The 57,671-nt window shown below is 54.6% G+C and carries 48 protein-coding genes (1 of these 48 cut by a window edge); 26 read left to right on the forward strand and 22 right to left on the reverse strand.

The annotated features are described in order from the left end of the window. Positions 1-138 precede the first annotated feature (138 nt). Positions 139-1,002 carry a diaminopimelate epimerase gene (gene dapF, locus ACZ5DH_RS04680; protein WP_464255978.1) on the forward strand — a complete coding sequence of 288 codons (864 nt, stop codon included), beginning with the start codon at positions 139-141 and terminating at the stop codon, positions 1,000-1,002. Between the two features lie 15 nt (positions 1,003-1,017). After that, positions 1,018-2,241: an LL-diaminopimelate aminotransferase gene (locus ACZ5DH_RS04685; RefSeq protein WP_464255979.1), complete on the forward strand. Its 1,224-nt coding sequence runs from the start codon at positions 1,018-1,020 to the stop codon at positions 2,239-2,241. A 193-nt stretch (positions 2,242-2,434) separates the two neighbouring features. Here the strand turns inward: ACZ5DH_RS04685 and ACZ5DH_RS04690 are convergent, their stop codons facing one another. Next, positions 2,435-2,716, reverse strand: coding sequence for a hypothetical protein (locus tag ACZ5DH_RS04690; RefSeq protein WP_464255980.1), 282 nt, complete (start codon positions 2,714-2,716; stop codon positions 2,435-2,437). 122 nt (positions 2,717-2,838) lie between these two features. Between ACZ5DH_RS04690 and ACZ5DH_RS04695 the strand changes: the two genes are divergently transcribed. After that, positions 2,839-3,726 carry a LysR family transcriptional regulator gene (locus ACZ5DH_RS04695; RefSeq protein WP_464255981.1) on the forward strand — a complete coding sequence of 296 codons (888 nt, stop codon included), beginning with the start codon at positions 2,839-2,841 and terminating at the stop codon, positions 3,724-3,726. A 163-nt stretch (positions 3,727-3,889) separates the two neighbouring features. On the opposite strand, the gene ACZ5DH_RS04700 is transcribed toward ACZ5DH_RS04695, so the two are convergent. Continuing rightward, positions 3,890-4,858 (reverse strand): DMT family transporter, encoded by a 969-nt coding sequence (locus ACZ5DH_RS04700; protein WP_464255982.1) that lies wholly within the window; start codon positions 4,856-4,858, stop codon positions 3,890-3,892. Between the two features lie 164 nt (positions 4,859-5,022). On the opposite strand from ACZ5DH_RS04700, the gene pdxR (ACZ5DH_RS04705) reads away from it, so the two are divergent. After that, positions 5,023-6,450: a MocR-like pyridoxine biosynthesis transcription factor PdxR gene (gene pdxR, locus ACZ5DH_RS04705; protein ID WP_464255983.1), complete on the forward strand. Its 1,428-nt coding sequence runs from the start codon at positions 5,023-5,025 to the stop codon at positions 6,448-6,450. Between the two features lie 456 nt (positions 6,451-6,906). Here pdxR (ACZ5DH_RS04705) and gdhA read toward each other — a convergent pair whose 3' ends face one another. Both gdhA and ACZ5DH_RS04715 read right to left on the reverse strand, forming a co-directional pair. After that, the gene (gene gdhA, locus ACZ5DH_RS04710) at positions 6,907-8,256 is read right to left on the reverse strand and encodes an NADP-specific glutamate dehydrogenase (protein ID WP_464255984.1); all 1,350 of its coding nucleotides are present in this window, start codon (positions 8,254-8,256) and stop codon (positions 6,907-6,909) included. Between the two features lie 222 nt (positions 8,257-8,478). Beyond that, complete coding sequence (locus tag ACZ5DH_RS04715) at positions 8,479-9,852, reverse strand: dihydrolipoyl dehydrogenase family protein (RefSeq protein ID WP_464255985.1); 1,374 nt, start codon at positions 9,850-9,852, stop codon at positions 8,479-8,481. 254 nt (positions 9,853-10,106) lie between these two features. On the opposite strand from ACZ5DH_RS04715, the gene ACZ5DH_RS04720 reads away from it, so the two are divergent. After that, a complete protein-coding gene (locus ACZ5DH_RS04720) occupies positions 10,107-11,180 on the forward strand; it encodes a transglutaminase-like cysteine peptidase (RefSeq protein ID WP_464255986.1) in 1,074 nt (357 codons plus the stop codon). A gap of 8 nt (positions 11,181-11,188) precedes the next feature. Next, entirely contained in the window at positions 11,189-13,294 is a 2,106-nt protein-coding gene (locus ACZ5DH_RS04725; protein WP_464255987.1) for an HD domain-containing phosphohydrolase, read from the forward strand. Between the two features lie 262 nt (positions 13,295-13,556). On the opposite strand, the gene ACZ5DH_RS04730 is transcribed toward ACZ5DH_RS04725, so the two are convergent. Further along, complete coding sequence (locus ACZ5DH_RS04730; RefSeq protein ID WP_464255988.1) at positions 13,557-14,225, reverse strand: B3/B4 domain-containing protein; 669 nt, start codon at positions 14,223-14,225, stop codon at positions 13,557-13,559. 625 nt (positions 14,226-14,850) lie between these two features. On the opposite strand from ACZ5DH_RS04730, the gene ACZ5DH_RS04735 reads away from it, so the two are divergent. The 4 genes from ACZ5DH_RS04735 (at position 14,851) to ACZ5DH_RS04750 (ending at position 21,143) form a co-directional block, all read left to right on the forward strand. After that, entirely contained in the window at positions 14,851-15,957 is a 1,107-nt protein-coding gene (locus tag ACZ5DH_RS04735; protein WP_464255989.1) for a class II glutamine amidotransferase domain-containing protein, read from the forward strand. After that, positions 15,945-17,576 (forward strand): glutamate synthase-related protein, encoded by a 1,632-nt coding sequence (locus ACZ5DH_RS04740; RefSeq protein WP_464255990.1) that lies wholly within the window; start codon positions 15,945-15,947, stop codon positions 17,574-17,576. The genes ACZ5DH_RS04735 and ACZ5DH_RS04740 overlap by 13 nt, the downstream gene beginning before the upstream one ends. 22 nt (positions 17,577-17,598) lie before the next feature. Then, positions 17,599-19,893 (forward strand): FAD-dependent oxidoreductase, encoded by a 2,295-nt coding sequence (locus ACZ5DH_RS04745; protein ID WP_464255991.1) that lies wholly within the window; start codon positions 17,599-17,601, stop codon positions 19,891-19,893. 740 nt (positions 19,894-20,633) lie between these two features. Continuing rightward, on the forward strand, positions 20,634-21,143 hold the full coding sequence (locus tag ACZ5DH_RS04750) for a nitroreductase family protein (RefSeq protein ID WP_464255992.1): 510 nt from the start codon (positions 20,634-20,636) through the stop codon (positions 21,141-21,143). Between the two features lie 152 nt (positions 21,144-21,295). Here ACZ5DH_RS04750 and ACZ5DH_RS04755 read toward each other — a convergent pair whose 3' ends face one another. The 4 genes from ACZ5DH_RS04755 to pdxR (ACZ5DH_RS04770) all read right to left on the reverse strand — a co-directional run bounded on the left by ACZ5DH_RS04755 (position 21,296) and on the right by pdxR (ACZ5DH_RS04770) (position 25,098). Then, complete coding sequence (locus ACZ5DH_RS04755) at positions 21,296-21,964, reverse strand: DNA-3-methyladenine glycosylase family protein (RefSeq protein WP_464255993.1); 669 nt, start codon at positions 21,962-21,964, stop codon at positions 21,296-21,298. Next, positions 21,942-22,451, reverse strand: a complete 510-nt coding sequence (locus ACZ5DH_RS04760) for a methylated-DNA--[protein]-cysteine S-methyltransferase (protein WP_464255994.1) — start codon at positions 22,449-22,451, stop codon at positions 21,942-21,944. The genes ACZ5DH_RS04755 and ACZ5DH_RS04760 overlap by 23 nt, the downstream gene beginning before the upstream one ends. Before the next feature lie 237 nt (positions 22,452-22,688). Continuing rightward, entirely contained in the window at positions 22,689-23,255 is a 567-nt protein-coding gene (locus tag ACZ5DH_RS04765) for a bifunctional transcriptional activator/DNA repair enzyme AdaA (protein ID WP_464255995.1), read from the reverse strand. 421 nt (positions 23,256-23,676) lie between these two features. After that, entirely contained in the window at positions 23,677-25,098 is a 1,422-nt protein-coding gene (gene pdxR, locus ACZ5DH_RS04770) for a MocR-like pyridoxine biosynthesis transcription factor PdxR (protein WP_464255996.1), read from the reverse strand. A 345-nt stretch (positions 25,099-25,443) separates the two neighbouring features. Between pdxR (ACZ5DH_RS04770) and ACZ5DH_RS04775 the strand changes: the two genes are divergently transcribed. From ACZ5DH_RS04775 to ACZ5DH_RS04790, 4 genes are all read left to right on the forward strand, one after another. Beyond that, positions 25,444-25,905 (forward strand): pyridoxamine 5'-phosphate oxidase family protein, encoded by a 462-nt coding sequence (locus ACZ5DH_RS04775; RefSeq protein WP_464255997.1) that lies wholly within the window; start codon positions 25,444-25,446, stop codon positions 25,903-25,905. Between the two features lie 458 nt (positions 25,906-26,363). Then, a complete protein-coding gene (locus ACZ5DH_RS04780) occupies positions 26,364-26,636 on the forward strand; it encodes a cupin domain-containing protein (RefSeq protein WP_464256504.1) in 273 nt (90 codons plus the stop codon). A 256-nt stretch (positions 26,637-26,892) separates the two neighbouring features. Further along, positions 26,893-28,365, forward strand: a complete 1,473-nt coding sequence (locus ACZ5DH_RS04785; protein ID WP_464255998.1) for a DUF438 domain-containing protein — start codon at positions 26,893-26,895, stop codon at positions 28,363-28,365. A 243-nt stretch (positions 28,366-28,608) separates the two neighbouring features. Then, positions 28,609-28,890, forward strand: coding sequence for a hypothetical protein (locus tag ACZ5DH_RS04790; RefSeq protein WP_464255999.1), 282 nt, complete (start codon positions 28,609-28,611; stop codon positions 28,888-28,890). Between the two features lie 247 nt (positions 28,891-29,137). On the opposite strand, the gene ACZ5DH_RS04795 is transcribed toward ACZ5DH_RS04790, so the two are convergent. Genes ACZ5DH_RS04795 through ACZ5DH_RS04810 form a run of 4 tightly spaced genes read right to left on the reverse strand, consistent with a single transcriptional unit; the run spans position 29,138 to position 33,686 of the window. Further along, positions 29,138-29,992, reverse strand: coding sequence for a lysophospholipid acyltransferase family protein (locus ACZ5DH_RS04795; RefSeq protein WP_464256000.1), 855 nt, complete (start codon positions 29,990-29,992; stop codon positions 29,138-29,140). 3 nt (positions 29,993-29,995) lie between these two features. Further along, the gene (locus ACZ5DH_RS04800; RefSeq protein ID WP_464256001.1) at positions 29,996-31,219 is read right to left on the reverse strand and encodes a replication-associated recombination protein A; all 1,224 of its coding nucleotides are present in this window, start codon (positions 31,217-31,219) and stop codon (positions 29,996-29,998) included. Continuing rightward, positions 31,216-31,971, reverse strand: coding sequence for a 16S rRNA (uracil(1498)-N(3))-methyltransferase (locus tag ACZ5DH_RS04805; protein ID WP_464256002.1), 756 nt, complete (start codon positions 31,969-31,971; stop codon positions 31,216-31,218). Before ACZ5DH_RS04805 ends, ACZ5DH_RS04800 begins: the two co-directional genes overlap by 4 nt. Next, a complete protein-coding gene (locus ACZ5DH_RS04810) occupies positions 31,968-33,686 on the reverse strand; it encodes a hypothetical protein (RefSeq protein ID WP_464256003.1) in 1,719 nt (572 codons plus the stop codon). Before ACZ5DH_RS04810 ends, ACZ5DH_RS04805 begins: the two co-directional genes overlap by 4 nt. A gap of 226 nt (positions 33,687-33,912) precedes the next feature. On the opposite strand from ACZ5DH_RS04810, the gene ACZ5DH_RS04815 reads away from it, so the two are divergent. The 3 genes from ACZ5DH_RS04815 (at position 33,913) to ACZ5DH_RS04825 (ending at position 37,032) form a co-directional block, all read left to right on the forward strand. Then, on the forward strand, positions 33,913-35,007 hold the full coding sequence (locus ACZ5DH_RS04815) for a GAF domain-containing protein (RefSeq protein ID WP_464256004.1): 1,095 nt from the start codon (positions 33,913-33,915) through the stop codon (positions 35,005-35,007). Positions 35,008-35,009: 2 nt separating this feature from the next. Then, entirely contained in the window at positions 35,010-36,035 is a 1,026-nt protein-coding gene (mreB, locus tag ACZ5DH_RS04820; protein WP_464256005.1) for a rod shape-determining protein MreB, read from the forward strand. Between the two features lie 211 nt (positions 36,036-36,246). After that, entirely contained in the window at positions 36,247-37,032 is a 786-nt protein-coding gene (locus ACZ5DH_RS04825) for an inositol monophosphatase family protein (RefSeq protein WP_464256006.1), read from the forward strand. Positions 37,033-37,066: 34 nt separating this feature from the next. Here the strand turns inward: ACZ5DH_RS04825 and ACZ5DH_RS04830 are convergent, their stop codons facing one another. Then, a complete protein-coding gene (locus ACZ5DH_RS04830) occupies positions 37,067-37,582 on the reverse strand; it encodes an NUDIX hydrolase (protein WP_464256007.1) in 516 nt (171 codons plus the stop codon). A gap of 28 nt (positions 37,583-37,610) precedes the next feature. Here ACZ5DH_RS04830 and rimI point away from each other — a divergent pair, with 28 nt between their 5' ends. The 4 genes from rimI (at position 37,611) to ACZ5DH_RS04850 (ending at position 40,667) form a co-directional block, all read left to right on the forward strand. Continuing rightward, positions 37,611-38,054 (forward strand): ribosomal protein S18-alanine N-acetyltransferase, encoded by a 444-nt coding sequence (rimI, locus tag ACZ5DH_RS04835; protein ID WP_464256008.1) that lies wholly within the window; start codon positions 37,611-37,613, stop codon positions 38,052-38,054. 18 nt (positions 38,055-38,072) lie between these two features. Further along, positions 38,073-38,840, forward strand: a complete 768-nt coding sequence (gene tpiA / locus ACZ5DH_RS04840; protein ID WP_464256009.1) for a triose-phosphate isomerase — start codon at positions 38,073-38,075, stop codon at positions 38,838-38,840. A 53-nt stretch (positions 38,841-38,893) separates the two neighbouring features. Beyond that, positions 38,894-39,274 (forward strand): preprotein translocase subunit SecG, encoded by a 381-nt coding sequence (gene secG, locus ACZ5DH_RS04845; protein WP_464256505.1) that lies wholly within the window; start codon positions 38,894-38,896, stop codon positions 39,272-39,274. Positions 39,275-39,566: 292 nt separating this feature from the next. Continuing rightward, positions 39,567-40,667: a Smr/MutS family protein gene (locus tag ACZ5DH_RS04850; RefSeq protein ID WP_464256010.1), complete on the forward strand. Its 1,101-nt coding sequence runs from the start codon at positions 39,567-39,569 to the stop codon at positions 40,665-40,667. Between the two features lie 25 nt (positions 40,668-40,692). Here ACZ5DH_RS04850 and ACZ5DH_RS04855 read toward each other — a convergent pair whose 3' ends face one another. From ACZ5DH_RS04855 to xerD, 6 genes are all read right to left on the reverse strand, one after another. Further along, a complete protein-coding gene (locus tag ACZ5DH_RS04855) occupies positions 40,693-41,106 on the reverse strand; it encodes a DnaJ family domain-containing protein (protein ID WP_464256011.1) in 414 nt (137 codons plus the stop codon). Next, a complete protein-coding gene (mutS, locus tag ACZ5DH_RS04860; RefSeq protein ID WP_464256012.1) occupies positions 41,093-43,885 on the reverse strand; it encodes a DNA mismatch repair protein MutS in 2,793 nt (930 codons plus the stop codon). Before mutS ends, ACZ5DH_RS04855 begins: the two co-directional genes overlap by 14 nt. Before the next feature lie 104 nt (positions 43,886-43,989). Next, positions 43,990-44,421, reverse strand: coding sequence for a LapA family protein (locus tag ACZ5DH_RS04865; protein WP_464256013.1), 432 nt, complete (start codon positions 44,419-44,421; stop codon positions 43,990-43,992). 166 nt (positions 44,422-44,587) lie between these two features. Beyond that, the gene (locus tag ACZ5DH_RS04870) at positions 44,588-45,121 is read right to left on the reverse strand and encodes an HIT family protein (protein ID WP_464256506.1); all 534 of its coding nucleotides are present in this window, start codon (positions 45,119-45,121) and stop codon (positions 44,588-44,590) included. Between the two features lie 181 nt (positions 45,122-45,302). After that, a complete protein-coding gene (locus ACZ5DH_RS04875) occupies positions 45,303-47,999 on the reverse strand; it encodes a CBS domain-containing protein (protein WP_464256014.1) in 2,697 nt (898 codons plus the stop codon). After that, the gene (xerD, locus tag ACZ5DH_RS04880) at positions 47,996-48,931 is read right to left on the reverse strand and encodes a site-specific tyrosine recombinase XerD (RefSeq protein WP_464256015.1); all 936 of its coding nucleotides are present in this window, start codon (positions 48,929-48,931) and stop codon (positions 47,996-47,998) included. The genes ACZ5DH_RS04875 and xerD overlap by 4 nt, the downstream gene beginning before the upstream one ends. Before the next feature lie 63 nt (positions 48,932-48,994). Here xerD and ACZ5DH_RS04885 point away from each other — a divergent pair, with 63 nt between their 5' ends. The 3 genes from ACZ5DH_RS04885 to ACZ5DH_RS04895 all read left to right on the forward strand — a co-directional run bounded on the left by ACZ5DH_RS04885 (position 48,995) and on the right by ACZ5DH_RS04895 (position 50,267). Next, positions 48,995-49,237 (forward strand): hypothetical protein, encoded by a 243-nt coding sequence (locus ACZ5DH_RS04885; protein WP_464256016.1) that lies wholly within the window; start codon positions 48,995-48,997, stop codon positions 49,235-49,237. Between the two features lie 115 nt (positions 49,238-49,352). Further along, the gene (gene folK / locus ACZ5DH_RS04890) at positions 49,353-49,862 is read left to right on the forward strand and encodes a 2-amino-4-hydroxy-6-hydroxymethyldihydropteridine diphosphokinase (protein ID WP_464256017.1); all 510 of its coding nucleotides are present in this window, start codon (positions 49,353-49,355) and stop codon (positions 49,860-49,862) included. A 111-nt stretch (positions 49,863-49,973) separates the two neighbouring features. After that, a complete protein-coding gene (locus ACZ5DH_RS04895) occupies positions 49,974-50,267 on the forward strand; it encodes a transcriptional regulator (protein ID WP_464256018.1) in 294 nt (97 codons plus the stop codon). 246 nt (positions 50,268-50,513) lie between these two features. On the opposite strand, the gene ACZ5DH_RS04900 is transcribed toward ACZ5DH_RS04895, so the two are convergent. Next, positions 50,514-54,848, reverse strand: a complete 4,335-nt coding sequence (locus ACZ5DH_RS04900; protein WP_464256019.1) for an acyl-CoA dehydratase activase — start codon at positions 54,846-54,848, stop codon at positions 50,514-50,516. 233 nt (positions 54,849-55,081) lie between these two features. After that, on the reverse strand, positions 55,082-56,407 hold the full coding sequence (locus tag ACZ5DH_RS04905; protein WP_464256020.1) for a M23 family metallopeptidase: 1,326 nt from the start codon (positions 56,405-56,407) through the stop codon (positions 55,082-55,084). A 226-nt stretch (positions 56,408-56,633) separates the two neighbouring features. On the opposite strand from ACZ5DH_RS04905, the gene ACZ5DH_RS04910 reads away from it, so the two are divergent. Beyond that, the gene (locus ACZ5DH_RS04910; protein WP_464256021.1) at positions 56,634-57,245 is read left to right on the forward strand and encodes a protein-L-isoaspartate(D-aspartate) O-methyltransferase; all 612 of its coding nucleotides are present in this window, start codon (positions 56,634-56,636) and stop codon (positions 57,243-57,245) included. A gap of 34 nt (positions 57,246-57,279) precedes the next feature. Beyond that, positions 57,280-57,671, forward strand: the 5' portion of a protein-coding gene (locus ACZ5DH_RS04915) for a P-loop NTPase (protein ID WP_464256022.1). The gene runs 523 nt beyond the window's last position; the window shows 392 of its 915 coding nt (coding positions 1-392); it begins with the start codon at positions 57,280-57,282; its stop codon lies beyond the right edge, outside the window.

Consider the following 57,671-nt stretch of genomic DNA (forward strand, 5'->3'; position numbering starts at 1 on the left):
CGCCTTTTTCATGTGGCGTTGTAAGCCCCATATTTACTTTTATTTTGATTCAGAATACTTTAATGATTCATTATATAGTCAATGATGTCTTTTTGTGGACGTTGTACGCTTTTGATTTTGATAGGAAAGGAGAAATATATGGCTGCGGCATTGCGCTTTACGAAGATGCAGGGCATCGGCAATGATTATGTCTATGTCAATGGCTTTGAAGAGCGCGTTGACAGTCCTGGCGAACTTGCCCGGAAAATTAGCAACCGCAATTTTGGAGTCGGTTCAGACGGACTTGTGCTTATTTTACCCTCGGCTTCAGCCGATGTGCGTATGCGCATGTTCAACGCTGACGGCTCTGAAGCGGAAATGTGCGGAAACGCAGTGCGTTGCGTTGGTAAATACGTGTACGATCACGGCATTCAGGTTAAAGATGTGACCACGGTCGAGACCGGCGCAGGAGTGAAGGTTGTGCGCCTGTTGTTTGAGGCTGGTGAAGTCTGCGGCGCTACCGTTGACATGGGCGAACCCGAACTGACCCCCGCAAAGATTCCCGTGCTCACAGAGGCCTCGACAGACGGCGGCCAGCAGCGCTTTGTGGCTCGCCTCGTGGATGTGAGCGGCCAGTTGTACGAAATCACGGCCGTGTCAATGGGCAACCCGCATGCCGTTATATTCATGAAGGGCATTGATGATCTGGATTTGCCCCGAATCGGGCCGGATTTTGAATACCACCCCCTGTTCCCCAAGCGCACGAACACGGAATTTGTCGAGGTTATCTCTTCTACCAAGGTCCGCATGCGCGTGTGGGAGCGCGGCGCGGGAGAAACGCTGGCCTGCGGAACAGGCGCGTGCGCCGTTGCTGTTGCCTGCGTACTCAATGGCTATACCGGGCGCGACGTCGAGGTGGAACTCAAGGGCGGAACACTGCAAATCCATTGGGATGAAAGCAGCAATCGCGTGTACATGACCGGCGGAGCAGTAACCGTCTTTGCCGGCGAATATTATATCTGATCACAGAGGCTATAAATGACTACTGTAAATAGAAATTTTCTCAAGCTGCAAAGCAACTACCTTTTTGCCGATATTGCCCGCAAGGTGGAGACCTTCAAGGAGGCGAACCCCGACAAGCGCGTCATCAGCCTGGGCATTGGCGATGTTACGCGTCCCCTTGTGCCAGCCGTTATCAACGCGCTGCACAAGGCAGTGGATGAAATGGGCGATGCCGCGCATTTTCATGGCTACGGGCCCGAGCAGGGGTATGCCTTTTTGCGCGACATTATTATTGAGTATGACTATAAAGCCCGCGGCGTGAACCTGAATGCCGATGAGGTTTTTGTCAGTGACGGCGCAAAGCCCGATGTGGGCAACTTTCAGGAGCTTTTTGCTCAGGACAGCCTTGTGGCTGTCACCGACCCGGTGTACCCCGTCTATGTAGACTCCAATGTGATGGCTGGCCGCTCTGGAGAAATGGAAGGCAAGCGGTGGAGCAATATCGTCTACCTGCCGTGCGTGAAAGAAAACGACTTTGTGCCTGACTTTCCCAAGGTGCGGCCGGATCTGATCTACCTTTGTTATCCCAATAACCCCACCGGAACGGTGCTTTCGCGGGAGGCCTTGCAGGGATGGGTTGACTATGCCAGACGTGAAGGCTGCGTCATTATGTACGACTCTGCCTATGAAGCCTTTATCACTGACACTGATGTGCCTCACAGCATTTATGAGCTTGAAGGTGCGCAGGAAGTGGCCGTTGAATTTCGCAGTTTCTCGAAAACGGCCGGGTTTACCGGCCTGCGCTGCGCCTATACCGTAGTGCCGAAGGCCTTGCAGGTCAGCGACGGCAAGGGTGGCAAGATCGGGCTCAATGCCCTGTGGAATCGCCGTCAGTGCACCAAGTATAACGGCTGCCCATATATAGTTCAGCGAGCGGCCGAGGCTGTGTACAGCGAGCAGGGGCACAAGGAAATCATGGGCGTGATCGCAGGATATCAGCGTAATGCCGACATGTTGCGTACTGCCGTAAGCGAAACAGGTCTTTCCGTATATGGCGGCGTGAACGCTCCCTATATATGGGTGCGCGTGCCAGGCGATACGGATTCCTGGGGATTCTTTGACAAATTATTGCAGGCTGGCCTGATCTGCACGCCTGGCGCCGGCTTTGGCGCATCCGGCGAAGGGTATGTGCGGCTGACCGCTTTTGGTTCGCCCGAGGACACGGAAGAAGCAATCAAGCGACTGCGTGGTTTGTGGTGATAGGGGATGCCTTGCAATAAGGCCAGTCTGCTTCTTAATAACTAAAAACCACCTGCATAATTGCAGGTGGTTTTTAGTTATTCTGTATCGTCAACTGTTCTGCCTATAAAAAATATTCTTGCTATAAAGTTCGACGTCATTACAGGCTGACAGTCTTTTTACAAAGCGCATTGCACGCAAAATTGACGACTTGCTACACTACATCATAAATGCGCATCTCAGGTTCTGCAGCCAAATAAGGAGCAAGGCCTTTTACCACATCCTGGTTAAAAAGGTCGCTTTTAAGATATGCATACGCGTCTGCTTCAGTGGCGAATTTGTGCAATACCTGCACGTCTTCATCACGGATAAGCAGTTCTTTTGATACTGCTCCCTTAATCTGCTTCAAAAAGGGATCCTTATACTTACTGTACACGCCAGCAGCGGCCGAACGGTTCACATTTGATACCTGCAAGGTAATTTCCAGATAAGCCATTGTTTTTCTCCTTGAAAAAAAGCGTGTTTTCAGCGTAAATGCTGTTGTACGAACAATATAGATATAAATATCCATTGTTAAATTTTATTTTCACATTATACTTATTTATAAAGGCTATAGATATGAATTTTAATCAGCTCAGATATGTGAAAGCAGTTGCAGAAAAAGGTTCCTTTACTTCGGCTGCAGAGCAGTGCTATGTGACGCAACCCACATTATCCAATGCAATCGCGCAGCTTGAGCATGAATTTGGAGCGCGTTTGTTTACTCGCACTACGCGCACAGTTTCTTTGACTTCTTTTGGCGCGCACATTTTGCCGTTTATTGAAAAAATTCTTGGCGCTCAGGCAGAGCTGCTGCATGAATCCAGAAATTTTGCAGAATATTCCCGAAAAACCGTGCGGATTGGAATTTCACCATTGTTGCGGGCGGATTGGCTTGCCCCCATGTTAGAAAATTTTAAAGAAACACATGCTGGGGTAGAAATTTTACTGCACGAGCAAAATATGGAAGATCTGTACAGAATGCTTGACGAAAATCTTTTGGACTTTGTGTTCGGCATTGCAGGTGTGCATAAACCATCTTGGAGAGCCGTTTCTCTTTATGAGGAACCACTGTGCTTTATCCCGCGAGGTGCCGACTGGCCAAAGGGTGGAGAGACGGTTAGCCTCCAAGACATCTCTAAAGAAACCTTTGTCATGGTACCCGATGTTTGTGGATTGGCTCAGGCTACCCGTGCTCTTTTCAGAAAGCATAGACGAAAGTTGAATGAATATCCTGGTGAAGCTCTGGGATATCAGGTGCTGGAAGAATGGGCTGCATTGGGCCTTGGAGCGGCAGTTTTGCCCAAATCAAAAATACAGTTTCCGCAGCGAGGAATCTATGTACTGATGGACAAAAAAGACAGAGAGATAACTCTTAATTTTGAAGCAGTCTGGCCAAATGCAGAGAATGGTCCAGAACATTTACAACAGTTTATCATGTTTCTAACTACCTATCGGAAAAATTAATTTTTTTGGATGAGCGACAGAGAGCGGTCTGCCATTCTTCTCCATACTTCCTGCAAAAACTGTGGCGTCAACTGGCAGTCTTACTTTTGCCTTATGCCGTCAGCCAAGAGCAGATACATTTCTCTCAGCTATCCAGTATTTATTGATATGATGGCAGATTTTCTTATGTACCTTTTTGAGCCTTTCTGATGCGCGACGCACTCATACGCGGCAGAGTATCTGAAGCACAGGAAAAGGATATTCCGGCCAAAACAAATATAAGGCCAAGCCAGTGCGTCAGACTTATATGCTCATGCAGAACAAGCCAGGAAAAAAACACGCTGCTCAGCGGCACAAATCCTGTAAATGCCCCTGCAATTCCGGCGGGTACATTGGCAACTCCCTTGAACCAAAGCACATACGAAAGAAATGAAACAAAAAAGCCATAATATCCCACACACAACACAGAAGAAGTGCTTATGCGCGCAAAATCATAATCAACCGCATCATACAGAGCCAGTGGCAAGAGGCAGGCAAAGGAATACAGTGAAACCAAGGTGGTGCGGAGCAGGGCAGACATCGGCTGGTACAGGGACTTACTCATAACGGAAAACAAGGATTCGCAAAGGATAGCTGCCAACACAAGGCAGTTTCCAAGCAGTGCGGACCCGGCCTCCACTGCGTTTTCAAAGAATGGCATGATATTCATGGCAATAATGCCGATGGAGACGCATGCCGCACCGATAAGTCGGTATCCGGGCAGCTTTTCGCGCAACAGCAGGAACGCCAGTAAAGCAATAAGTACCGGTGCTGTGCTGCCGATAAGCCCTGCCGCCGTTGCCGATGTATACTTCAACCCCCAAAACATAAAAATGCGATAAAGAACAACCCCGCAAAGCCCTTGAATAAAAAGGATCATATGCGTTTTGCGGTTTGAGGGCCACGCGCCTTTGTGCCGCCGCAGGCAGGGAAAAAGCAGAAAGGGAAGACTGAAGGCAATGCCCAGCTCAGCAGCCAGAAAGACAGGAATGTCCGAAACAATTATTTTTCCCGCTACAACCGCGCTGCCAGCAATGGTCATGGCCATGGCAAGATGGCAGTACGCTTTCATTTGTCTGTTCATTTTCACCTGACGTGTCTGTTTGATTGTCATCAAAATTATCCAGTGGAACTGATTTTCGGCGCGTGGTTTTATTCCACAGCGTTGCGTCGAGACTTCTTGCCCCCACGCTGTGCTCCATGTATAGACAACAAACTGGTATTTAAAAGATCCACTTTTTTATAAATATCGCCATACCAGTTTTTCATGGAGCATACATGTGGTTCGTCCCTGACAGAATGAGCGAAATACCTGTTTCGCGACAACTATACGAAAAAATAAAGTTTTTAATTCTTTCTGGCGATCTGTGTGAAAGAGAAAAACTGCCGTCCAGCAGGGCGCTTGGCAAAGACCTGGACATTGCGCGAAGTACTGTTCTGGAAGCCTATGACCAGTTGATTGCGGAAGGATATCTGGAAACCCGTCAGGGATCGGGCACAAGGGTTGCGCGGGGCATTGTCGTCATGTCGCGCACGCCTGCCGCAGCTACTGCCGCCCGGACCGGGCCTGATGAACGTCATACGGACAAAGAGCAGAACGGCGACCATATCAGTTTTCGTTCAGGCATCCCGGATCTGGAGGCTTTCCCCAAAAGGGAGTGGGCAAAAATTTACGCCCGTGTCAGTGAATCATTGCCTTCAGCTTGTTTCCGTTATTGCGACCCGGAAGGCGTATGGGACCTGCGCGAGGCCATAGCGGCATATCTTTTCAGAATGCGGGGGATCAGGGTCTCACCGCACCGTGTCATGATAACATCGGGTTCGACTCAGGGGTTGAGCCTTGTTGCCCGGTTGCTGCGCAAAAAGGGTGATGTCGTTTTTGTGGAAGATCCCGCCCATACAGGAATGGCGGCGGTAGTGAACCGCGCGGGGCTTCGCGTGCAGGGTATTGGCGTTGACGGACAAGGCATGGATGTGTCGGCCCTACAGAAAATTCTCTCAACGCCCAAGCCAGACGTGGCTTTTGTATATACAACGCCGTCCCATCAATACCCTTTGGGCGCGATCTTGCCCATTCAGCGCCGTCAGGCCCTCGTGCGCTTTGCCCGCGAAATGTCCTGCGCAGTGGTTGAAGACGATTACGACAGCGAATTTCGCTATGAAGGCGCGCCCACAAGTGCGCTTTATGAGCTTGACCCTGAAATGGTGATCTACCTGGGGTCTTTCAGCAAAATTTTTGCCCCCGCCTTACGTCTCGGATTTGCCCTCATACCAGAGAGCATGCTGGACGACTGGAAAAGAGAAAAGAAATACATGGATGTGCACACCGATGCTCTTTCGCAGTATGCCCTTGCAGCATTCATCAGACAGGGCGGACTTGAGCGACATATCTGGAAAATGAAGAAAATATACGCCCGGAAAAGAAGTCATCTGCTGCAGTGCCTGGCAAAAAATTTTGGCATGGCGGTGACAGTCAAAGGGCAGGCGACAGGCCTTCACCTTGTGGCCAACTTTTCGGGCATTGTATTTACGGATGCGGTGACGGAAACACTTTATGGCAAGGGTGTGAAGGTGTATCCGGTGGAGCGCTATTCCTTGAGCGGTGACGGCAGTCATGCCCACGAGATAATTCTTGGCTATTCACACCTGACGCATGAAGAAATTTCACGCGGCCTCGAAGTTATTAAAAAAACACTATGTCTTTAAGGCTGTTGCCCCCCCAATGTGCATGGCAGCGAGGCTTTGCAGATGCTCAAGCAGATAAACTCTGCGATGGTGCGATGCTTTGAAGATGCAGTCTCTGTCCCCAACTTCAGATCAGAAAACTCGTTGTGCTCTACTAGAGCAGATTACCTTTGAGGAATGTACTTTCTCAAAGCTTACGATGCGCTCGCCTCGGCGCTTAACCGCGCAGGTAAATAGCAGTGCTGTATTCGCGGCAGCAAAGCCTTACGGCTGGCGACAGCATCGCTAGTGAAATTGCTCTAAAATACAATAAGAGTTTTAGGGGGTGGGGGCGTGGGGGAGGAGACCCTTTTGCAAAAGGGTCTCCTCCCCCACAAAGCATTTCAACGTGGCACTCCTCACTACAGGACACATATAAAAAGCCGGAAGCCCATGGGGCCTCCGGCTTATGACAGTCCGTGCAATGGGGGCTGGCTGTTAGACGCCCTGTGCCACCATGGCATCAGCCACCTTGCAGAAGCCAGCGATGTTCGCGCCAACAACGAGGTTGCCGGGCGCGCCGAATTCCGCTGCCGTTTCAGCGGCATTCATGTAGATATTATTCATGATCTGGCGAAGTTTGTTGTCAACGGCATCAAAAGACCAGCTTTGCATGCTGGCATTCTGGGCCATTTCAAGCTGGCTGGTGGCAACGCCGCCCGCGTTGGCCGCCTTGGCGGGGCCATAACAAATGCCCGCATCAAGAAAAGCGTGCATCGCATCCAGGGTGGAGGGCATGTTTGCGCCTTCAGCCACACACTGGCAGCCATTGGCAAGCAGCGTCCTGGCGTCTTCAAGGTTCAGTTCGTTCTGCGTCGCGCAGGGGAAGGCCGCAAAGCAGGGTACTGACCACACGGCATTGCGCCCTTCAGGATAGCTGCTCACCGGGGTGTACTCGGCGGAGGGGACAATTTCCGCGTAGCGACTCAAGGACGCGCGCTCGACTTCTTTGACCTGCTTGAGCACGTCCACCTTGATGCCTTCAGGGTCATGAATCATGCCGCGTGAGTCAGACACGGTGACGGGCTTGGCGCCAACCTGATACAGTTTTTCGCAGCAATAGATGGCCACGTTGCCAGCGCCGGAAACCACGCATGTTCTGTCTTCAAGGCTTTTTCCCCTGGCGTCGAGCATGCTCTGCGCAAAATAAACCGCCCCGTATCCCGTAGCTTCGGTACGCGCCAATGATCCGCCAAAAAGCAGATTCTTGCCCGTAATCACACCTTCGTAGCTGCGGGTAAGGCGCTTATACTGGCCGTAAAGATAGCCCACTTCGCGTCCGCCCACGCCAATGTCGCCGGCGGGCACGTCAATAGTGGCTCCGATATGGCGGTACAGTTCGCTCATGAAAGCCTGGCAGAACCGCATGACTTCCATCTCAGATTTGCCCTTGGGTTCAAAATCCGCGCCACCTTTAGCGCCACCGATGGCAAGGCCAGTGAGGGAGTTTTTGAAAATCTGCTCAAATCCCAAAAATTTCAGGATTCCCTGGTTCACGCTGGGGTGAAAACGCAAGCCGCCCTTGTAGGGGCCAATGGCAGAACTGTATTGAATACGGAAGCCTTTATTGATCTGTACCTGACCGTTGTCATCGACCCACTGCACACGAAAAGAAATGGTGCGTTCCGGCTCAACAAGGCGTTCAAGGATTTTATTGCGCTCATATTGAGGATTTTTGTCCAATACGGGCTGCAAACTATGCAGCACTTCTTGTACAGCTTGAAGGAATACGGGCTCGTAGGCATATCTGTCCTGAAGATTGCTGATTACGCGCTGCACGTAGGACATCGTCGTTCTCCTTGTGGGGGATGGGTCAGGATTGCGCTATAAAAACCACTCTGATTTTTTTGCGGGAAAAATAGTTACTCCAACTTTGCTGCGTCTGACAAGGCTTTTGGGTTCCCAAAATTCACACAGGCACAAAAAACGTGTCAGCGACGTCACGATTTTGGATGACAAATCCCGCAACATAAAATCAAGACGCCGCTGAAACGATCTGCATGTGAGGCATCAACCAATTGCCTGGCGAGGGGCCTCCAGGGCCGAACGTAAAATTTCATCCAGAGTCGGATGCGCAAACATGAAGGAGTGCAGGCGTTCTTCACAGTACTGGCCGAGCAGCAACAGCTGGGCCACAGTCACAAGGTGGGAAACGCCGTGTCCCAATGCGGATATTCCCGCAATAGTGCCATTACGCCATATGATTTTCACAAATCCGCAGGCATCTCCGCCTGCCTGGGCGATGGCATTGGACATCAGTTGGGCGCGGGAAACCATAATTTCGCCGCCTTCCGCCAGGGCCTGGCGCTCATTCATGCCGACCCGCATGATTTCAAGGCTGCCGTATACGCACGACGGCACAGGGCCGGATGCGTAGGGGTCGGGGTCTTTTTCAAGAATATGCCGTGCGACGTAGTCGCCCTGATGTTCGGCGGCGTGGGCCAGCAGGGTCAGCCCGTTTACGTCGCCGATGGCATACACGGCGGGTGCGGCCATGAGATATTCGTTTACGCTCACAAAACCGCGCGGATTGAGCGTGCCTCCGGCTTTGTCAACGCCGAGATTCTCTGTATTGGGCGTCCGGCCCACAGCCACAAGAGCTTTTTCGGACCGCAGTTCACTTCCGTCTTCAAGGGTGAGCACAGCCTGACCATCGCGTGTGAGCAGCGAGGACGCCTTGACCCCGCAGATGCAGGTAATGCCCGTTTTGCCGAGAAGTTTTTGCATCTCGGCGGCAATATCAGTATCTTCAGTGGGGGCAATGTGTGCAGCGGCTTCCACAATTGTTACCTTGCAGCCCATGGCGTTGAAAAAATCGGCCATTTCCAGGCCAATGGCTCCTGCGCCAACGACAATAAGGCTTTCGGGCACCGTGGGTATGGCAAGCATATCCGTACTGTCCAGCACGGATTCATGATCGGGGCTGAGCCCAGGAAAAGCCGCGGAGCGTGAACCAGTGGCCAGAATGATATGACCGGCCTCAAGGGTGGCGCTGACAGCGTCCTCTGCGTCAAGAATTTCGACAAGGCGCGGGCCTGCGCAGCGGCCACGGCCATTGAACAAAACAGCTCCGGCCTGCTCGAGCCCTTTGGCCAAGGTTTGCGCGGAGCCTCGGGTAAACCGCTGAATACGCTTTTGCAATGCGTCGTAATCTATTTCAATGGCGCCCCTGGCCACACGCTGGCGCTCAAGGCCGCGCAGCAGCCCTTTGGGAGCAGTGGCGCCCAGCAGCATTTTAGTGGGTATGCAGCCGCAGTTCAGGCATACGCCACCCCAATGGGCGTTCTCGACAACGGCGACGCTTGCCCCGCCATCGGACAGAACGCGGGCAGCTTTTACCCCGCCAGGCCCGCCGCCAATAATGACCACATCAAACTTGTTCATGTTTTTCTCCGACATGCTTTCTGTTGTCCACGCTTACAGGCAATTTGACCCGCAATCCTGTGCAGTCGTAGGAATCTATACCATCGGCAGGGTAAAGGTCCATTGCAAAGATGTCGCGTAAGCGCCGGAAGGGGAAACCAGGCGCGAGTTTCAAAGGCTAAAGCCGTTTTTGCATTTGGACGCGACAACCTGTACACTATGGTTTACGAAAAGAAGAACCGACACTTTCGCGCAACTGCACCATAAATCCCTACATGAAAAATAACCGCCAACTGCGTTTTTCCCTGATAACGACCCTGATTGTGGCAGTGGTATTTCTGCTGGCGGCATTTGCCTGGCGGCACTTTACCCCTGCGACCGCCAATGCAGAACCACGTGCGGGCACGGTGATTGTTGCCGGTGGACTTGTTGGCGACGATTATGCCCCAGACCGTCCCATAACGACAACGTTTGACAGGGTTGACCAGCTGGAGCCCGCTCCACAGTATACGCCCGAGAGGCGGGTTCCACCGCGTCCTTCGCGACCTTCTGCCCAGCGGGCCGCCCAGACGGAGACAGAAAGTCCCACGCCGCCGCTTGATGAGGATGCGGCAGCGGATGCCGCAGTTGCTGCCGCGCAGGATGAAAGCAATGCTTCTCTTGCGGATGCGGATAACGATACTCTTTCGGATACAGTCTCAGACGCCAGGGACGAGGCGTCCGCACCCGCCCCGGCTGCGTCAGCGTCGCCTGCCGATCCTGCAAGCGTAAAACCCGGCGCGTCCGGCGCCAAGATTCAGCTTTTTGGAACCGTGGAGTTTAAAAGGCCGCTTTCTTCCTTGCCCAATTGGCTTGATCTGCTCAAACGCAATGCGAAAGACCCCATTTTCATTCCAGGCAAATATTTTAAAAAAAATGTCACCTGGGACAGTTTTAAAGAAAAAACGCAGGGGAAGAGCCCGATGGAGCTCCTGCGCTATGTCAACGCATTCTGGAATACCTGGCCCTACAAGGAAGATATCGTAAACTGGGGCGTTGAGGATTACTGGGCCATACCGGCAGAGTTTCTGAAAAAGTCGGGTGATTGCGAAGATTACGCCATAGTCAAGTATTTTACGCTTAAAGAGTTGGGCATTCCCTACGAAAACATGCGCATAGTGGTCGTTCGCGATACCGTGCGAAATCTGGCGCACGCCGTTTTGGCTGTATACATGGACGGTGACGCCTATATACTTGACAATCTTAGTAATGCTATTTTGTCCCACAGTCGGATCAGACAGTACAGCCCACAGTACTCGGTAAATGAAGTGGGCCGCTGGGCGCACCTTAAAGGTCGCAAAGTAAGGTAGGTAACAAAATGAAGATGCAGGAAATGGACGCCCAAAGCGTGGCCAGCAAGTACCGCCTGAAAAAAGCTGTAATTGTAGCGGTCAGCCTGGCGCTTTTCGTCGTGGCCTCCGCTGTGGCGTATGTGTTGTGCACGCTCCAGATCAGAAATGTCACGCAAGAAATACTGAATAATCAGCGTGATATGGAGCAGGTCTGGATGGACAAGTCTCTGGAGGCCATCCATTCATGGCACAATGGTCTTGCTGAGCAGTCACGTTTTATCAGTTCGGCTGAAATGTTCCGACTTTTTGCTGTCGATGTTTCAAACCTTGGATCTGACGGCGCCATAAAACTGGCGGCTCCCGATGCGGAATCAAGCACTGAGGAGGCCCTGCGCTCGCTGGCCGAACAACTGCCTTACATGCAGGATCTTTTGCGGGATTTTGTCCGTAGCAGACAATGGACATCAGCCCGTATTGTCATGCCCAATGGTCAGCCCCTGGTTGCGCAGGATCAGGATGCTCCCTTAACAGAAATGCAGACGGAACTGGTACGCGGAGCGGTGGGCGACAAAGCGCTGACCTTTGGTCCGGTGCGCGTTCTTGGGCAGAATCTTGTCATCGACATGGTTGATCCGCTCTACGAAGTCCTGGGGCAGGGCAGCACCAAACCTGTTGCGGCTCTGCTGGCCACAATTCCCGTGGACAGGGCCTTGGCGTCCTTTCTGTCGCTGAGTCAGGAGCAGCATAGGGAAATCCGGCCTTGCATTGTGCAGAGTGAAGGCAAGGCCATACAGGCCATCAGCCTGCGTGGCGGCAAGGCAGAACTGCTCCCGACAGAGGTACAGCTGGATAAGGGCAACTTCACGTTCAAGCGCAGGCCCGGTATTGGGGAACAGGGCGAAGTGTATTCTCTGGGCAGCTATATCAGCGGACTTGACTGGTGGGTCGTTCTGGAAGTTCCTGCCAGTGAGGTTGACGCGGTACTGAAGAATCAGGCCCATCAGATTTACGGCCTTGGTATTCTCGGCAGTCTGGGAACAGCCCTGCTGGTTGCCCTGGTGTGGGCCAGTATTGCTGGGCGCGCCTATCGCACAACGGCCAATCATTTTATGCGCCTCTACCTTCTCATACGTCAGCAAAAGCTTATGCTGGACAGCGTAAACGCTTCGCTTCAGGCGGGACTGCTGCTGGTCAACAGCCAGGGACAGGTTCAGATGTGCAACCCTGCCTTTAATACCATCGTCGCAAAGACGGAGGAAGATATAGCTGGTTGCGGTGTTGCTGACCTGCTGCCGTCTGCCGCCGCCGCAACCCTGCTGGAAGGCATGAACACGGTGGCAGCAAACAAGACTGAAGGCAGTATCGAGATATCGCTTGATCAGCCCCAGGGAACCCGTTTGTACCGGGTTACGCTTTTTCCCTTTGAAGACAGGTTGCAGATGGAATCACCTGTTTCGGGCGGATGTGTGGGCATTTTTCAGGATATCACGGAGTTCCGGCGCAGGGCGGAGGCCGCCCGCGAGCGGCAGGCCAGCAGTACTGCGGCACTGGTGCGCGCCATTGAAAGCGTGGATGTGAACCTTATTGGACATTCGCAGAAAATGGAGCAGGTGGTGGACCTTCTGTTCACGACCATGGATCTTTCAAATGAAAATAAAGAGACACTGCGCCTCGCGGCCCGCCTTTCTCAGGTGGGCAAGATTTTTGTGCCGCATCAACTGCTGACCAAGACGGGCAAGCTTACCCCGGAAGAGCAGAGCGAAGTCATGCGCGCGCCAGAATACGCCTACAGGGTTCTGCAAGATTTGCAGTTCGGCCTGCCAGTGCCCGATGCCGTGTACCAGATGGGAGAGCGGCTTGACGGCACCGGCCAGCCGCGTCAGCTGCGCGGCGACGACATCACGCCCAATGCGCGCATTCTGGCGGTGGTCAACGCTTTTTGCGCCATGGTCAGCTCGCGTTCCTACAGGGCGGGCATGGATCCACAGGAAGCTGTCGCGTTGCTCAAACATGATCCGGGCTTTGACCAGGACGTTGTGGCAAAGCTGGCGGCCTTGTCCAATGACAGTTTGAAAAAAGCCATTTCCGCCGGAGCGGACGCATCTTCAAACCCTGTTCACAGCGAGATGTAGCGCGAAGAAACCAAGCCTCAAACCATTTTGCGGTTCAGATGCGCCGGAAGCCCATTTGGAGGACTCCGGCGCATTTTTATTATTGCGTATTCAAAAGGCACTAAATATTAGATCTGATTGAGTTTGAAATGCTTCACATTACAATTTGTCATTCTGTTGAAAATGCGAATTTAGGCTGAATCCGCGCCATATTACGGCGCTTTGCACTTTTGTGCCGCTTCAGAGTATTGACATTTTTCAAATTTACAATGCTCTAGTCGCATCAAACCACAGCAACAAGTGGCTCCTCGACACAAGCGTAACGTTGGAAATGGCGCTTTGCCAAATCAAGGCAGCCAATCAGCGCGTCCAGACCTGAAAAAGAATAAATAACCGTAATCGCCTTCTTGGTGGCGCCAGTGATCATTGCTCGCGTCGAATCGCTTGTGGGGCTGCCAAAGGGACCCGTGTCGTCGGCGAACACGGGCATGTTTTCAAGGGCCACGGCCGATTTGCCAATACCGGCATAGCCTTCACCCGGTTGGCCAAGACGTAAAACAATTTTCTGCCCGATGTGTGCGGCATCATATGACCCCAGTGGGAAGCCTGTTTCAAGTGATACCAGGTTATTGGCGTCAACCAGAGAGTTGATCTGGTACAGGGCTTTTCCCTGACGTACGCGACGGTACAGGGCTTCGGATGAAATCCTGTGTCTGCCCGGATCAATGCCAAAGGATTTATAGGCGGCGCGAGCCGGGGCAATATTGGGTATATCCGGTAAGGCTGTGGTGGCAAGTTTTTGCCCCAGCAAAGGGGCAAAGATGTTTTCATAATAATCCCAGAGCTCTTGATTTTTGGGATAGACGTCAACGGAGTAGCAGAGGCAACCCACATGCGTTGCAGGCCAGGCGCTCTTCAAATTTTCGTCAATGCTGATAGCTGGCATTAGCATGAGATCTCCTTGCTTCCAAGTGGCGGCAACACACTGGTGTTCTTTTCCAACTAATGAAAACTACTGGTATCGTACGAGATTTATTGCGCTTCGGCAAGAAAATGTATTCGGTCGTGGCGCAAGCGAGGCATTTTTTGTGACCTTGGAGCAAACACGGGGCACAAAAGATGCCAGACCTGCTCCCGCAATGCATGCCAACACCCTGCTGTTTGTGTGTGGTGGCATCCCCGCATCTGGACCGTAAAAATCTCCTGAATGCCGCTGCCTCCTGGCCCCACTGAAAAAGTGGTGTACCCTGACGCCAAGGGCCTGATTGGAGGGGAAAAGAATTTTTAAAAATTATCCCCTGGAAGTTCTTGCTTATCATTGCCGTTTGTAGCAAGGTCAATTTCCCCCCTGTGACAGTGACCGAAATTGCCCGCCAGCAAGGTTTCGGCAATCTCTCTGATTGCCCGGCCTCCCCAAGGCTGTAGAACCCGAATTTCGATCACCGCTCGTTGGTTGCGCTTTTGCGCCCAATGGAGCCTTCAATTGGCGCCTCCCCCATTGCGGGTACATCAGTGTTGCGGTTGCCGCGTATTGCGGACCGGTCTTTCCGTGACGCTTTTTTACCGAGGTTACAGATATGTGCAGAATCGGCTCTATCAAGAGCAAAACGCCAGTGCCCCCCTCAGTGGCGCTCAATCTCATGTTGCCACAACAGGAAGGACACGATAACTCCGGCTTCGCCATGGTCATGCAGGACCTTGAGGGCGTGTTCAGCCACTACAAGGATAAGCCTTTGCTTTCTTTGGCCTGTACTCCCCTGGGCGTGCAGCTTGCCAACGACTTCATGGAAAAAAAAGGTTTTGTGCAGGTGGCGCAGTGGGTTCCGGAAGTGGACAAAAAACCCGGCCTGAAGATTGAAGCCATGCCGCGCTACGTTTTTCGCAATTACGAGTATCCCGAGATATACCGCTACCGTAGCCAGGCTGAACGTGAAGACCTCCTGCTCGACACGCGCCTTGAATTGCGCGCCTTGTTGGAAAAAGACGGCAACGGCTTTGTGTTTTCCTTCTGGCCCGACGTGCTGACGCTGAAAGAAATCGGCGATCCAGCGGATATCGCCACCTATTTTCGTCTCTGGAACGATGATGGCCGTCTCACCGCAAGAAACATCGTCACGCAGTGCAGACAGAACACCAATTACGCCATTGTGCGTTATGCGGCCCATCCTTTCTTTCTTCAGGGATACACCCTCTGCGCCAACGGCGAAAACACCTTTTTCACCAAGAACAAAGAGTTTCAGAAAGCCCTGCACAGAGGCTATATTGGCTTTGAATCAGACTCACAGAACTTTCTTTACACTTTGCACTACGTGCTGCACGAGCTCAAGTGGCCCATCCGGTACTACAAGCATGTCATCACGCCCCTGCCTTTTGTTGAAGCCGAGCAGCGCGCCGACAGCAAGGTGCTGGGGCTCATCCGCGAATCTCTTGCCCATCTTGAGATCAACGGCCCCAACACCGTTATCGCCCTGCTGCCCGACGGCAGGATGATGACCTGCTGCGACTCGAAAAAGCTGCGCCCTGTGGTGGTCGGCCGTGACAAGGACATGGTGGCGATTGCTTCAGAGGTGTGTGGCCTCAATGCCATTATGCCCGACAGGAATGTGGCGGAAGACATCTATCCGCACGAAAGGGAAATGGTGGTCATTGACAACGATCTGGCGGTGCAAAGATGGAATCAGTAAAAACTCAGGATGTCAGCGTCAACGATCTGCGCTGGAAGATAGATTACCGTCCGGAAATGTGCACCATGTGCGGTTCCTGCGTGGCCGCCTGTACATTCAACGCCATTGAAGTGACCATGATGCGCCGCAGTGTGACGCTTTCGCGCAAGGCCTTTCCTGATCCTTCACAGGAGCACATGGCCCGGCCCGTCATTTCACAGAAGTCCAGCATCGAGCATGCCTGCGTCGGCTGCGGCATGTGCGAAAAAATATGCCCCAATAGCGCGATTCGCCCTGTGCGCAATGTCGACCAGCGCTTTCCCGTGCTGGCGCGCCGTCATGGCCCCATCAAGCGGGGCGGGCGCAGCAATCTTGCCATGCCGCGCACGCTTGATTCCATTGTTGTGGGCCGCATAAGCCAGATGACTGACCCCGCGCTGGATTCAGAACGGCATACCTTTGATATCCGTTCCCCTCTGGGCCGCGTCATGCTGGCGCAAGAACTGCCCTTGCGTGTCGAGGGCTCAAGCCTTGTACTCACTGACCGCACCCCTACGGTAAATTGGGTGTACCCGGCCATATTCAGTGATATGAGCATTGGCGCACTGTCCACCAGAGCCTGGGAAGCCATTGCCGTTGCCACGGCGTACCTGAACGAAAAATGCGGCATGCCCGTGCGGATGTGTTCCGGTGAGGGCGGCATGCCGAGCAAGTTGCTGGAATCTGAACAACTGAAGTATATGATCCTGCAAATCGCCTCCGGTCATTTCGGCTGGAACCGCATTATCAGGGCCATGCCCCGCATGAAAACAGACCCGGCGGGCGTGCTTATCAAGATAGGGCAGGGGGCCAAACCGGGTGACGGCGGCCTGCTGCCCGCGGCCAAGGTTGCGCCGCACATTCAGGCCATCCGTGGCGTGCCCAGGGCCACCCTGCATTCGCCGGCGAACCATCAGGGCCTGTATTCCATTGAAGAGTCGGTGCAGAAAATGCACCTTTCGCTCAATGCGGCTTTTGGTTTTCGTGTGCCTGTGGCCATCAAGTGCGCCGCATCGGCCACTTCCGTTTCCGTTTATCACAACCTGCTGCGCGATCCCTACAAGATTTGCGGCGGTTTTTTCATCGACGGCATACAGGGCGGCACTGGCGCTGCCAACGAGGTATCGCTGGAGCATACGGGCCATCCCATCGTATCCAAACTGCGTGACTGTTACCAGGCAGCCGTGGCCCAGGGGCTGCAAGGGCAGATTCCCCTGTGGGCGGGTGGCGGCATCGGCCTTTCGGGCAACGCCGCGGCCGACGCCTTCAAGATGATCTGTCTCGGAGCCAATGGCGTTATTATCGGCAAAATACTCATTCAGCTGCTCGGCTGCGTTGGCAATGAGCAGGGGCGTTGCAACGCCTGCAATACGGGCAAATGTCCCACGGGTATCTGCACTCAGGATCCACGTCTGGTCAAACGTCTTGACGTGGACAGGGGCGCGCAAAACATTGTGGACTACATGCTGGCTTTTGATGCCGAACTGCGCAAACTGCTGGCCCCGGTGGGCAACAGTTCCATGCCGGTCGGACGTTCGGATGCGCTGGTAGCCACAGACAAAGCCGTGGCCGACAAACTGGGCATTCAGTATGCCTGCTAGTACTTTGCACGAGGATTACAGTATGTTGCGCGTAAATACACTGCAAAATCACAAGCGGATGTCCACCCAGGATCTTCTGTTGGCCATTGAGGCCGCAGTGGAAAAGGGCGAGACGGATTTTTATATCGAGGCATCGGGGCAACACGATATCGGCGGGCCCCTGTGGAACAAGGACGGAAAAAAGCTCACGTTCACCGTGAATAATCCCGGTCAGCGGGTTGGATCCATGTGCCTGCCCGACACTGAAGTTCTTGTTGAAGGTTCGGCCCCGGCTGATGTGGGCTGGCTCAATGCGGGCGGCCGCATTACTGTGCGCGGAGACGCCGGCGACACGGCGGCTCACTGCGCCGCTGCGGGTGTTGTGTACATCGGTGGACGCGCGGGAACGCGTTCCGGCTCACTCATGAAGCATGACCCTGTATATTCGGCTCCCGAATTGTGGGTTCTCAAGAGCGTGGGCAGCTTTTCCTTCGAGTTTATGGGCGGAGGCAAGGCTGTCATTTGCGGCTATGAAAGCCAGACCATGCCGTCCATAATGGGTGAGCGTTCGTGTGTGGGCATGGTGGGCGGCGTGGTATATTTTCGCGGCCCGGTGGGGCATTTGCCTCACGACGTCTGCGTCAACGTCATTGATGATGCCGACATCGCCTGGCTTGAAGCCGGACTGGACAACTTTCTGACCGCCATCGACAAGCCCCGGTTGCGCAAGGAACTCTCCGTCTGGAAGCATTGGAAAAAAATCACACCCTTGCCTTTTGAAGAGCGCGATCATGATGAAATGCGCAGCATCGGGCAGTTCCGCGCGAAAGAATGGATTACTGACGGTATCTTCAGCGATGTGGCGTCGGATGATTTTGCCGTCAATGGGCTTGTGGCGCGTGGCGATTATCGCCAGCGGGTGCCACTGTGGGAAAACGCGCGTTATGCCGCTCCCTGCGAATTCAACTGCCCGGCTTCCATTCCCAGTCAGGTACGCTTTAACCTGCTGCGTGAGGGCAGGGTGGATGAAGCCTATCGCCTGGTGCTGGATTACACGCCCTTTCCCGGCTCTGTCTGCGGCAGTGTATGCCCCAACCCCTGCATGCAGAGTTGCACGCGCACACAGTTGGACAGCCCGGTGCAAATTGGCGGGCTCGGTTCCTGCTCCGCCGATATAAAGGTGCCCAGAGAAAAAAAGCGCACTGGCAAACATGTTGGCGTTATCGGTGGGGGCGTGGGCGGTCTTACTGCTGCGTGGCAACTGGCTCGCATGGGACATGACGTCACCGTGTATGAGGCCGACGCTGTCATGGGCGGCAAGCTTGAACAGGTCATACCCCGTGCCCGATTGAACCATGATCTGCTGAAAAAAGAACTCAAGCGAATTGAAGATCTGGGCGTGCGCTTCGTAAACAACTGCACAGTTGACGCCAAAAAATTTGCGGAACTGCGCAAAAAGCACACAGCCCTTGTTGTGGCCACGGGCGGCCACGTTGCCCGCGTCTTCCCTTGGCCGGGACATGAAAAAATCGTGGCTGGCATAGACTTTCTCAAGGCCGTGAACAAGGGTAAAGCCCCCAGGGTGCCGGAAAGCGTCATTGTTATCGGCTGCGGCAATGCTGGCATGGATGCAGCGGCAGGAGCCTACGCCGCCGGAGCCAAACTGGTTACCTGTGTCGATGTGCAGAAGCCTGCCGCTTTTGCTCATGAAATTGAGCATATCGAGGCTTTGGGCGGTAAGCTTGTGTGGCCGGTGCAAACTAAGGAAATCACGGACAAAGGCCTCATCACGCAGGAAGGCAGGCTTATTCCTGGTGAAATGGTCATTATCACCGTGGGTGAATCGCCTGACCTTTCCTTCCTGCCAGAAGGACTGGAAAAATTCCGTGAATGGCTTGTGCCCAAGCCGGACCTGAGCATTATGGATGGCGTCTTCGCCGTTGGCGACGTTATCAAGCCTGGTCTTTTGGTGCACGCCATCGGCTCTGGACGTGAGGCGGCTCTTTCCGCCGACGCCTGGATGCGCGGCGAAAGCTATGCGCCCGCAGAAAAGCGCCTTGTTCCGTCAACCCGGCTGCACACGGCCTACTTTGCCAAATGCCATGACAAAGACCTGCCAAGCCCGCAGGACGAATACAGCCGCTGCATCAGTTGCGGTTCGTGCAGGGATTGCAAGATGTGTCTCAAATCCTGCCCGGAGAAAGCCATTGACCGCAAGCAGGACGAAAACGGTTTTGAATACGTGTCTGATCCAGCCCGCTGCATAGGCTGCGGCATCTGTGAAGGCATTTGCCCCTGCGGCATATGGACCATGTACCCCAACTGGGACATGAGTTAGAGTCATGATGTTTTGAGATGCTTTGTGAAGGAGGAGGCCCTTTTGTAAAAGGGCCTCCTCCTTCACCCCCTAGAACCTTTATTACATTTTATTATATAAAGTGTTTTCTGATCTGAAGTGGGGGCATAGGCGTCGTCTTGCTGGCATCCACAATCTCAACGCGTATCTGCTCCAGGGCCGTTTCATTCTGCAACTGCTCTGGCGGCTGGCGTGAAAAGAAGATAATCTGTTCAGGGCGCATACGCGCACTGCCGCAGGGTCAGATTTTTGCGTAACTCATTGCCGTCTTTATCCGTAGCTTCGCGGCAGTCGTTGGCGAGTCTGCGAGCCTTACGAATGGCGACAGCGATTGTATGGAGTGAACTGTGTAGTTACTCAGGCTGTCTTTATCCGTAGCTTCCTGCGTCACAACGGCTAAAGCAACGGCTGCCGCAAAGACAGCATTGGTTAATTGAGCGGACAGCCTACTGATGGCTGTCGCTATCCGTAAGCGGTAAAGACCCGCTAACGGCTACCGCAAATCGCATTTTTCGACTGAATGAAAACTTTGAAATGTGAAGTATTTCAAAGTTAATCTGCTCTAGCACAACAGCTACAGGCCGGTTCGAACGGCAGAACTATATATAACAATCGCGCGCCGTGGACAGCTGTCCACGGCGCGCGATTGTTTTGCATGCTTTTCCTTTTATCCAAAACTGTGTATACTAATTATACGTCAGTTTATTGCAGGAGAGATCATTATGGACGTTCTGGAAGCTATTTTTACCCGTCGCAGCATTCGTGAATTTACAAATGAAGAAGTAAGTGAAGCTGACCTGGAAACCCTTTTGCGCGCGGGCATGGCGGCCCCCAGCGCGCATAACCGCCAACCCTGGCATTTTGTGGTTGTGCGTGACAAGGCTTTGCTCGGTCAAATTGCCGAACTGCATCCTTATGCCAAGATGGCAGCCCATGCGCCTTTGGCCATAGTGGTATGCGCCAACCCCGCTGAAGCCAAAGAAGCGGGCTTTTGGCAACAGGACTGCACCGCTGCATTGGAAAACATGCTCCTTGCGGCGCGTGGAAAAAATCTGGGCACGGTATGGTGCGGCATGCACCCCATTGAAGACAGAGTGGAACCCATCCGTCACTTGCTGAAAATCCCGGCGGACATCAATGTACTGGCTCTGGTTGTGGTGGGGCACCCTGCACAGCCTTTCAGCAAAGTCGATCGCTACAAGGCGGAAAAAATTCACCATAATGGCTGGTAGGCACGGCGTCTCGCTGTGTACAAAGTTCTGACCAGTAAAGCGGGTCGGCCCAGGAATATCTTCGTGGCCCGACCCGCTTTTTGGTATGGCGCATCACTGTATCAAGCCTGCGAGTTCGCACTGAGCAACTGGTGCAGCGTGCAGACAGGGCATTATCTGGATTTTGCGCCCCTGTTTTTTGCTGGCGCGCTGTCTTTCAGACTGGCGCAGGCTCCACCTGCAATGGCCCATAGATACAGGCTGGCAACAGAGGCATGGGGCGAATAGCGCTTTTTATACTTTGCAAAAAGCTTTGGAGTCATCGTGCGATGCCTGTACAGCATGCGCAAACCGCGCTGTATGGCCAGATCATCCCAACTCAGGATGTCCGGACGCTGCATTGAAAAAATCATAAGCATTTCTGCCGTCCAAAGGCCAATGCCTTTCAGTTGCACAAGCCTTGCGCTTATTTCTGCATCCGTCATGGCTGGCAGAAGCGTCAGGTCAAGCTCGCCATCCCGAACTGCGTCGGCGATGCTTTTGATGTACAATGCCTTGCGCATGGAAATGCCGCAGGTCTGTATATCTTCAGCACGCAGATTTTCAAAAATTTCTGGTGTGATGGGGGCAAACCGCTCCTGGATCCTGTTCCAAATGGTCACGTGGGCCTTTGTGGATATCTGCTGGCCGACAATGGAATTTATGAGCGCCTTGAACAAATCGGGCTGCACCTCGCGGTGAATATGTCCGATTTCATCCATGGCGGCAGACAGGACAGGATCACGTGACCTGAGCCATTGCTTTTCTTTTTCGCCATATTCAAAATAACTTGTACTGGTCATGCTTTTTTTCAGTTCTGGCAGGCTGCCAGATTTTTTCATGTTCCAGCAGATACTGCTTTATGGCAAGTCCCCCCGCGTAACCCGTCAGGCTTCCGTCATGCCCGATGACACGATGGCAGGGCACAATAATGGCGACAGGATTGCGGTTGTTGGCCATCCCCACCGCGCGGCTTCCGCCTGGTTTGCCCACCATTACCGCAATGTCTTTGTAGCTGCGGGTTTCGCCAGCAGGAATGGTCATCAGAACCCGCCACACGGCGGCCTGAAATTCGGTGCCGCCCAGGTGCAAAGGCACGTCGAATTCTTTGCGTTTGCCCTCAAAATATTCACCAAGCTGTACAGCGGCCATTTGTATCACGGGCGTTTGCGCCTGTTCAAAGCCTTCAGGTGGGGCTTCAGTGCTGAAAAACACCCCGCATATGCCCCCATCATCGGCGGCTATGCCGATTTTTCCGATGGGAAAAGTGTAAAACGCCATGTTTTTCATCGAGCATCTCCTTTCCTGTTCAGGACAATGCGGGCAGATTCACAGTAAAAATACGCACTCTCAATGCCCTGTACGACCTTTATGGTGCAGCACTGCGTAAAGACATTACTCTCGTACCTTCGCGACGGGCGGCTTTCACGCAGCATCAAAACGTTTGAAAGCGAAACTACACAAGTACGGGTTTGCTGCATAGGCAATCTTTGTGGCAAACCATGCTGTGGCGTCTCCGTTACGGGTTCATGCTTTCTGAGATTTTGATTGGACGCGAAACAAATGTGGCGTCGTGCCTGCCTGCTTTTTAAAAAACGCATAAAATGCTGACAAGCTGTCAAAGCCAATGGCGGCAGCAATATCAATGATGGACGCGCCTGTTTCGGCCAATAGTATTTTTGCCTGTTGTTCGCGCCTGCTGCCCAGATAGCGCATGGGCGTCATGCCATACTGCTGCCTGAACACGGCAGCCAGATGGCTTTGCGTAACGCCCAACTTTTTCAACTCTGCCATCAGTAGTGTGCGTTTGCCGTAGTGATCGTCAATAAGTTTTTTGGCCTGCTCGGCAAGGCCCGCGGCAGGCGCTTGCCCGCAACGTTCCGGTCGGCACCGCTTGCAGGGACGGAATCCTGCGAGCACGGCTTCTTCTTCACGCATAAAATACACGGTATTTTTTCGCAGAGGAGTTTTTGACCTGCACGAAGGGCGGCAGTACACGCCCACAGTTTTTACGCCGTAGAAGAATTTCCCGTCATATGCGGAATCACAGTCAACCACCGCCTGCCACATGGTATCGTCCGAAAATCCGGTCATGTGAAGCCTCGTTCCGTTTTCAGACCCGATATAGCACGGTGGCGATTCAGAGTCTTACTCGTTTTCAAGATGCAATTCATGCTGGCGACGCCAGGCCAGAGCATTTTAACTTTGAAAAAGTGTAAATGCTCTAATGCTGCACGAAAGGGCAGTGCGCCACAACGTGGCGTTAATTCAGCCGAGCTTTATCCGTAGCTTCCTGCGTCGCAACGGCTGAAGCCTGCGTCACAACGGCTGAAGCCTGCGTCACAACGGCTAAAGCAACGGCTGCCGCAAAGACAGCATTGGTTAATTGAGCGGACAGCCTACTGATGGCTGTCGCTATCCGTAAGCGGTAAAGCCCCGCTAACGGCTACCGCAAATCGCTTTTTTCGGCTGAATGAACACTTTGAAATGCTTCACATTTCAAAGTTAATCTGCTCTAGGACCACGCTTTTTTCAATGCATTCAGGGCGGATATGATGTCTGTTTCAGACAGCATGCCGTAGCCCAGGAACAGGCAATTCTTTGGGCACCGGGTTTTGTCCGCCCAGAAGCGCGAGGCGGGATACACCCTTATGCCAACGGCTTTGGCCCGTGCCGTGAGCTCGTTTTCGTCTGGGCCGTCCATCAGTTCAAGCAAAATGTGCAACCCCGCATTGTGACCGTGGATACGAACGTTATCACCCCAAAGAAAGTTGACCGTGTTCACAAATACATCGTGTTTTTTCTTTTTGAAGAGGCAGAGTTTTCGAAGATGTTTTTCCCAATGCCCATCGGCCATAAAACGGTGCAATACGGCCTGCTCAAGCCAGGGAACTGTACACTGGAAACAGGCAAATACGGAGTTGAACCTGTCATGAAGATGAGGAGGAAATACCATATAGGACATGCGCATGCCGGGGGAGAGCACTTTTGAAAACGTGCCAAGGTAAATTACGCGGCCGCCATGGTCAATGGACTGCATCGACGGGATGGGGCGGCCATTGTACCGAAGTTCGCTGTCATAGTCGTCTTCAATGATAAAAGCGTTGTTTTCCACAGCCCATTGCAACAGCTCCATGCGCCTGCTGATAGATGTGACGACACCTGTTGGAAATTGGTGCGATGGCGCTATGTGCGCCAGCCGGGCCGAAGACCCGGTCAACACGGCAAGGTCCATGCCGCCGGTATCCACAGGTACGGACACAACCGGCATGGCAAAACACTCATAGACGGCCCTGGCGCCGTCATACCCCGGATCCTCAAGCGCGACCATGCGGCATTCCGCCTGCAGCAGGCGCAGAATGACCATAATTGAAGGCTGCAATCCGCTGCACAATATCACCTGTTCCGGAGCGCACCGAACCCCACGGCTCTGGTAAAGATAGGCGGCCAGTTGGCGGCGCAGAGGCATATAACCGCCCGCGGTGCCATACCGGTGCATTTCCGCAGCATAGCCGGATTTTGTGCCGTCGGACAAAATCTCTGCTGTCAGCTTGCGCCAGATGGCGGCGGGAAAGGTTGATCCGTCCGAGTTTTCATAACTGAAATCATACTTGAAGGTTTCCCGACGCGCCTGCTCACCGGCACCGGACGGCGCAGAAAAATTTTTTGCTGGGCCGAAATCTGTTGAAGGGATGATCCCGTAGATGGAATTGACCGTATAGCCGCTTCCCGGGCGGGCAGACACATATCCTTCAAGGGCAAGCTGAGCATATGCGCTCTCAACAGTATTTTTTCCAATATGCATCTGCCTTGCCATTGCGCGGATGGAGGGCAGCCTTGTGCCCTCCGGCATGGCGCCTGACAGGATGTCCGCGCGTACCTGACTGTATATCTGTTGAAAAAGCGGTACGCCATTGTCGGCATCCAGTTGCAGCACACAGTTCTCCCATGTCAGTTATGAGCGTTGTGAGTCTGGAGCAAACTGCCGCTAAGACTACAGACGCTCAATGGTTGAAGGCGGTTGTTTTGACGCATGGCAGTGAATGGATTGCGGCTTCACGTGATGTGCCCATGCGTCCACCCGCCACGCGGCCGCCAGAGCACGTTCATTTTGAGTGGACGTTAGTGCCGCGGGTCATTGGCAAAGACAGCGCGGCAACATGCCAGCGCCGCGTCAAAGTGTCAGGCAAAAAAGCATCGAACTGTCCCTATTCATTATATATGAAACAGTGCTATTGTCGGGGTCGCATCAACATACACGAGGGACTTTATGCAGGCAAGAATGAAAAAATATCCACTGTCAGAAGAAAAAATACATGCGTTGCTTACCACTGAACCGGTGGCCAGATTGGCCAGCGCAGGGGCGGATGGTTTTCCCTATATTACGCCAGTACATTTTGTTTTTATGGCCGATAAGATATTTATACATGGTTTGGCCGCTGGCGAAAAACTCGCCAACATCAAAAGAGATTCACGCGTGGGCTTTGAGGTGGAGCGAATGATCGGGCTTGTTCACGATGCACACGATCCGTGTGGAACAAATACCGCCTATGAAAGCGTTATAATCAGGGGACACGCGACCATGCTTGCCGATACTGCCGCAAAGATCGCCGTACTGGATGCTTTTGTGCGTAAATACGCACCACAGCATAAAGGTGGGGCATATCCTGATGCGATGTTAAAGCTAACTGGCATCATTGAACTTTCAATACAATCCTGCACGGGAAAATATTATCCGGTATAAGTGCGGAAAGCCCCTGCAAAGCAGAATATCTTGTAAGGAGGCATAACTAGCTGTTATTTCATGAACTAATTTCTCGTTTTTTCATAACATGGCCATGTCATATGGCAATTTGACAAGGCAGTTTTGCGGTATATTGTATGAGCATGGGAGAGGCAAAATTTATGGCTTATTGTGAGCATGCTCACAGAAAACCATGCGGCCCACCTCTAGGATAGTGTTACTGGTGCTGCATGCCTTTGGGAATATGCGTTCTAAACGTTTACAGCATACGCTACGCGCCCGACAGAGCAGACACGCCGCGCTGACGCCTTCACGGGGAGCGCCTGCTCACGCAGCCGCCAGTGCGTTTCATAGTGAAACCATCCTACTGCAACTCCGCTAAAGCAGCCATGACCGGCAAAGGGAATGTCATGAAAATACTGCAGCTTGAATCCACCAGAGAATTTTCGGCCAACGCCATGAAGCGTTTCTTCCTTGTGGAGGATTCTCCCAATTTCAAGATTATCAACTTCAACCTTGATGCTGGCGTCGTATTTCCCGTGCATTCGCACGATCTGGACGGGGAGCTGTCCATACAGATTCTTGAAGGCGAGGGTTTTTTTCTGGGAGCCGACGGCGTAAAACTGCCCGCAAAAGCGGGGGACATTCTCATTTCTGAAATTCGTGAACCTCACGGGGTTGAAGCAACAACGCGCATGCGCCTGCTTGTGACCATTACCCCGCCCATCTAGAGCATTTTACCTTTGAAAAAGGTACATGCTCTAACGCTGTACGAGAATGCAGCGCGCCGCAGAGCGGCGTGGATTCTGCCCCGCCCTTTTACGGTGGGAACAGTGCGGATGAACCGCGCTTACGCCTTCATGGCGTGTGCCTGCTCATGCAGCAGCCAGGGCAGCTTCAATATAAGACTGCATAAAACTGCTCTGGCTCGCTGCCGGTTCAAACGCCCAATCCGGGAAAATGCTGCGCAAACAAGTCGAGGTAGCCATGTTGCTGACCAAGGATACGAGTATTTATACCCTCACCACGGAATATCCTTTTCTCATAGACTCTCTGGCAAACCACAACAAGAGCTTTGAAAAACTCAAAAACCCTCTTTTGCGTCAGACAGTGGGCAGGGTTGCGTCTGTGGAAAAAGCGGCAGGCATGGGTAATGAGAGTGTTCTTTCACTTCTCCTGTTCATAGCTGGCGAAATCATGACCACTGCCGGCGAATCCGTTGAAATTGCGCCTCCCGACGCCAGGGGCGTGCAGCCGGGCGACACGAAGGCGTCCCAGGAGCAACGCCTGGCCGCTCTCAAGGAAATAATCAAGGATCTTCATGACGGCGTGGAATTCAGCCAGTTGCAGGACAAATTCAATAAAACTGTGGGTGATATCACGCCGCAGGAAATTGCCGCCCTGGAGCAGACTCTTGTGAACGAGGGCTTGCCCGAGACGGAAATAAAACGGATGTGCCACCTGCACGCGGCCCTGTTCCAGGATGCGCTGGAAGGCCAGCAGATGCCGCAGGTTCCGCCGGGGCACCCTGTACACACCTATTTGAAGGAAAATGTTCAGGCAAAAAAGCTTCTTGCTGAAATCGGGGAAGCACTGGGTCCATCCAAAGTGCCAACCGAGGCTGAATGGCCTTTTGTGCTTAAGCGCCTCGGTTTTCTTGTTCAGGAGCTTGCTGGCATCCAGACCCATTATGTCCGTAAGGAAAATCAGCTCTTCCCCCTGCTCGAAAAGCATGACCTGAGCGCTCCTGGCAAGGTCATGTGGGAAGTGCACGATGACATCAGAGGCAAGTTCCGCCGGGCGCAGGAACTTCTGGCTGATAAAAACAGGGTGGAAGGCTCTGCGGCTGTGCAGGATCTCGTTGATGAGGTTGCTGAAATGGTTCGCAAAGAAGAAAACATTCTTTTTCCCATGTGCCTTCAGCTGCTTACCGAGGAAGACTGGAACCGCTGCCGCCTGGGTGACGATGAAATCGGCTATTCTTTTGGCATAACACCCCAAGGGGAATGGAGCGCGTCTGCTGTCAGACCTGCTGAAGGCGCGGGGCAGTCAGGGCTTGTTGATCTTTCGACAGGGCAGTTGCCTCAAGAGGTTGTGGATGCCATTCTTTGCAACTTGCCCGTGGATGTCAGCTTTGTGGGCCCGGATGACAGGGTGGCCTACTATTCTGACAGCGTGCACCGTATTTTTCCAAGAAGCGCCGCCGTTATCGGCCGCGAGGTGAAAAACTGCCATCCCCCCAAATCCGTGCACATGGTCACTGAAATTCTGGAAGCCTTTAAAAGGGGAGAGCGTGATAAGGCTGAGTTCTGGCTGGAACTCGGCGGCAAGTTCATCCATATCCAGTATCTGGCGCTGAGAAATTCGCAGGGAACCTATCTGGGCTGCCTTGAAGTGGGGCAAGACGCCACGCATCTACGCGCTCTGACCGGCCAGAGGCGACTGCTTGAATGGGAATAACGCCACAGGGCGTGACAGATGAATGTCTGTAAGGGCAGGAGGGCAACTTCCTGCCTTTTTTATGTATTCTTTGCCAGGAGGGCATATTGTCGATCTGTGCGCGAATGACTATTCCCCAAAAAACAGGCTCCGCATCCACTGGCGAAAAGACTAGCGTAAAGCTCTGTTCTGTGCCATATTCTGCCCGGTTTGAAAAACAGGAACAAGACGCGCATAACGTCCGTTTACTTGCGGAGGAAATATATGGAAGAAAAGCTGCGAAAGGTCAAAGACAGGTGTTTCCTGTGCGCCTTGGGCGTTTTTTTTCTGGCATGTTGGGTCATTTTGAAGCTGCATGGCTATCTGAGCGGCCTGGGCTTTGAAAACCGCTCAACAGAGATGTTGCTTATTGATTCCATGCTGTATTTTCTTCTCTTTTTTGCGGTGGTGGGCGTGAAGCCCGTCTCCAGCTATTTTTTCTCACTGTATTCAAAAAAACTGCAAAAAAAGACTGAAGTAACGGAATCCGCCGCTCACAGCGGCTAGTGTCATTCGCACTGAAATGGTTCTGGCCTGTTTATCCGCGCTGTTGCGCGCCGTGCAGGCATCCTCAACCCCTTGGTGCACCATACGGAAAGGCATTTGCCCTTGAGATCGTGGTCTCGAAAATTTGAATGCTTACCACGTTTGTTCGAGCAAAAAGCCGGCCAACAAGACGGCCCCGCAGGAACTTTTTTCCGACGGGGCCGTCTTGTTGGTCTATACATGAGGCGAGATGCACGCCTGCAAAACTTCAGGCTTGTACCGCGCGTTGCCGAGGCTGGGAATCATTGGCTCCGTCTTTTCGAATCCATTCCTCAAGGTGGCTGGCAATATGCTGGCAGACGGCCGCGTGTTCTTCCTTGCCTTGACCCTGCACGTACATCGGTTTTGCAAAGCAATACCTCACGGGCATGCCAGGGCGCACTGGGCCCAGTTCCTTGATCTTGCGCCCTTGCCCCCAGGCATCCGTCTTCAGCGCGATAGGAACCACGGGCACCCCTGCCTTGCGCGCCAGCTTGACGCCAATGGAATTGAAGTGGCTCTGGTCAAAAACCAGCGACCGCGTACTCTGCGGAAAAACAATAATGGATATTCCTTTTTTCAGGCGTTCAAGACCACCCTCAAGCACTGCCGTCAAATCTTCGCGCGGGTTGGTGCGCTCGACAACTATGGGGTCGCGCGAACACATGACAGGGCCAAAGAAGGGCATTGTCGTCAGACTTTTTTTGACCACAAAGGTCACGGGACGCCTTGGGCGTATCATACCGGGCAGCATGAAGGTTTCCAGCGTGCTCATATGGTTGGCGACAAAAAGGCACGGCCCGTCCGTTTCGTTGATGGCGTCCATGCCCTGCACTTCAATGGGGCAGCCAATGCGCTCCATCAGGTCAGAAACCCACACACTGGCATGCACCCAGGCGCTGTCGTCGCACTGTCCCTTGGCGGCCTTGGAACACAACCAGCGCAAAGGGCCGCCGAAAAGGCGGCTGTAAAAGCTGAGTGATGGAAAAAGCCGCGTAAAAAATCCCGTGCGCGCGTCCTGGCTTGCATATGCATTGCCTGTAAGAAATTTTTGCGAAAAGACGCCTTCAACAAAAGGGTGCATACCTTAGTCTTCCGTTTTTTTGATTTTGTAAATCTTGCGCCACCACTGTGAGAGGCGAGGTTCTTCACCATTATCGCGTGGCTGATAGAAACGGCGTCCTTCCAGGCCCTGCGGCAGGTAGGACTGGTCGACCCAGGAATCCGGGTAGTTGTGGGGATACTTGTATTCCTTGCCGTAGCCCCATTCCTTTTGCAGTTGGGTAGAGGGATTGCGCAGATGAAGTGGCACAGGGCGCGGGCCGTTGAGTTTGATTTCACGCTGGGCATTGAGGTAGGCCGCATATGAGGCATTGCTCTTGCGGGCCATGGCCAGATACGTCACGGTCTCAGCCAGGGGAATAAACCCCTCGGGCATGCCCACAAATTCCACAGCCTGCTGGCAGGAAACCGCCAGCGGCAGGGCATTGGGATCAGCCAGCCCCACATCTTCCGAAGCCGATAAAATGAGCCGACGGCAGACAAAACGCGGGTCTTCACCGCCCTCAAGCAGACAGGCCAGATAATAAAGGGCCGCGTCAACATCGCTGCCGCGAATGGATTTGATAAGCGCTGAAGCGAGCTCGTAGTGATTGTCGCCGTCTTTATCGTGCCGAACCAGCACTTCGGGCAGTGCGGCTTTAATATGCTCAAGTTCTTGCAGATCAGCGGGAAGAGCGGCCACGTACTCCACAAGGTTCAGCAACATGCGGGCATCACCGTGCGACGCGCCAGACAGCAGGTCCGCCAGTTCTTCGGACATTTCCATCTGAAGGTCGGCAGCGCCGCGCTTGGCCAGTTCCATAAGCTCAGGGCGGCCCAAGGGTCGTAGACGCAGCACATGAAGCCGTGAAAGCAACTGGCGCGTGACGCTGAACGAAGGATTTTCGGTTGTTGTGGCCAGCAGGGTAAGCTCGCCCGATTCTACCAGAGGCAGAAAAAAGTCCTGCTGCGCCTTGGAAAAGCGGTGCAACTCATCAAGGACAAGAATGTCCACGCCAGAAAGCGAACGGCGCAGGTGCTGCAAACCGGCCTCAGGCGCGCTGAGCCGCAAAAAGTTTTTACCGGTGGACTTGGCCAGTAGCAGGGCCAGCGTGGATTTGCCGCAGCCTGGAGGGCCGAAAAAAAGCAGGCTTGGCAGGCGCGGGGCCTGCATGAGCGAGCGCAGGCGCCCGCCAAGATGCGTCTGGCCCAGAAAAAGCGCCAGATCATCCGGCCGCATGCGCTCTGGCAGGGGTTTGTTGACGGTCATGACCGTTCCGCCTCTTGCGGTAAAGCCTTTGGCAACTGCGAAGCCCACCAGTGTATGCCAAGGCAGAGGGTTGCCGCCGTTTCGCAGCGCAGCACCCGCGCGCCCAGGCTCACAGCGCAAAACCCGGACTGCGTGAGCACGGTAAGCTCACGTTGCGAAAAACCGCCTTCAGGGCCAATAACATAGACTGTCAGGCCGCTTTGCCCCGCCAAAGCAGGGGAAAGCATGGGCACAGCGTCCTGTGCTTCCCATGGTAAAATGCGGTAGTCGGCTTCAGCAGCGTGGCTGACCAGATCGTCCACCCCGCCATCGAGCACGCGAACCTCCGGCAACCAGGGATTGCCGCACTGTTTGGCGCCAGCAACAAGCTGTCCCTGGCACGCTTCCTGTGCTGCTGCGGAAAGCTTGCCCTGACTGTGGTCACCTTGCCACAGCCATACGCCTGACGCGCCGAGCTCCACGGCCTTTTCCATAAAAAATCCGCGTCGTACGGCCTTGCTGTAGGCAAGGGCAACCACGGCGCGAGCTTCAGGCTGCGGCAAAAATTCTTCGCTCCTGCACTCCAGGTCGACAATTTTTTTCCCTGCCTTCAGCACCACAAAACGGCCCAGACGCCCCCGGCCATCAAGAAGCCCGACTTCGCTGCCCGCCCCAAGGCGCAAAACCTGACTCAGATGGCGGGCTTCCTGGCCATCAAGACGAACCTCATGCCCCCAGTGCTCCGGAGGCAGATAAAATAACGCCAAACTCATGTTAGCATGCTTTCCTTGCCCATCCGCGCCTTGCGCACAGCCTTAAAGCCGTCCAGCAAAGAAACGAGGCGTCCGTAACTTTTCCGTATTTCAATTCCGGCAGGGGTCAGGCTATCTTCCGGCGGTTCAAGATACTGGCGTTGGAGGTAGCGATCGCGCAGTATTTTTTCAACACAATCAATGATGCCGTCCACCAGTATGGGGAAAAAGTTGACCACTTCGAATTTCAGCTCATTGAGCAGAACCAGCGCCTCACTGAGCATCTGCCTGTATGTGATGTGCACGCCCTTGCAGGTGCGCGTGCACAGGTCTTCCAGAATCCGCACCCGACGGGCCTGCTGAATATAGCTGAAGCGCGTGCAGACTTCCTGATACAGATCGCGCAGGTCTTCAAAAACGTCGTCATTGTCCGGCGAATAGAGGTAATTGCACAACACTTTGCTGACATTGGAAAAAAACTCATCGCTATAACTGATCATGCGGCGCTGGTGCTTGGTCAGCCAGCTGTACAGAAATTTGAGCCTTTTTTCATGGGTGTCGGTATTTTCCACAACTTCGGTACGCTTGAATACAATACGCCCCGTGTATTCGCCGCGCACAATGTCGTTCAGGCGCAGGAACATGTTGGACGTATCCTTGATAAGGTTGAGCCCGGTGAGGCGCTCGCCAGTGAGCGGATGCAGCACTTCCTGGGTAACCACCGAAAGAGCGCGATCCTGACGGACGTTGCTCGAATCAAACGTATGCTGGCGGTATTTGACGCGCAATATGACAACCCGGCGGGGTTTATCAAGGAAAAATCCATCGCGGTCTATGATTTCAAGGGCATCTTCGTGGTCGGCGTCCACAGCGACCAGGGCTATCTTTTCCAGTTGGGGGTAGCGCTGGTTTCCTCCAGTGGACACATAGGTCGTGAGGGTGCGGTCAGTCTGTCCAAGAACTCGCAGAAGAAAATGTTCGCCCATTTTATGCAGCTTGCGCGCGAAAAGCGCGCTGGACGTGCGCCGCTCGGACACAATGGGAAAGCCGTAAAGCTCCATAAGGTACTGATACACAAACATGCGGTTGCGTTCATAAATATCGCTGTCGCCGTAGACAAATTTGCCTATGCGTATGCCAAACCGCTTGAGTTCGCTGTCAATATCAGAAGGAAAAGAGGCGAAAACGCCAGCCAGATGAAACTGGTTGTCCGCATCCCAGGCCAGCACTTGCGCCCTGTCCATATTGAGCAGGTACGGCATGAGCGCGGGGTAGCTTTCCAGCAGCACAGTATCTGTGGAGCGGAATTGCTGGCGAAAGACATCCTGGTGCATGCGCGGCAGACGTGAAGCGAGGGTTTGCAGGTTTTGCCCCATCACCTGGTTTTCCAGCGGGCATGAAGCCCCTTCGCCCTCGGTGACGACCGGATGCAGCTTGTCGAATTGAAAAATCTCGGAAAAATAATCCAGTTGGCGGGCAAAAGCCACCATGGCGAAGCCAGGCAGATCCCTGTATTCGAACATATCATTGTCAAACGACGGCAGAAGCTCGCGGCCTTCCACAACCGGATAGTTCTTGTTTTCCTGATAGGGTTTCACCAGGCAGAAACGCACATGTACGGCATCAAGAAAATTCTTGAGCGACTCAAGGTCGCTGATGGCAACAGGGGCGGACAAGCATGCTGCGTCCCGCCAGGGTTGACCATTTTTGCTGAAGACCTCTTGCCACTTAATCATTCCTGCACCCTACAGACCAGTCTTTCTCAATTTTTTATACTTATTTTTAAAATAATTCCAGTGGGCATAGTTGATAAATAAATATTTTACACAAGAGTCAACCCCTTACAGGGGCAGCGGAGCCATATTTTCACAAATTTGTCTATTTTTCTTCAGGTTGCCTGACCTGTTGCATCGTCCTATGATCAAAAGCAGTTGCGGGGGGCGGTACGCTTTGCTACAAGAAATGAGCTTGTCAATAATCTTGGCGGTCGATCCGCATCACCATAAAACCCACAGCACCATGACTGAAAATTCTTTAGAAAAACATATACTCAGCATCGTTTGCAGCGTTTTTGACGCATACTCTGTTGTTTTGTTTTTACCTGACGAAGAAGGAGAAGGGCACCACCTCGCCGCCTCCTTCAGCCTTGGCGACAAAATCGGGGCCAAGGCCACAGTGTTGCCTGGCAAGGGACTGGTGGGCTGGATTGTACGCAACCGTCAGCCTCTTCTTGTCCCCAATTTCGATCAGCGGCAGAGCAACCTCGGTTACTACTCCGGCGGCGAAGAGGCCTCCATCAAGGCCTTCATGGGCTGCCCCGTGCCCACCGGAGGGGCGTTGTGCGTTGACAGCAAAAGACAGTATTCTTTTTCTGACAAAGACCACAAAATTTTGCAGATGTTTGCGGAACTTGTGGCGCGACAGCAGGGCAGCAAGGGCCGCCAGGATCTGACTGGCAATATTCCACGCTACTTTGTGGAATTGGGCGTCATACAGGACCTGCGCTTTCGTTATAAACGCTGGCCGCAATTTTTACAGAACTATCTGCGCATCATGGTTGAGGCTACGGGCTTTGACTACTGCGCCTTTGCTTCGGTGGACACCCCTGGTGAAACGTATTGCGTGGAAGCGGAATCCGCACGGCTTCTTCTTGACGGGCAGGAACCCCTCATCTTGCCGATGGGCAGCGGCATAACCGGCTGGGTTTTTCACAACGACCAGCCCGTGGTGGCCGAAGGGGTAGAGGGCGCGCCTTCTACCGTTTTATTCGGCAAACTCCCTGACATGCCGGATTTTCAAGCCGCCATTTGCATGCCTGTTATGGTCAACAAAAGCACACGCGGCGTTTTGTGCCTCGCTCACACGCAGCCCAGGCAGATTGATGAATCCATGCGCAGTTTTGTGCGTCAGGCTGTAGACCATCTGGCGCTGTTTCTGGAAAATCTGTACCTCAAGGTACGGTTGCGCACCATGCTGCCCCGAGCCAGGGTGCACAGTGACGGACCCCAGGTATATGACCCGGACAGCGCCCCCATGCCACCTCAAAAAGAATACTAATTATGCTGTTGCGGCGCATTTTCCGTTTTCTGTCGAAAGACATAGCCATGGATCTTGGCACCGCCAACACCCTGCTTTACACCAGGGCGCACGGCATAGTCGTCAACGAGCCGTCAGTCGTTGCCCTTGACGCGCACACCGGCAAGGTCCTTGCCGTGGGGGCCGCCGCAAAAGAATATATCGGACGGACACCCCAGCGCATTCGCGCGGTTCGCCCCATGAAGGATGGCGTCATCGCCGACTTTGACGTCACTCGGGCCATGATTTCCTATTTTGCGCGCAAGGCCATCACGGGACTTCGTCTGGTCAGGCCCTCCATGTCCATCTGTATCCCCACAGGCATTACCCAGGTTGAAAAAAGGGCTGTCATTGACGCGGCCATGCTGGCCGGAGCGGCAGACGTCTCAATGATCGAAGAACCCATGGCTGCTGCCATAGGGGCTGATTTACCCATCCACGAACCCCTGGGCAATCTTGTTCTGGACATTGGCGGCGGCACCAGCGAAGTCGCGGTCATTACCCTGTCCGGTGTTGCCAATACCCAGTCGGTACGGATAGCGGGAGACGCCATGAACCTGGCGGTGCAGCGCTTCATGCGTGATGCATTTCGTATGGAAGTAGGAGACAACACGGCTGAAAACGTGAAAAAGATTATAGGCTCCGCCATGCCCATACCCAACGCCCCCATACTTGAGGTTTCGGGCAAGGATATGGTTCGCGGCGGTCCCCGCGTGGTCAAGGTAACAGAAGCTCATGTTCGTGAAGCCTTGCGTGAGCCTGTTCAGGCCATTCTTGAAGTAGTGTTGCGCGCGTTGGAAAAAACACCGCCCGAACTTGCCGCGGACATCTACCGCAATGGCATGCTCATGGCTGGTGGAGGTTCACTGCTCAAAGGGCTCGACGAGTATATCGCCCGGGAAACCCGCCTCAAGGTTTTTGTCGATAAAGATCCGCTTACCACCGTGTTGCGCGGCACAGCCAAAGCCATGCTTGACCGCGAAACGTACCGCTCCGTCTTTATCAACTAGATAACCTTTGAAATGCTTCACATTTCAATTTGTCATTCTGCCAAAAAGTGTAATTTTCGGCGAGTCCACGCCACGTTGCGGCACGCTGCACTCTCGCACAGCGGTAGAGCTGTGACCCTTTTCAACGGTAACACGCTCTGACACGTCCGGCTTCTGCCAGGCGGGTTTGGCGAGCCTCCTTGGCGCTTCGACTTGAAACAAAGGATTTTTCATGATTGATGCCAGTTCCATTCTCAAAGACTGCGTGGATATTGTCCTGCAAAGCGGTGAGATCATACGGGAACACTGGGATTTACCCAGTAATGTGCGCCATAAGGGCAGCATTGACCTGGTTACCCAGACTGACCTGGCCGTAGAAGCCTTTTTAAAGGAAAAGCTGGCAGACCTCGTGCCCGGCGCGTGCTTTCTCGCTGAGGAAAGCAGCAGTGATGACCAGGCGCCTGACGAACTTTGCTGGATCATCGACCCCGTGGACGGCACCACCAACTTTGTGCACCGCATTCCCCAGGTGGGCACATCAGTGGCCCTGTGGCACAACGGGCGTGTCGAGCTTGGCATTGTCAATGTGCCCATGCTGCATCGCTGCTACTGGTCGGCGCGTGGGCACGGGGCCTTCTGCAATGACAAGCCCATCAGCGTGAGTGGGGTGGACAGTCTCAATGACGCCCTGGTGGGCACAGGCTTTCCCTATGACATTGCCACCCGGCTGTCGGAAATAATGGAACGTCTTGCCCTGGTGTTGCCCATGGCGCAAGGTGTGCGGCGCATTGGCGCGGCCTCCATAGATCTGGCGTATGTCGCCTGCGGAAAGCTGGATATTTTTTACGAAGCCGGGCTCAAACCGTGGGACTACGCTGCGGGCATGCTGCTTGTGGAAGAGGCGGGGGGACGCATCAGCAACCTGAACGGCGATCCTTTGCGTTTTGGCGAACCTCTTCTTGCGAGCAATGGGCGTTTGCACGCCCTGGCTGTTGATTTGCTGAGCCCCACGACCTGAGCATAAACCGGTTCGGCTGCGGAAACTGAGCTGCTCAGAAATGCGAGAGGTATCCTCCCTCAAGGGCGGCGTTCATGACAGGAGAGAGCAGGTCGCCAAAGTGAGCGCCCAGTCCTTTCAGTTCATCCTGATCCACCAGCAGGTGTCTGTCGCGCGCGAGGGCTCTGGCGTTAATGATGGAACGCGGCAGGCTGGCCGTATACAGGTGAAGAAAGGTCAGTCCATTACTGAGTGAAGGCGGCATGAGCCCAAGGTGCGCAAGGCGGCCGCCCTCCTGACTCCATTCCTGAAACAGAATATTATGTGCGCTGCTCTCGCACGAGATGCCGGCCGCAACCTGAGCATATGACGAAAATCCCCAGCCCTGTTCACCCAGGGTCAGCAGGGCGCGCCCGCTTCTGTCGCGGATAAGCAGCGCCACGCTGCGGTGCGGCAGCCCTTGGCGCAAAACATCTTCTTTTGCCATAATGCACAGGGGCGCATTGTTGCTGTCCACCACTTCAAGGCTTTGTGCCGGATTTTTCAGGCCTTCATAAGGAAATGTTTTCATGAGCATGTCCACAGGGCAGGCATGGCGCATGCGGCAACTTGAAGCATGCCATGCCGAAAAAATGTCTTCTATCGAACGCGAGTGTTTTACGTTGCCCTGGTCAGAAGAGCAATGCCGTGCTGCCTTTGGCCAAAAGGCCTTCGCGGCATTTGGCCTGTTCAATGGTGAATGCCTCGCAGGCTACATTTCCATTTATCATACCGATGATGAGCTGGAAATACTCAATCTTGCGGTGCGACCTCATATGCGCCGCCTTGGACACGGAAAGCGCATTTTGCGCACTGTCTTGCGTCTGGCGCGTAAAATGGATATTCATAAAGTCTTGCTTGAAGTACGAACGGGGAACAGGGCTGCCATTGCCTTGTACGAAGGCTGCGGCTTCCAGAAAGTGGGACGACGCCGCAATTACTATGCCGACACGGGTGAAGACGCCCTTATCTACCGATGTGAGCTTGACTCCTGTCAGTTTTAACGCCTCGAGGGGGACGTTATGCATAAGATTATTGCCGCCAACTGGAAAATGTACAAAAACCGCACGGAGGCTGCAACCACCGCTGCTGAGATAGCTGCGGCCCTGCCCGGGGTTTTGCCGGAAGGGCGAGAAGTTGTTGTCTTTCCACCAGCGACGGCCATTGAATGTGTGGCCCAGGCCTTTCGCGGGCAAAAGTCGCTGACTGTGGGTGCGCAGAATTTTTATCCCGCGCCTGAAGGCGCGTTCACAGGGGAAGTTTCTGTGGACATGCTGCGGGATGTGGGCGCGGAATGGGTGCTTGCCGGACACTCCGAGCGGCGGCATATTTTTGGCGAGAGCGATGAGATGGTCGCGCGCAAGACAGTATTTGCCTTAAGTCACGGCATGAAAACCATGCTCTGCATTGGTGAAAAACTTGAAGAGCGTGAGCAGGGCAATCTTTATGCGGTCCTGGAGCGTCAATTGACGGCTTTTTTTTCGTCCAAACCTGCTGCCATGGCTGATGACGCCCTGACCGGACGCTTCGCCATTGCCTACGAACCAGTGTGGGCCATCGGCACCGGCAAGGTGGCTGGCCCCGGTGAAGTGCGCGAAGCACACGGCGTCACACGTGCCCTGCTTGAAAAATTTATGGGCGAAACCGGCAAAAAACTGCCCATTCTGTATGGCGGCAGCGTCAAGCCAGACAATGCCGGAGCCCTTATTGCCCTTGACAACGTGGATGGTCTTTTGGTAGGAGGAGCCTCTTTAGAGGCGCAAAGCTTCCTACAAATTATCGGGGCCTGATGCCCAACTTCTGGCGCGCCGTCGGGCAGTGGCCGGACGGCGAGGAGGAATACGTGCAGACTCTCATTCTTACGCTGCATATCATTGTATGCGTGTTGCTTATCATCCTTGTACTTTTGCAATCGGGCAAGGAAGGCATGGGCGTCATATTTGGCGGGGGCAACACTTCTGTTTTCGGCAGTGGTGGCGCTGGCGGCATTCTTGCCAAACTTACCACGCTTATGGCGGTGATTTTTGTTATCACCTCTTTGAGTTACACGTATGTCACCAGTTCGCGGCCCAGCAGCGAATCTACCATTCTTAATGTAAAAATTGAAGAACCTGCGGCACCCAGGACCAATGCCGCGCCGCCCGTTCAGACCGCACCAGCGGCTCCCGCCGGGCAGCAGTCTGCTCCTGCCGGCAATCAGGATGCCGCGCCTGCGGGGCAGTAGCACTTTGATTTCATGATTGAAAAAGCCGCGGCCTGCCGCGGCTTTTTTTTCAGCCAGAGCAAGTATCTTTGCCCAGAGAAAATATTTTTGAGAAGATAGATTCTCAAAGGCCATGACGCGGCGTTTATGGTATATAACGCGCAGATACAGTGCTTACGCCTTTAGGGCGAGCGCCAGCTCACGCAGTCACCGAGCGTTTCAAGCGGCAACCGTCAGGCGATGATGAAGCTTTGCGGCTGGCACGATAATAGTACGGGTAACAACGCTCAAAACTCTCCCTGTGGGGTTGACCATGTCCGACTCCGATTCTTTTGGTGAAAATCCTTTCAGATCGCTCAATATCGGCAAGCTTCCTGAAAAAAACGCGCGAAAGCCTGCGGGATCCCGCGCTGCTGCCAAAAACAGAAATTTTCAAAAGACCCACCCCACGCCCGCAGGAAGCGACTCTGGCCTTGACGAGGAAGAGCGCGATCTTTTTTTACGCTCCATAGGGCAGCTGCAGGCATCAAAAGCCCCCCGTGGGACAAATAGAACGCCGAAGCAATCCGGCCCTGGGACGTTCCTGCTTGAAGAGCATGCCAGCTTGCCTGATCGCGGCGATGCAGAAAGCAAGCAAAAAAAAGGCAAAAAAAACATGCCTGTTCCCCGGCTGGAACGTGAGGAGGGGGCAAAGAAGGCCAGCGCTATGCCAACCAAGAGGGCGACCCAGCCTGATGCAACGCAGGACGGCCTCCGCATGGGCGCAAAAATGAGTTCCGGCCCCGATGCGGCACAACTCTCCCCACGTGAGGGGAGCCATAACAATGACATGACTGACGCCGATGCAGACGACGCCGTTTTCCTTCAGGCCATGGGCGAGGTAGTCCCTCTTCAAGGGCGCGGGCGTGATGTGGCGCCAGTGCCTGATGCGGCCACGCCGCCGCCTCACGGAGAGATCAGCCTTCAGGATTTTATGGACGGCAAGCTGGAATTTGCCCTGTCTTTTTCAGACGAATACCTCGAAGGGCATGTGGTGGGACTCGATCAGATGACCATAAACAAGCTGCGGGCAGGCTCCTTCAGCCCCGAAGCGCATCTGGACCTGCACGGACTCAATGCTCTTCAGGCTTTTGAGGCCTTGCGCGGTTTTTTACGCGGCGGTTGGTATAAAGGATTGCGCACGGTGCTGGTGGTGCCGGGCCGGGGGCGCAACTCTCCGGACGGGATAGGCATCTTGCGTGAAAAGCTGCAAAACTGGCTGACACAGGACCCCTTCAAAAGGGTCGTGCTGGCCTTCTGCACTGCGCAGCCCCACGATGGGGGCCCCGGCAGCGTCTATGTATTACTGCGCAAATACAAAAAAAAGGGGCGCGTTTATTGGGAACGCACGCCAGCGGATGACGATCTTTATTGAGCAGGGCCACCCGAAGGCGAAAGCGTCAGGCAGAACGCGGGTTTCTTTTGCCTGACGCGGACAGCCTGTCCAGTAGCCTGTCATAGTAAGGATCGTCCTGCTCAAGCTGCAAATGGCGCTGGCAGCGCATTTTTGCACGCGCAATCATAAAGCGCAGCTTTTGCATCTGTCGCACACGCTCCTGTTCATCCTCACAGTTGTCCAGCATGTCCACAAGACGGGTCAGTTCCTTGCGTTCGGCCAACTCCGGGGGCAGACAGCCCGCATTGCTCAAAATCTTGTAGGCCATGCGCAGTTCCTCGGGCACATGGCTCGTGTCTTCCAGTTCCAGCGGTTTGCCTTGCCCTGGCAAATTGTCAAAAAGCCCCTGCGCCTGGGCCTCTTCAATGCGTCTTTCAGCAATGAACTGGATGACAGACCAGGGATTAGCCCCTGCCATGGCCTTCTCCTTCGGGCGCTTCCTGCTGGCTGTCTTGTGTCTGCGTTGAAGATGTGGCGGCTGTCCCCCAGAGGCTTTTCCATTCCATCAGTGTTTTCAGCGCGTCAAGGGGGCTCAGCTCTTCAGGCTGCATATGGCGCAGCAGTTCAACCACCGGATGCTCCGCTCGCGGCGGAGCCGCTTGCAGGCAGGGCAGGTCATCCGTGGCTTTTGTCTTGGGTTCAGGCAAGTCCAGCCCAGGCAGGCATACGGCTGTGACCACCGCCTTGCGCGCGACGTCGCGCCCGCGCTCAAGATTGGCCAGTATGGCCCTCGCGCGCTGCACTACCGGGCCGGGCACGCCGGCGAGCCTCGCCACCTCAACGCCATAGCTTCTGTCAGCAGGGCCAGGCACAAGCTTGTGCAGAAAAAGAATATCGCCACTATATTCGCTGATGGCTATATTCATTGTAAAAACGCCGTCCACACGGCCTTCGAGGGCCGTAAGCTCATGATAGTGCGTGGCAAAGAGCGTGCGCAGCTCGCCCTGGGCACGTCTGGACAGGTCTTCGACCATGGCCCAGGCCAGGGCCACGCCATCATAGGTGCTGGTGCCGCGCCCGATTTCATCCAGAATGATAAGGCTGCGACGTGTTGCCTGACGCAAAATACGGGCAGTTTCCATCATTTCGACCATAAAGGTGCTTTGCCCCTGAGCCAGATTGTCAGAAGCCCCCACGCGCGAGAACAATCTGTCCACAAGGCCAAGTCGCGCGGATGTGGCCGGAACCATTGCCCCCATCTGCGCAAGCAGGCAGATGATTGCCACCTGACGCAGCACGGTTGATTTGCCCGCCATATTGGGGCCGGTAAGCAGGCACAGGCGGCGTTTGTCATCCAGACGGAAATCGTTGGGCACAAAATTGGCGCGGCCAAGCATGGCCTCCACCACGGGGTGACGGCCCTCACGAATGGCCAGGTTTGCGTCCGCTGTCAATTCGGGGCGGCACCAGTTGTTGAGGCGTCCGACCTGGGCAAGGCTTTGCCAGTAATCCAGGTGGCCGATCAGTTGGGCCATGTGGCTGATGCGTTCACGCTGCTGCGCCATGTGCTGACGCAGGTCCTGAAAAAGGCTGTATTCCAGTGCTTTGCGTTTGTCTGATGCTGAAAGCAGTTCTTCTTCAAGGCTCTTAAGCTCTTCAGTGGTAAAACGCTCAGCATTGGCAAGGCTCTGGCGGCGGATGAAGTGGTAGGGCATGGTGCCGGTGTGAGCGGCGCGCGACACTTCAAAATAGTAACCGAATACACGGTTATATCCCAGTTTGAGTTTGGCGATGCCTGTTGTGGTCTGCTCCTCGGTAAGCATGGCCTGCAGTTTTTGTTCGCCGTGTTCAGCGAGATCAAGCAGCCTGTCCAGTTCGGCGTTGTAGCCGCTTTTAAAAAGGCCGCCATCGGTAATAACCGGCGGGGGGGTGTCCACAAGCGCGCTCAGCAGGAGCGCCGTGCAGTCCTCCATGGCGTCCCAGGTCTTGATGATGTCGGCCACAGCCTCGGGAGGCGCGGCCTCGGGGCCGACAGTCTGCGTTGCGTCATCTTCCTGATCGGGCCTCTGGAGAATTGACGGCGCTGAATTGCCCGTCAGCACGGCATAAACCTGCGGCAACGCCGCCAGGCTGTTGCGCAGGGCAATAAAGTCGCGGGGGCTGCCCTGATTCAGGCTGATGCGCGTGGACAGACGCTCCATGTCATACACGTTGTTAAGCGCGTCCCGCAAAGTTGAGCGGCGGCCGTCGTCGGCGTAAAACCAGGCCACTACGTCCTGAATGCGCGTAATGGGAGAAACTTCACGCCACGGATGGCGCAGCATGTCTTCAAGCAGCCGTCCCCCCATAGGCGTCATGGTATCATCAAGAACATGCCTCAGGGTGCCTTTTCCCTTACGGCCATTCAGGCGTGTGAAAATCTCCAGGTTGCGTTCCGTCACCTCGTCAACCACAAGGCGGCGACTGAGATCAAGGCGTTGAAACGGCTTGAGGTGCTCGGGGCTGCGCATCTGCGTTTGCGCAAGGTACGCAAGCAGCGCACCGCAGGCCCGCATGATCTCATTATGCCCGGTAAGGCCGAGAGCGCCCGCTTCCCGCACGCCCTGGGCCGAGAGCACCCGCTCCGTGGCGCGCTTGAGTTCAAAAACGCTTGCGGGCTGACGCACCAGACGAACGCCCTCAAGCAGGGTGCGGGGCGGCGGCTGGACGCCTTCGGGCACCAGCAGTTCGCGTGGCGCCATTTTTTGCACCCATTGCCACAGTTCTGCCTGGCGCTTGAAATCTACGCCGCTCCATTGCCCGGTGGACACGTCCGCCCAGGCGAAACCGCCTCCCTCACTGTCCGCGCAAGGACAAAGCGCCCCAAGGTAATTGTGGCTTTTGGTGTTCAGGTTGGCGTCATCCACCACGGTTCCGGGAGTCTTGACGCAGGTTACGGCTCTTTTGACAAGACCTTTGGCTGTTTTGGGGTCTTCAACCTGATCACAAATGGCAATGTGATAGCCTTTGTCCACAAGCTGGGCCACGTAAGCGTCAACGGCGTGCCAGGGCACCCCGCACATGGGAACGGGATTTTGCGTATCCTTGCTGCGGCTCGTGAGCGTTATCTGAAGTTCACGGGCGGCCACTTCGGCGTCGCTGAAAAAAAGCTCATAAAAATCGCCCATGCGGTAAAAAAGCAGAGCATCAGGGTAGTCAGCCTTGATGCTCATGTAATGCTCAAACATGGGAGTCATTTTGAAAGTGGGCTCAGACATGGTGGTGCTTCATGGGCAATAATTGTTGTACCGCTGTATAAATTATCGGCATATGGCGCTGCCCGAAGCGCATCGGGCAGCGCCGGAAGGCTGAAGGCAAATTCTTACTGCTTGTCGGGATCAGGCACGAGGGACTCGTCAGCAGCCTGCAGCGGCTTGGTTTCCGCCGCCTGAGCGCCTTCGGTTTTTTCCTTGTTCTTCTGAAGAAAGCTGATCTTAGAAGCTTCGACGTCTGACTTCTTTTTCAGTTTGGCCATTTCGCGCTCAAGATTGCTGATGTGCCACTTGTGCTTCATAAGGCGGGCAGAGAGGTTCAGCTTGTCCCACACAAGGAAGCTCAGGGTGAGCAATGATCCAAGCGCAAAGGCCGCGATCACCAGAAAGTAGAAAGGCAGGGGGATGGAATGCATTGGCGGGATAAAGAAAAGATGGAGCGTGAGCACCATGTCTTGTGAGAGAGGTCCCTGATTCTGAAAAAAGAATACGAGAGCAAGAAAGAAAACGATGGCCAGCAAGAGAACCTTGATATACCGCATAGACACACTCCTCAGGCTAAAGCTATCTCAAAAAATCTTCACGGGCTTTTTGAGAATGCCGCCCGCCCCGTGGGGCACAGCCTGCGCTCTCCAGCCGGTTTTTTCACGCCGCCGCGGCGCAAAAAAACTTCCTGCCACTCCTTCATCAACCATTCCTGAGTTGATCTCAACCTTCCTGATGGGGCAAGGAACCGGCGCTACATGGCTCCCCGGCCATGGCGTCCTTCGTGAAATAGGGTTTCAACGCAGCGTAGCTGCGGCTCAGATGCTCGGGCATGGTACGCACTTCATTAAAGACTGCCATAAATGACGAATCTCCAATCCAACGCGGCACCAGATGAAAATGCAGATGCTCCCTGATGCCCGCGCCCGCGGCCTCTCCCTGGTTGAGGCCGACGTTGATGCCTGCACACGTAAAGTGTCTTTTCAAAATTGCGGCGCAGACCTGCAGAAGGTCCATGACTTCATGGGCCTCTTCAGTGGTCAAATCGGCAAGGTTCATGACGTGCCTGTAAGGACAGACCATGATATGCCCATTGTTGTACGGGAATTTATTCATGATGACAAAGGCGTGACGGCCTCTGTAAAGAACAAGACGTTCTTCGTCATCCAATCCGTCGGCGGAAAGGCAGAACACACAGGAATCTGGTTTTGGTCCTAGTATGTATTCGATACGCCAAGGTGCCCATAATTGTTTCATAATTTTTTTTCTATACACCGCTTGACCATCGGGAGCAAGAGGCAAGCCGCCAGCCCGCCTGATGACAATCCAATAATCATCAGAAATTTTAAAAAGTTAAGGAAACAATCCTTGCTTGCCTGCAATAAAAAAAATGGGAAGAGCCGCCAATGACAAGTAAAAAACTCAACATTCCTTCAGATCAACCCTTTGACGGGTGCCTGGCTTTTCGCTCCTGTTCCTGTCGCATAAGCTCGCGCGCAAGTCCAAGCTGCGCTTTGCGGCCCTGCGTTTCGCCATCCAGCTTGGCTTTCAGCGCAGTACGCAAAATATGGCTGTACTGGGGGCCGGGGGGCAGACCCAGAGCTTTGAGGTCACCACCCGTGATGTCGGCTTTTTCATGCTGCCACTGGGTGATATAGCGCGACAGGCTTTTTTGCAGGTATTCATTCTCTGTTTCTGCCATGAGGTAGAGCAGCGACTCCAGCGACAGGGGAGACAGAACCTCACACAGCGCGCTGATTTTGGGAGCCTGCCCCTCTTGCCGTCTTTGCCAGGCCTCAAGACGGCCTCGTACTGTGCGCATTTGCTCCCGCTGGTTCAGGATTTCAGCCCTTTTGTTTTCCGGCAGCCCCAGGCGACGGTACAGAACGGATGTTTCCGCATAGGGCAGGCCGTGGCTGAGGCCCAGAAAATATACCAGCCAGGCTTGCGGTTTTTTTTCAAAATACAGCAGGTGATACCAGGAGAGCATATCCTGAAGTTCCTGCAACAGGGCCTTGCGGGTTGGTGTAAGCGCGAGTTGCGGCGCGATGGCGGGCAAAATGCCCAGTTGGTCAAGCCGCACAAGACAGGCCAGCGGATTGTCCTCATCGCAGATATGCCTGAATTCACTGAAAAGGCGCGGCCCCGCGAGCTTGTCCATAAGCTTGAGGCCCAGAGCGTTTTTAATGAGCCTTTCCGCTCCCGCGCCGATGCGGAAATCGTAGCGCTGTTCAAAGCGCACGGCCCGCAGGCAGCGTGTGGGGTCTTCAACAAAGCTCAGGGTATGCAGCACCCGAATGACGCGTTCCTTGATATCGCGCTGACCACCGAAAAAATCTATCAACTGCCCGAACGGCGTGCTGTCCAGACGCACCGCCAGGGCATTGATGGAAAAATCACGCCGAAAAAGATCCATTTTTATGGACGAAAGCTCCACCGTAGGCAGCGCGGCGGGGTATTCGTAGTATTCCAGCCGGGCTGTGGCCACGTCTATGCGAGATTCCAGCCCTTTTTCATCCTTGAAAATGACCACGGAGGTTAAAAATTCCTGGTGTTCGCGCACTCTTCCGCCAAGTTCCACGGCCAGAGCTTTGGCAAGCGCGATGCCGTTGCCCTCGACCACAAGATCAATATCCTGGTTGGGCCGGTTCAGCAGCAAATCCCGCACAAAACCACCCACTGCGTACACAGGCAGGCCCAGGTCTCTGCCAAGCTTTCCTGCCAGTTGCAAAAGGTCTTTGACGGAAGAGGGCAGACGGTCCTGTATGAGCTTGCCCACGTGCCGTTCTTTGCTTGGGGAGTGCTTGAGCACCGGCAGGCTGTCCTGCTCATGGGCAAAGACATTTATAAGGTCTGTGCGGGTTACGACGCCGATCACGCGGTCTGCCTCCACTATGGGCACAAGACGCTGCCGCGCGCCGACAATGATTGCCGTGAGGTCCTTGAGGACGGCTTCAGGCGGCAATGTCTGCACGGAGCCCTGCATATAGTCCTCAACCAGAGCCCCCCCAAGGCCGTGCGCGCTGGCACGGGAGGCTGTCTGGGCGTCAAGCAGGCCTTTGCAGGTTCTGGTGCCCGGCACAAAAACAGGTACAGCCTTGAGCCCGAAATGCAGCATGAGTTCATCCGCCTCGCGGATGGTGGCCGTGGACTCAACACCCACGGCAGGGGAGGACATGTACTCGCGCGCCGTCTTGTCTGGGTGGGCCTGTTCGTACAGCTGGCGTAAAATGGCGTCTCGAACTTCATGCAGGGTCATGTGCCGGATTGAGGCAGAGGCCGCGTAGGCATGGCCGCCCCCACCCAGCGCAGCGCAGATATCGCCGACGTTGATCTTTTCGCTGCGGCTGCGGGCCACCACCTGAATACGGTCCCCCATAAGACCTATGGCAAAAAGAACAGGAAACTTCTCCATCTCGATCAGGCGGTGCGCCAGATAGGCAAAGTCGCCCAGGTAGTGTTCCATTGCCGCTTCGGCCAGTACCACCTGTGTGCGGTTGATGGTATAGGATTCGGCAGATTCGAGCAGGCTGTTGAGGGCCTGGATATGCATGCTGGTAAGTTCGTGTGCGGCCAGATCATTAATGCGGTTTACATCCATGCCCTGACCAAGCAGCCATGCTGCCGCCTCAAAGTCCGCGGGGGTGGTGGAGGAATAGGTGAATGAACCTGTATCGCCATAGATGCCCAATCCCAACAGAGTGGCATCCTCAGCTTCAAGCCGCACCTCGCGCTCACGCAGGTGCTGCACGATAAGGCTTGTAACAGAGCCAATCTGGGCCAGATGCACTGTGCCGAATGCTATGTCATCTCCAGAATCGGGGTGATGGTCCCACATCTCGACAGCCACGCCGGGACGCTCCAGCAGGGGCGCCACATGGTTCACCCGACTGCGCTGGCGCGTGTCGACAATTACCAGACGGTCAAAGGACTCCCAGTCAAGATCGCTATTGTCGGCAAAGCTGTACGCCCTTGTATCGATGCTGGCGTAGAGTTTTTGCAGGCCGCGTTCCTGACTGCCGGGAAAAAGCAGAACGTGCGGATTGTAAAGGTGACGGGCCGCAAGCATGGCGGCAAAAGCATCAAAATCCGCATTGGCATGGCAGGTGATCAGGGTTGCTTTGGCGGCTGTCACATCTGGCTCCGGGGATGGAATTGGCGGTGAATGCCGCGCAGACGCTCGGCCTGAACATGGGTATAAATTTCTGTGGCGCTGATATCGGCATGCCCCAGCAGCAGTTGCACCGCTCTCAGGTCAGCTCCGCCTTCAAGCAGATGCGTCGCAAAGGAGTGCCTGAAGGTGTGGGGCGAAATGGGGCGGCGTATGTCGGCTGCAAGCGCGTATTTTTTTACCATTTTCCAGATATACTGACGGGTGAGCGCATGGCCGGACCGGTTGACGAAAAGCTGGTTGCCTGTGGGTGAAAAAGCCGGCCGCCAATGACTGATATAATTTTCAAGCATGCGCTGCATGAAGTCGTGCAGGGGTACGAGCCGTTCCTTGGCGCCCTTGCCGAAAACACGCACCAGACCACGCTGAAGGTCCAGATCCGGCACGCACAGATCACAGAGTTCGGACACGCGCAATCCTGCCGCATAGAGCAGCTCAAGCATGCAGCGGTCGCGTTGGCCGCCTCTTTCGCGCATGTCGGGCTGCGACAGCATTTTTTCCATCTCATCCCGGGTCAGCACTTCGGGCAGGTGCTGCGGCAACTTGGGGTTATCCATCAACTGCGCGGGATTGGCCTTGATGACGCCTTCCTGCATGGCAAAATCGAAAAAAGCCCGCAGGGCGGACAAACGCCGCGCCAGGGTTCTTCCTGTATTCTGGCGTGCGCGCAGCCATGCAAGGTAAAGGAAGACCTCCTGCTCGTCGGGTTGCGCTCCCATGGGGCCTCCGCCAGAGAGCTCCTGCCGAAAGAGAAAAAAATTCTCGAGGTCCTGACTGTAGGAAAGAACGGTCTGCTGCGACAGACCGCGCTGGGCCAGCAGATGGTCCTGCCATAAAGGCAGAAGGGCGGCCAGGGGGCAGTGAGATGCGGTGGCGGATGATGCGGATTCGGTCATGTGAGCATGCTAGCCGCCTTAGGCCCCGCGAGCAAGTTTTTTACAGCCGATGCGGCTGGATACATGGCAAAAGTCGCTTTTAATCCATACCGGCGCGTGCTACCAAAGTGGATCATTTTTGCGGATATCCAGTTGCAACGGGTACACACGCCGGTTGTGGCGTGCGCCACCCTCCGCAGCCTCGGGCATTTCACGCCGAAAAGGAGCTTGGCAAAAATTATTGCCATTGGCCCCATTCCGCTTCCAGAACAGAGCAGCATTGGTATGTATTTACACCGGTATCGACACTCCCGCTTCGGCCCGTAACAGCGCGGCCAAATCGCGTTTACGCCTTTGTGGCGGGTTTCTGCTCACGCAGCCAACACAACAGTTTCATCATGAACGTGTTCAATTCCACACTGAAAAAAGGACAGCTTCAACCATGCGTGAAGAAATTCAGGCATACGTGAGCCTGGGCTCCAACAGCTCGGACGCGGAACGCATGCTTCAGCTTGCCCGCGAGGCCCTGAGCAATCTGCCCCATGTGCGCCTTGGCGCGTTATCGCCCATATACACTACTGAACCCCAAGGCTTTGCCGATCAATCGTGGTTTTTAAACCAGGTGGTTGAACTTTTTGTTGCGTCCTGCTGGCAGCCTTGCTCATTTGTGGAGGCTTTGTTGGAAATGGAGGCCGTTCTTGGCCGCGTACGCAGCGCTGATCCTGCCCTTCGCTTTGGTCCCAGAACCATTGATGCGGATTTATTGCTTTGGGGCCGGCAGCGCAGCGATGATGCGCGCTGCCTTGTGCCACACCCCAGGCTTACCCAACGCGCCTTTGCGCTGGTCCCCCTGCTGGACATTGCCCCCGGCATTCGTATTGACGGGGTTTCTGCTGCGGACTGGCTTTCGCGCCTGAAATTTGAAAAAGATGGCCAAAGAATTTCTCAGTGACGGGAAGAACTCTCTGTGATAGGGTCTTGCTCGGCTTGCAGGCAGGTTGTCCAGCCGTACACTCCAGATTTTTTGGCCCGATGCCCGGCATGAGCCTAAGGAGCACGACAGATGTGGAAATGGCTTATTTTGATATTGGCGGTCTACGCCCTGTATCGTCTTTTCGCCAATGATGTGCTGAAAAAGCAAAAAGAAAACAAAGAAGAAAACGCGGCTGAGATGGAACGCAAGATAGCTGCCGGAGAAATGGTCAAGGACCCGGAATGTGGGACCTATGTTTCTGCCGAAGGCAATATTTCTGTGCGTGATGGTGAAATTGTTCACCATTTTTGCAGCTATGAATGCCGCGACAAATTTTTGCAACGTCTGGAAGAAGGCGGTCGCGAACTGCCCCCGCGCGAATAGCCGCTCGGCACACGCAAAATTATAACGGGTGGGAATGCGCCAGTACGGCCATATCCCACCCGTTTTCTTATGGAAACGCTGATTTATTCCGTTTGGCGGTGTTGCTTCACTTTTTTTGAAACAGTCGAGGACGGAAGAGTCCACTCCTGCTTCAAAAAAAGATCGCGCCTTGCCAAACGAAACAACTGCGCGTTTCCAGGAGGCTCTTTGATCAGTGCTTTCTTATATCTTGCTGTGTTCCGTCAACTACCTTACGCCGCAAAGCTTTTTGGCAAAATCTGACTGGTCCTGAAGATCGCCCAAGCGTAAAAATCCCTGCTGGCTTGCCATGTCTCTGGCAATGGCCATAAACAGGCGAATGCGGTTCAGTTGATTGGCCTCGCTGCTGCCCGGATCATAGTCAATGGCCATAATATTGGCCTGGGGGGCGGCACGGCGCACAGTCTTGAACGCCCCACGGCCCACCACATGATTGGGGAGGCAACCAAAAGGCTGAAGGCACAGGATGTCCTTTGCCCCATGGTTGAGAAATTCCAGCATTTCTGCCGGCAAAAGCCAGCCTTCGCCAGCGGCGTTGCCCAAGGAAAGCATGCTCTCACCCATACGGGCCAGCGTGTCCAGATGCGCCACGGGCATCACCCTGTCCGCAAGGGAAGAACAGACCAGAGCCTCCCGCATGCTTTTGCGCAGATTTTCCACTTTCTTGATTGCCAGAGTGCTGCCCAGCGCGCCCAGGGCGCTGCCGCCCTGACGTTGCCAGTCGTAAATGGAATCCCTCAAGCAATACAGCATGAAGTTTGTGATGTCAGGCAGCAGGGGTTCGCCCCCTTCCTGCCTGATGATATCCACAATATGCCGATTGGCGTCAGGATGATAGGTCAAAAGAATTTCGCCGACCACGGCAACGCGTGGACGATGGTCCACATCGCAGCCGATCTGCTCAAAGTCGCGCACAAGGCGCTCCATACTGCGGCGGAAGGCCAGATCATCGCCATGCCGCACAATGGGGGCCAATGTGCGCACCCAATGATCAACCCTTTCGGTCGTGTCTCCCGCACGGCGTTCATAGGTCTGCGTATGCAGAGACAGGCGTTGCAGCATGTCTCCGGCCAGCATGCCCAGCACCATTTTGTGCAGCATGGCGCGGCCCGGGTTAAAACCCGGATGGCTGTCAACCCCGGATGTACTCATGGTGAGTACCGGAACCGATGCAAAACCGCATTCAATCAAGGCTTTACGCAATAAGGCCGGATAGTTGCTGGCGCGGCATGGCCCGCAGGTCTGTGAAAGCAGCAGAGCTGTACGGTGAGGATCATGCTCGCCGCTTCGCAGCGCGTGCAGAAGTTGGCCGATAGCCACAATGGCCGGATAGCAGGCATCGTTGTTTACATAGGCCTGCCCCATGCTGATGGCTTCAGAAGTTACCGTTGGCAACAATTTTACCATGTGTCCACTGCCCACAATGCCCTCTGTGATCAAGGGAAAATGCAGCGGAGCCATTTGCGGGACAAGAATCAGGTGGGAGCGGGCGTCTTTTTTGGAAAAAACGGGGGCAGTGGGCGGCGGAATGAACGTCTGCGCGCCTTTGCCGCGTCCTTCGGCTACGGCCAGTAATGAACGGATGCGAATACGGGCCGAAGCGAGCGCGTTGCCCTCATCCATCTTGATAAGAGTATACAGTTTGCCATGCTGGTGCAACTGCTCGCGTATCTGATCGGATGTAATGGCGTCAAGGCCACAGCCAAATGAAGTAAGCTGTACAAGCTCAACCCTGCATTTGCCGTGCTCGCCTTGAGCGGCCCATGCCGCTGCCCGGTAGAGCCTGGCAGGGTAGGTCCACTGGTTGCGGACGCGCAGGCCCGGCACGGGGATTCTGCGTAGCCAGTGGCGTGGCAGGGCGTCCTCACTTAAAACCGTGGCGCCAAGCGAGGCGATAAAATCCGGCAAACCATGGTGCACCTGAGGATCGGCATGATAGGGACGCCCCGCCAGCACCACCAGCGTTCCGCCTTGGCGGCGGGTTGCGGCGTAGAGCTTTTCGGCCTCATCCCGCAGTTCATGCAAATAGTTTTCCTGCTCCTGCCGGGCCGCGCGAACGGCGGCGCGCACTTCCCCACGGGGCAGGTCCATTTCCTGACAAAGGTTCCGCACCAGGGATGCCGTGTGGTTGAGGTTCACAAAAGGCGTGTACATAAAGGCCTTGCCATTGACCAGTTCCGGCAGGTTTTCGCGTACCACCTGAGGATAGCCGCAGGCCACCGGGCAGGAAAAAGCGTCGCACATTTCCTCAAATTCTTTGGATTCACGGGGAATGCAGGGCATGAATATGCGCGAGATTCCTTTTTCCACAAGCGAAAGCACATGCCCATGAGCCAGTTTGGCAGGATAGCAGACGCTCTGTGAAGGCACGGAGGCCAGGCCCCGGGCAAAGAGCGCACGACTGGTCGGCGGTGAAAGCTCAACCCTGAATCCGAGGCAGGTGAAAAGGGTGAACCAGAAAGGATAGTGCGAATATACGGTCAGCACCCTCGGTATGCCCAGAACTCCCCGTGGCGCGCGCTCAAGGGGCAGCGGGGCATAACGGAAGAGCCGCTGGCGCTTCCAGTCATAAAGATTCTGTCCCGCGGCCATTTTTTTGCCAGTGGTGTTGGCGAACTTGTCACAGCGGTTGCCCGAAAAATGACGCGTTCCGTGCGAGAAGCGTGTTTCAGTCAGCAGGCAGTTGTTCCCGCAGTCGCGGCATCGGAAACTGCGGCTGCGCATCTCAAAACTGCGAAGGCCCTCGGCTGTCAGGGGGGAATGGCGTACTTCATTGGCAGGGCAGGACTCAAGCGCGGTCAGGGCAGCCCCGTATGCCCCCATAAGCCCCGAAGAAGCCGGACGGTGCACGCTATGCCCCAGGGTGCGCTCCATGGCGCAAAGCAATGCGTCATTGAGAAACGAGCCTCCCTGCACGACCACATGCTGCCCCAGTTCATCGGTATTTTTGATGCGCAGCACCTTGTCCAAAGCGTTGCGAACAACAGAATAGCAGAGGCCAGCAGCAATGTCGGCCGCTTTCATGCCCTCTTTCTGGGCTTGCGTGACCTTTGAATTCATGAACACCGTGCAGCGCGAGCCAAGGTCTGCCGGGTGTTCGGCATAAAGGGCAGCCTCGACAAATTCCTCCATACTCATGCCAAGCCCCAGGGCGAAGCTTTCAAGAAAAGCCCCGCAACCTGCGGAACAGGCCTCGTTAAGGCTCACATCCGCGATAACGCCGCTTTCGGCCTTGAGGCACTTCATGTCCTGACCGCCGATGTCTATGACATAACTCACTTCAGGCACAATACGGTGTGCGGCTTTGAAGTGTGCAAGCGTCTCCACGGTCACGCAGTCAAGCTTCAGCGCCGCCTCGGCAAGCTGCGCCCCGTAGCCGGTGGCGGCCGTGCCTGCAAGCCAGGCCTGTGGAGGAATCTGCTCAAGCATGTCGGCAAGCGGCGGCAGAAGGACCTGCAGCGGGTTGCCCCCATTGGACACGTAGCACGATGCCAGCATGCGCTGCTGGGCATCGATGAGCGCGGCCTTGACCGTGGTGGACCCCAGGTCAAGCCCCAGATACAGGGGGCCGGTCGCCGTGCTCAGGTCACGCCGGGGGAGGCGGTCGTCGGAGTGTCGTTTTCTGAAGGTTTCATATTCGGCAGGGTCACGGAAAAAACGTGGTAGCGCCTTTGTCAGGGGGGGGAGCGCGTCACAAGCCAGATTGCGGGCCTGACGGGCCAGTTCGTCCAGGCGGACCAGCGGCGTTTCACCTTGCCGGTCCTTCATGCACAAAGCCGCACCGTGGGCGGCGGCACACTGGGCATGGGGCAGGCAGGCGATTTCGTCATCTTCCAGTTGCAGGGCCGCAATGAAAAGTTTTTTCAGCTCTGGCAAAAAATGTAATGGCCCACCAAGAAATGCCACTGTGCCTTCAATGGGACGACCGCAAGCCAGGCCGCCAATGGTCTGCTCAACCACGGCCTGAAATATGGAGGCCGCGATGTCTTCCCGCGCCACGCCGCCATTCAGCAGAGGAACAATATCCGTTTTGGCGAACACGCCGCAACGTGACGCAATGGGGTAGAGAGTGGTATGCCGAGCAGCCAGTTCATTGAGCCCTTGCGCATCGGTGCTGAGCAGGCGGGCCATCTGGTCGATGAAGGCCCCGGTTCCCCCCGCGCAGGATTCGTTCATGCGCAGTTCCACATCCTGCCCAAGATACAGCAGTTTGGCGTCTTCGCCGCCAAGCTCGACAGCAACACTGGTTTGCGGGGCCGCTGCCGATACCGCGCGGGCCGTGGCCAGCAGTTCCTGTTCAAAAGGCAAAGACAGGGCTTGGCCAAGGTCCAGCGCGCCCGAACCGGTGATGGCGCAGCGCACCGGCAAAAGAGGATATTTTTGTGCCAGTTCATCCAAAAGAGCGGATAACGTGGCTCGAACGGCGGTTCCGTGACGACGGTACATGGTTTCAATAACCATGCCCTCGGTATCAAGGAGCGCCAGCTTGACAGTGGTGGAGCCTATGTCCAGACCAAGAAATGCCGCAGGATGTGGAGACACAAATAAGTCCTCACATTTCTGTGTGTTTGTGGGAGAGATAAAAGATCGCCTTTCATCTAATAATCATTCCTGCTTAAGGGAAAAGCGAAATATTTTCCAGCTATAGATTCAGGATATACCGCAAGGGGCGGCAAAGACAAGCCCCAGTTTACAAAAAAAAGAAGCGCCGCGCACATTTTCCAAACGTTATTTTGCTGAAAAAATGGGCACGGCGCAACACTGATGGCGGGTTATTATTGCGCCATTGAGGCATCAAGTCTGTCGGTGATATTGTCGCGTATCCACTTCGGGTCGAGCCACTCCAGGGGTGTGACCTCAACGCCGCCCACCATAATCCCAAAGTGCAGGTGGTCACCAAACGCAAGGCCCGTGGTGCCGGTATGGCCGAGAAGCTGCCCCTTTTGAACCACATCGCCGGCGTTGACCACAGAATCATTAAGGTGGGAATAGAGGGACATAAGCCCCAGGCCATGATCAACCACAACAACATTGCCGTAAATGCCAAGATCTCCGCTGAAAATTACCCGTCCGCTGTTGGCGGCGGGAACTTCGGCGTTGCGTATGGACGCAAGGTCAAAGCCAAGATGGTAGGACTCGCCAACCTGTTTGCCCTGATAACTGTAAAAGCGATGGTCGGCAAAGCCCGCGCGCGGGGCAGAGCGGGGCAAACGTGTAAAAACGCCGCTCCACAACATGGCCGAGGCAGTGTCTTTGCTTATATTGCGCAAATCCTCAACATTGGCGGCCCTCACCTGATTATTGATATACAGATAGCATTCAAGAGGGTTGGCTGCATTGGGAGCCAGATGGCGCAACTTGCCCTCCACGGTCAGCAAAAAATTGTCGGTCAGTTCAAGGCTGTCGCTTTTGAAAGTCCGTTCAAAGGCCATGACTGTCAAACGGCTCTTGGTCACGTTGCCCGCAAGGTCGGTGGCAGTGATTTCCACACTGTTTTTGAAATCTTTGGCCGTCATCGTGTACGGGTAGGGAAAAAAGCAGATGTAGCTGCCGTCTTTTTGCAGGTAGCCAGGCACAAAATAGCCGGCCACAAGGACGCCGCTGCTGGTCACATCTTCATCAATGGTGTAGCGGACAACGGCAGCGCCTCCACGGCGCACATTGGGGGGCAGTGTTTTGACCGAAATGCGCGGGGGCTGTGTGTCAAGGCGCATGGGAAGCTGCAACGTACGGGTATTGCCCTGACCAAAACCGGCAAGCGAACCGTCTGTGGCGCGTATTTCAAGGTCAAAGGCGCCTTCGCGAAGGTTGGCGTCCTTGAGGGAGACTTCAACAGTACGTTCAGGCAGGTATTGATCAAAATGTTTGTTAAAAATAACGTTAAGCACGTTATTTTTTTTCACGCCAACTGTAACAGACCTGATTCCTGAAACATCCTGCATGTTGATCTTAAGCACACTGGCGGGGGACACTCTGCCTGTGTTGGGAGAAACTTCAATAATGGGACCTTCAAGGTCCTTGAAAAAAGTATAGCCGCCCACTCCTAGAACGACCAACACCAGAACTCCAAGCACAGTTGAAAACATACTTTTCTTTCGCATTGCAGGCTCCTCATTAAGCTCGAGGAAAAGCCTTGCATAAAGGCCGCCAATTTTCAAGGAAAAGTCTGGAACATTTATAAAGTCTCGCGGCGCCGTAGCGTGCATTGACTTGAGGGTAAAAATCTGTTTTCACTTCCGCAGTATGCAAAACAGCAGACATCCAGGCATAAGAGCGCCAGAGCGCGCGGCAGCCTCCCCAGTGGACCCCAAACGTCTGCGGAGGCGCATGGTGCGCGAGCAACTTGAAGCCAGAGGCATCACCGACGCGGAGGTCCTGGCCGCCATGGGCGCCGTCCCGCGACATCTTTTTGTGCAGGAAGCCCTGCGGGCACAGGCTTACGAAGATACGCCTCTTCCCATAGGCTATGGACAAACCATCTCCCAGCCTTATGTTGTGGCCCTGATGAGCCAGCTTCTGGAAGTACGCAGAGGCCTGCGGGTGCTGGAGATCGGCACGGGTTCCGGCTATCAGGCTGCCATACTGGCAACCATGGGCTGCACGGTTTTTACGGTGGAACGACTGCGCGAACTGTATCAAAGCACTGCAAGCCTCTTGCGGCAGCTGGGGTTGCGCGGCATTCACATGCAGCGGCGTGACGGCACCCTGGGGATGCCAGAGGCTGCGCCGTTTGACCGGATTATTGTTACGGCAGGTGGACCGGAGGTGCCGCGTCCCCTGACGGATCAGCTTGATGAAGGCGGCATTTTGCTTATTCCTGTGGGGCCGCGTCCTCGCGCGCAGAGGCTCATGCGCCTGCGCAAAGAGCAGGGACGCATGCTGAGTGAAGATATGGGCCCCGCCATTTTTGTGGACCTGGTAGGCGACCATGGCTGGTAGCCATACAGGCGCCCGCCAAAAATAAGGAGATATCATGGCTTCCTGTTCCTCCTGTTCCTCGTCTTCTTCCTGCCCAAGTTCAACGGGCAAGGGGGGCGATGGAAAGTGCAATGATCCTATGGCTCTGCAGGACAAGGTTATAGCTGACAGGCTAGGGCACATCCGACACAAGATTTTTGTCATGAGCGGCAAGGGCGGGGTAGGCAAGAGCTCGGTTACCGTCAATACGGCAGCCGCTTTGGCCCGGCGCGGTTTCAAGGTCGGCATCCTTGACGTCGACATGCACGGCCCGAGCGTACCCAATCTTCTTGGCCTCACCAACACGGTAGAAATGGACCCGGCTGGCGAACTCATGGTGCCTGCGGCCTACAATGAAAATCTCGCCGTCATTTCAATGGACTCTCTGCTTCAGGACAAGGATCAGGC

This window comes from Desulfovibrio simplex, assembly GCF_055387835.1.

Excerpts from the sequence above, each read along its gene's own strand:
- dapF (WP_464255978.1), top strand. The coding sequence starts at position 139 with ATGGCTGCGGCATTGCGCTTTACGAAGATGCAGGGCATCGGCAATGAT.
- ACZ5DH_RS04685 (WP_464255979.1), top strand. The coding sequence starts at position 1,018 with ATGACTACTGTAAATAGAAATTTTCTCAAGCTGCAAAGCAACTACCTT.
- ACZ5DH_RS04690 (WP_464255980.1), bottom strand. The coding sequence starts at position 2,716 with ATGGCTTATCTGGAAATTACCTTGCAGGTATCAAATGTGAACCGTTCG.
- ACZ5DH_RS04695 (WP_464255981.1), top strand. The coding sequence starts at position 2,839 with ATGAATTTTAATCAGCTCAGATATGTGAAAGCAGTTGCAGAAAAAGGT.
- ACZ5DH_RS04700 (WP_464255982.1), bottom strand. The coding sequence starts at position 4,858 with ATGACAATCAAACAGACACGTCAGGTGAAAATGAACAGACAAATGAAA.
- pdxR (WP_464255983.1), top strand. The coding sequence starts at position 5,023 with ATGTGGTTCGTCCCTGACAGAATGAGCGAAATACCTGTTTCGCGACAA.
- gdhA (WP_464255984.1), bottom strand. The coding sequence starts at position 8,256 with ATGTCCTACGTGCAGCGCGTAATCAGCAATCTTCAGGACAGATATGCC.
- ACZ5DH_RS04715 (WP_464255985.1), bottom strand. The coding sequence starts at position 9,852 with ATGAACAAGTTTGATGTGGTCATTATTGGCGGCGGGCCTGGCGGGGTA.
- ACZ5DH_RS04720 (WP_464255986.1), top strand. The coding sequence starts at position 10,107 with ATGAAAAATAACCGCCAACTGCGTTTTTCCCTGATAACGACCCTGATT.
- ACZ5DH_RS04725 (WP_464255987.1), top strand. The coding sequence starts at position 11,189 with ATGAAGATGCAGGAAATGGACGCCCAAAGCGTGGCCAGCAAGTACCGC.
- ACZ5DH_RS04730 (WP_464255988.1), bottom strand. The coding sequence starts at position 14,225 with ATGCTAATGCCAGCTATCAGCATTGACGAAAATTTGAAGAGCGCCTGG.
- ACZ5DH_RS04735 (WP_464255989.1), top strand. The coding sequence starts at position 14,851 with ATGTGCAGAATCGGCTCTATCAAGAGCAAAACGCCAGTGCCCCCCTCA.
- ACZ5DH_RS04740 (WP_464255990.1), top strand. The coding sequence starts at position 15,945 with ATGGAATCAGTAAAAACTCAGGATGTCAGCGTCAACGATCTGCGCTGG.
- ACZ5DH_RS04745 (WP_464255991.1), top strand. The coding sequence starts at position 17,599 with ATGTTGCGCGTAAATACACTGCAAAATCACAAGCGGATGTCCACCCAG.
- ACZ5DH_RS04750 (WP_464255992.1), top strand. The coding sequence starts at position 20,634 with ATGGACGTTCTGGAAGCTATTTTTACCCGTCGCAGCATTCGTGAATTT.
- ACZ5DH_RS04755 (WP_464255993.1), bottom strand. The coding sequence starts at position 21,964 with ATGACCAGTACAAGTTATTTTGAATATGGCGAAAAAGAAAAGCAATGG.
- ACZ5DH_RS04760 (WP_464255994.1), bottom strand. The coding sequence starts at position 22,451 with ATGAAAAACATGGCGTTTTACACTTTTCCCATCGGAAAAATCGGCATA.
- ACZ5DH_RS04765 (WP_464255995.1), bottom strand. The coding sequence starts at position 23,255 with ATGACCGGATTTTCGGACGATACCATGTGGCAGGCGGTGGTTGACTGT.
- ACZ5DH_RS04775 (WP_464255997.1), top strand. The coding sequence starts at position 25,444 with ATGAAAAAATATCCACTGTCAGAAGAAAAAATACATGCGTTGCTTACC.
- ACZ5DH_RS04780 (WP_464256504.1), top strand. The coding sequence starts at position 26,364 with ATGAAGCGTTTCTTCCTTGTGGAGGATTCTCCCAATTTCAAGATTATC.
- ACZ5DH_RS04785 (WP_464255998.1), top strand. The coding sequence starts at position 26,893 with ATGTTGCTGACCAAGGATACGAGTATTTATACCCTCACCACGGAATAT.
- ACZ5DH_RS04790 (WP_464255999.1), top strand. The coding sequence starts at position 28,609 with ATGGAAGAAAAGCTGCGAAAGGTCAAAGACAGGTGTTTCCTGTGCGCC.
- ACZ5DH_RS04795 (WP_464256000.1), bottom strand. The coding sequence starts at position 29,992 with ATGCACCCTTTTGTTGAAGGCGTCTTTTCGCAAAAATTTCTTACAGGC.
- ACZ5DH_RS04800 (WP_464256001.1), bottom strand. The coding sequence starts at position 31,219 with ATGACCGTCAACAAACCCCTGCCAGAGCGCATGCGGCCGGATGATCTG.
- ACZ5DH_RS04805 (WP_464256002.1), bottom strand. The coding sequence starts at position 31,971 with ATGAGTTTGGCGTTATTTTATCTGCCTCCGGAGCACTGGGGGCATGAG.
- ACZ5DH_RS04810 (WP_464256003.1), bottom strand. The coding sequence starts at position 33,686 with ATGATTAAGTGGCAAGAGGTCTTCAGCAAAAATGGTCAACCCTGGCGG.
- ACZ5DH_RS04815 (WP_464256004.1), top strand. The coding sequence starts at position 33,913 with ATGAGCTTGTCAATAATCTTGGCGGTCGATCCGCATCACCATAAAACC.
- mreB (WP_464256005.1), top strand. The coding sequence starts at position 35,010 with ATGCTGTTGCGGCGCATTTTCCGTTTTCTGTCGAAAGACATAGCCATG.
- ACZ5DH_RS04825 (WP_464256006.1), top strand. The coding sequence starts at position 36,247 with ATGATTGATGCCAGTTCCATTCTCAAAGACTGCGTGGATATTGTCCTG.
- ACZ5DH_RS04830 (WP_464256007.1), bottom strand. The coding sequence starts at position 37,582 with ATGAAAACATTTCCTTATGAAGGCCTGAAAAATCCGGCACAAAGCCTT.
- rimI (WP_464256008.1), top strand. The coding sequence starts at position 37,611 with ATGCGGCAACTTGAAGCATGCCATGCCGAAAAAATGTCTTCTATCGAA.
- tpiA (WP_464256009.1), top strand. The coding sequence starts at position 38,073 with ATGCATAAGATTATTGCCGCCAACTGGAAAATGTACAAAAACCGCACG.
- ACZ5DH_RS04850 (WP_464256010.1), top strand. The coding sequence starts at position 39,567 with ATGTCCGACTCCGATTCTTTTGGTGAAAATCCTTTCAGATCGCTCAAT.
- ACZ5DH_RS04855 (WP_464256011.1), bottom strand. The coding sequence starts at position 41,106 with ATGGCAGGGGCTAATCCCTGGTCTGTCATCCAGTTCATTGCTGAAAGA.
- mutS (WP_464256012.1), bottom strand. The coding sequence starts at position 43,885 with ATGTCTGAGCCCACTTTCAAAATGACTCCCATGTTTGAGCATTACATG.
- ACZ5DH_RS04865 (WP_464256013.1), bottom strand. The coding sequence starts at position 44,421 with ATGCGGTATATCAAGGTTCTCTTGCTGGCCATCGTTTTCTTTCTTGCT.
- ACZ5DH_RS04870 (WP_464256506.1), bottom strand. The coding sequence starts at position 45,121 with ATGAAACAATTATGGGCACCTTGGCGTATCGAATACATACTAGGACCA.
- xerD (WP_464256015.1), bottom strand. The coding sequence starts at position 48,931 with ATGACCGAATCCGCATCATCCGCCACCGCATCTCACTGCCCCCTGGCC.
- ACZ5DH_RS04885 (WP_464256016.1), top strand. The coding sequence starts at position 48,995 with ATGGCAAAAGTCGCTTTTAATCCATACCGGCGCGTGCTACCAAAGTGG.
- folK (WP_464256017.1), top strand. The coding sequence starts at position 49,353 with ATGCGTGAAGAAATTCAGGCATACGTGAGCCTGGGCTCCAACAGCTCG.
- ACZ5DH_RS04895 (WP_464256018.1), top strand. The coding sequence starts at position 49,974 with ATGTGGAAATGGCTTATTTTGATATTGGCGGTCTACGCCCTGTATCGT.
- ACZ5DH_RS04905 (WP_464256020.1), bottom strand. The coding sequence starts at position 56,407 with ATGCGAAAGAAAAGTATGTTTTCAACTGTGCTTGGAGTTCTGGTGTTG.
- ACZ5DH_RS04910 (WP_464256021.1), top strand. The coding sequence starts at position 56,634 with ATGGTGCGCGAGCAACTTGAAGCCAGAGGCATCACCGACGCGGAGGTC.